At 70.8% G+C, this 55,054-nt stretch carries 60 protein-coding genes (1 of these 60 cut by a window edge); 45 read left to right on the top strand and 15 right to left on the bottom strand.

The features are described 5' to 3' along the window. Nucleotides 1–132 precede the first annotated feature (132 nt). Nucleotides 133–1,581 (top strand): cation:dicarboxylate symporter family transporter, encoded by a 1,449-nt coding sequence (locus tag FHX68_RS00005; protein WP_141379866.1) that lies wholly within the window; start codon nt 133–135, stop codon nt 1,579–1,581. A gap of 67 nt (nt 1,582–1,648) precedes the next feature. Here the strand turns inward: FHX68_RS00005 and FHX68_RS00010 are convergent, their stop codons facing one another. Beyond that, nucleotides 1,649–1,831 carry a DUF5302 domain-containing protein gene (locus tag FHX68_RS00010; RefSeq protein WP_141379867.1) on the bottom strand — a complete coding sequence of 61 codons (183 nt, stop codon included), beginning with the start codon at nt 1,829–1,831 and terminating at the stop codon, nt 1,649–1,651. A gap of 279 nt (nt 1,832–2,110) precedes the next feature. Between FHX68_RS00010 and FHX68_RS00015 the strand changes: the two genes are divergently transcribed. The 3 genes from FHX68_RS00015 (at nt 2,111) to FHX68_RS00025 (ending at nt 6,452) form a co-directional block, all read left to right on the top strand. Further along, nucleotides 2,111–4,393 carry a polyribonucleotide nucleotidyltransferase gene (locus FHX68_RS00015; RefSeq protein ID WP_141379868.1) on the top strand — a complete coding sequence of 761 codons (2,283 nt, stop codon included), beginning with the start codon at nt 2,111–2,113 and terminating at the stop codon, nt 4,391–4,393. Nucleotides 4,394–4,741: 348 nt separating this feature from the next. Then, nucleotides 4,742–5,794 (top strand): aldo/keto reductase, encoded by a 1,053-nt coding sequence (locus tag FHX68_RS00020; RefSeq protein ID WP_141379869.1) that lies wholly within the window; start codon nt 4,742–4,744, stop codon nt 5,792–5,794. 58 nt (nt 5,795–5,852) lie between these two features. Continuing rightward, nucleotides 5,853–6,452, top strand: coding sequence for a histidine phosphatase family protein (locus tag FHX68_RS00025; RefSeq protein WP_141379870.1), 600 nt, complete (start codon nt 5,853–5,855; stop codon nt 6,450–6,452). Between the two features lie 164 nt (nt 6,453–6,616). Here the strand turns inward: FHX68_RS00025 and FHX68_RS00030 are convergent, their stop codons facing one another. Then, a complete protein-coding gene (locus FHX68_RS00030) occupies nt 6,617–7,117 on the bottom strand; it encodes a hypothetical protein (protein ID WP_141379871.1) in 501 nt (166 codons plus the stop codon). A gap of 66 nt (nt 7,118–7,183) precedes the next feature. Beyond that, complete coding sequence (locus FHX68_RS00035) at nt 7,184–7,657, bottom strand: GNAT family N-acetyltransferase (protein ID WP_141379872.1); 474 nt, start codon at nt 7,655–7,657, stop codon at nt 7,184–7,186. Between the two features lie 43 nt (nt 7,658–7,700). On the opposite strand from FHX68_RS00035, the gene dapB reads away from it, so the two are divergent. Both dapB and FHX68_RS00045 read left to right on the top strand, forming a co-directional pair. Continuing rightward, nucleotides 7,701–8,534: a 4-hydroxy-tetrahydrodipicolinate reductase gene (gene dapB, locus FHX68_RS00040; RefSeq protein ID WP_141379873.1), complete on the top strand. Its 834-nt coding sequence runs from the start codon at nt 7,701–7,703 to the stop codon at nt 8,532–8,534. After that, on the top strand, nt 8,531–8,983 hold the full coding sequence (locus FHX68_RS00045; RefSeq protein ID WP_141379874.1) for a hypothetical protein: 453 nt from the start codon (nt 8,531–8,533) through the stop codon (nt 8,981–8,983). The genes dapB and FHX68_RS00045 overlap by 4 nt, the downstream gene beginning before the upstream one ends. 58 nt (nt 8,984–9,041) lie before the next feature. On the opposite strand, the gene FHX68_RS00050 is transcribed toward FHX68_RS00045, so the two are convergent. The 4 genes from FHX68_RS00050 to FHX68_RS00065 all read right to left on the bottom strand — a co-directional run bounded on the left by FHX68_RS00050 (nt 9,042) and on the right by FHX68_RS00065 (nt 11,495). Continuing rightward, complete coding sequence (locus FHX68_RS00050) at nt 9,042–9,959, bottom strand: TIGR01777 family oxidoreductase (RefSeq protein WP_170214199.1); 918 nt, start codon at nt 9,957–9,959, stop codon at nt 9,042–9,044. Then, nucleotides 9,952–10,377 (bottom strand): OsmC family peroxiredoxin, encoded by a 426-nt coding sequence (locus tag FHX68_RS00055; protein ID WP_141379876.1) that lies wholly within the window; start codon nt 10,375–10,377, stop codon nt 9,952–9,954. Before FHX68_RS00055 ends, FHX68_RS00050 begins: the two co-directional genes overlap by 8 nt. 133 nt (nt 10,378–10,510) lie before the next feature. Then, nucleotides 10,511–11,071, bottom strand: a complete 561-nt coding sequence (locus FHX68_RS00060) for a DUF4395 domain-containing protein (protein ID WP_141379877.1) — start codon at nt 11,069–11,071, stop codon at nt 10,511–10,513. Beyond that, entirely contained in the window at nt 11,058–11,495 is a 438-nt protein-coding gene (locus FHX68_RS00065; protein ID WP_141379878.1) for a TlpA family protein disulfide reductase, read from the bottom strand. The genes FHX68_RS00060 and FHX68_RS00065 overlap by 14 nt, the downstream gene beginning before the upstream one ends. A gap of 156 nt (nt 11,496–11,651) precedes the next feature. Between FHX68_RS00065 and FHX68_RS00070 the strand changes: the two genes are divergently transcribed. Together FHX68_RS00070 and FHX68_RS00075 are read left to right on the top strand one after the other, a co-directional pair. Continuing rightward, nucleotides 11,652–12,467 carry a thymidylate synthase gene (locus FHX68_RS00070; RefSeq protein WP_141379879.1) on the top strand — a complete coding sequence of 272 codons (816 nt, stop codon included), beginning with the start codon at nt 11,652–11,654 and terminating at the stop codon, nt 12,465–12,467. 10 nt (nt 12,468–12,477) lie between these two features. Further along, nucleotides 12,478–13,005, top strand: coding sequence for a dihydrofolate reductase (locus FHX68_RS00075; protein ID WP_174799091.1), 528 nt, complete (start codon nt 12,478–12,480; stop codon nt 13,003–13,005). Nucleotides 13,006–13,029: 24 nt separating this feature from the next. On the opposite strand, the gene FHX68_RS00080 is transcribed toward FHX68_RS00075, so the two are convergent. After that, the gene (locus FHX68_RS00080) at nt 13,030–13,398 is read right to left on the bottom strand and encodes a hypothetical protein (RefSeq protein ID WP_141379880.1); all 369 of its coding nucleotides are present in this window, start codon (nt 13,396–13,398) and stop codon (nt 13,030–13,032) included. A 273-nt stretch (nt 13,399–13,671) separates the two neighbouring features. Here FHX68_RS00080 and FHX68_RS00085 point away from each other — a divergent pair, with 273 nt between their 5' ends. The 19 genes from FHX68_RS00085 to dapF all read left to right on the top strand — a co-directional run bounded on the left by FHX68_RS00085 (nt 13,672) and on the right by dapF (nt 32,848). Further along, on the top strand, nt 13,672–14,436 hold the full coding sequence (locus FHX68_RS00085) for an SDR family NAD(P)-dependent oxidoreductase (RefSeq protein WP_141379881.1): 765 nt from the start codon (nt 13,672–13,674) through the stop codon (nt 14,434–14,436). 219 nt (nt 14,437–14,655) lie between these two features. Beyond that, nucleotides 14,656–15,528 carry a DUF559 domain-containing protein gene (locus tag FHX68_RS00090; RefSeq protein ID WP_141379882.1) on the top strand — a complete coding sequence of 291 codons (873 nt, stop codon included), beginning with the start codon at nt 14,656–14,658 and terminating at the stop codon, nt 15,526–15,528. Nucleotides 15,529–15,631: 103 nt separating this feature from the next. After that, nucleotides 15,632–16,609 (top strand): 4-hydroxy-tetrahydrodipicolinate synthase, encoded by a 978-nt coding sequence (gene dapA, locus FHX68_RS00095; RefSeq protein WP_141379883.1) that lies wholly within the window; start codon nt 15,632–15,634, stop codon nt 16,607–16,609. Nucleotides 16,610–16,673: 64 nt separating this feature from the next. Continuing rightward, entirely contained in the window at nt 16,674–18,350 is a 1,677-nt protein-coding gene (locus FHX68_RS00100) for a ribonuclease J (protein ID WP_141379884.1), read from the top strand. A 154-nt stretch (nt 18,351–18,504) separates the two neighbouring features. Continuing rightward, on the top strand, nt 18,505–19,209 hold the full coding sequence (locus FHX68_RS00105; RefSeq protein WP_141919992.1) for a hypothetical protein: 705 nt from the start codon (nt 18,505–18,507) through the stop codon (nt 19,207–19,209). Nucleotides 19,210–19,266: 57 nt separating this feature from the next. Beyond that, nucleotides 19,267–19,761 carry a GNAT family N-acetyltransferase gene (locus FHX68_RS00110; protein ID WP_141379886.1) on the top strand — a complete coding sequence of 165 codons (495 nt, stop codon included), beginning with the start codon at nt 19,267–19,269 and terminating at the stop codon, nt 19,759–19,761. A 398-nt stretch (nt 19,762–20,159) separates the two neighbouring features. Then, the gene (locus FHX68_RS00115) at nt 20,160–22,862 is read left to right on the top strand and encodes an FtsK/SpoIIIE family DNA translocase (protein WP_141379887.1); all 2,703 of its coding nucleotides are present in this window, start codon (nt 20,160–20,162) and stop codon (nt 22,860–22,862) included. Nucleotides 22,863–22,871: 9 nt separating this feature from the next. Next, complete coding sequence (pgsA, locus tag FHX68_RS00120; RefSeq protein WP_141379888.1) at nt 22,872–23,447, top strand: CDP-diacylglycerol--glycerol-3-phosphate 3-phosphatidyltransferase; 576 nt, start codon at nt 22,872–22,874, stop codon at nt 23,445–23,447. Then, a complete protein-coding gene (locus FHX68_RS00125; RefSeq protein ID WP_229661626.1) occupies nt 23,444–23,998 on the top strand; it encodes a CinA family protein in 555 nt (184 codons plus the stop codon). The genes pgsA and FHX68_RS00125 overlap by 4 nt, the downstream gene beginning before the upstream one ends. Before the next feature lie 199 nt (nt 23,999–24,197). Then, nucleotides 24,198–24,515 (top strand): helix-turn-helix domain-containing protein, encoded by a 318-nt coding sequence (locus tag FHX68_RS00130; RefSeq protein WP_141379889.1) that lies wholly within the window; start codon nt 24,198–24,200, stop codon nt 24,513–24,515. A gap of 1 nt (nt 24,516) precedes the next feature. After that, on the top strand, nt 24,517–24,741 hold the full coding sequence (locus tag FHX68_RS00135) for a DUF3046 domain-containing protein (RefSeq protein ID WP_141379890.1): 225 nt from the start codon (nt 24,517–24,519) through the stop codon (nt 24,739–24,741). Between the two features lie 283 nt (nt 24,742–25,024). Further along, a complete protein-coding gene (gene recA, locus FHX68_RS00140) occupies nt 25,025–26,080 on the top strand; it encodes a recombinase RecA (RefSeq protein WP_141379891.1) in 1,056 nt (351 codons plus the stop codon). Then, complete coding sequence (locus FHX68_RS00145; RefSeq protein WP_141379892.1) at nt 26,080–26,835, top strand: regulatory protein RecX; 756 nt, start codon at nt 26,080–26,082, stop codon at nt 26,833–26,835. Before recA ends, FHX68_RS00145 begins: the two co-directional genes overlap by 1 nt. 130 nt (nt 26,836–26,965) lie before the next feature. After that, a complete protein-coding gene (locus FHX68_RS00150; protein WP_244926818.1) occupies nt 26,966–27,940 on the top strand; it encodes an ABC transporter ATP-binding protein in 975 nt (324 codons plus the stop codon). Further along, entirely contained in the window at nt 27,937–28,815 is an 879-nt protein-coding gene (locus tag FHX68_RS00155) for an ABC transporter permease (protein ID WP_141379894.1), read from the top strand. Before FHX68_RS00150 ends, FHX68_RS00155 begins: the two co-directional genes overlap by 4 nt. Nucleotides 28,816–28,889: 74 nt before the next feature. Further along, nucleotides 28,890–30,455 (top strand): tRNA (N6-isopentenyl adenosine(37)-C2)-methylthiotransferase MiaB, encoded by a 1,566-nt coding sequence (gene miaB, locus FHX68_RS00160; protein ID WP_141379895.1) that lies wholly within the window; start codon nt 28,890–28,892, stop codon nt 30,453–30,455. Nucleotides 30,456–30,492: 37 nt separating this feature from the next. Then, a complete protein-coding gene (gene miaA / locus FHX68_RS00165) occupies nt 30,493–31,437 on the top strand; it encodes a tRNA (adenosine(37)-N6)-dimethylallyltransferase MiaA (RefSeq protein WP_141379896.1) in 945 nt (314 codons plus the stop codon). Beyond that, on the top strand, nt 31,434–31,925 hold the full coding sequence (locus FHX68_RS00170) for a GNAT family N-acetyltransferase (RefSeq protein WP_141379897.1): 492 nt from the start codon (nt 31,434–31,436) through the stop codon (nt 31,923–31,925). Before miaA ends, FHX68_RS00170 begins: the two co-directional genes overlap by 4 nt. Nucleotides 31,926–31,960: 35 nt before the next feature. Next, nucleotides 31,961–32,848, top strand: coding sequence for a diaminopimelate epimerase (dapF, locus tag FHX68_RS00175; protein ID WP_141379898.1), 888 nt, complete (start codon nt 31,961–31,963; stop codon nt 32,846–32,848). A gap of 32 nt (nt 32,849–32,880) precedes the next feature. Here dapF and FHX68_RS00180 read toward each other — a convergent pair whose 3' ends face one another. Then, a complete protein-coding gene (locus FHX68_RS00180; protein WP_141379899.1) occupies nt 32,881–33,858 on the bottom strand; it encodes a Dyp-type peroxidase in 978 nt (325 codons plus the stop codon). Between the two features lie 4 nt (nt 33,859–33,862). After that, a complete protein-coding gene (locus FHX68_RS00185) occupies nt 33,863–34,510 on the bottom strand; it encodes a class I SAM-dependent methyltransferase (RefSeq protein WP_141379900.1) in 648 nt (215 codons plus the stop codon). A gap of 83 nt (nt 34,511–34,593) precedes the next feature. Here FHX68_RS00185 and hflX point away from each other — a divergent pair, with 83 nt between their 5' ends. Further along, complete coding sequence (gene hflX / locus FHX68_RS00190; RefSeq protein WP_141379901.1) at nt 34,594–36,159, top strand: GTPase HflX; 1,566 nt, start codon at nt 34,594–34,596, stop codon at nt 36,157–36,159. Here the strand turns inward: hflX and FHX68_RS00195 are convergent. From FHX68_RS00195 to FHX68_RS00205, 3 genes are all read right to left on the bottom strand, one after another. Next, entirely contained in the window at nt 36,156–37,157 is a 1,002-nt protein-coding gene (locus FHX68_RS00195) for an IS481 family transposase (RefSeq protein WP_141919996.1), read from the bottom strand. The genes hflX and FHX68_RS00195 overlap by 4 nt on opposite strands. 331 nt (nt 37,158–37,488) lie before the next feature. Then, entirely contained in the window at nt 37,489–39,501 is a 2,013-nt protein-coding gene (locus FHX68_RS00200) for a prolyl oligopeptidase family serine peptidase (RefSeq protein ID WP_141380271.1), read from the bottom strand. Between the two features lie 98 nt (nt 39,502–39,599). Then, nucleotides 39,600–40,541 carry a LysR family transcriptional regulator gene (locus tag FHX68_RS00205; protein WP_141380270.1) on the bottom strand — a complete coding sequence of 314 codons (942 nt, stop codon included), beginning with the start codon at nt 40,539–40,541 and terminating at the stop codon, nt 39,600–39,602. Between the two features lie 102 nt (nt 40,542–40,643). Here FHX68_RS00205 and FHX68_RS00210 point away from each other — a divergent pair, with 102 nt between their 5' ends. Together FHX68_RS00210 and FHX68_RS00215 are read left to right on the top strand one after the other, a co-directional pair. Further along, entirely contained in the window at nt 40,644–41,669 is a 1,026-nt protein-coding gene (locus FHX68_RS00210; RefSeq protein WP_141380269.1) for a putative oxygenase MesX, read from the top strand. A gap of 56 nt (nt 41,670–41,725) precedes the next feature. After that, nucleotides 41,726–42,751, top strand: coding sequence for a methionine synthase (locus tag FHX68_RS00215; protein ID WP_141380277.1), 1,026 nt, complete (start codon nt 41,726–41,728; stop codon nt 42,749–42,751). Between the two features lie 18 nt (nt 42,752–42,769). On the opposite strand, the gene lexA is transcribed toward FHX68_RS00215, so the two are convergent. Beyond that, the gene (gene lexA, locus FHX68_RS00220; RefSeq protein ID WP_141380268.1) at nt 42,770–43,432 is read right to left on the bottom strand and encodes a transcriptional repressor LexA; all 663 of its coding nucleotides are present in this window, start codon (nt 43,430–43,432) and stop codon (nt 42,770–42,772) included. 294 nt (nt 43,433–43,726) lie between these two features. Here lexA and FHX68_RS00225 point away from each other — a divergent pair, with 294 nt between their 5' ends. The 6 genes from FHX68_RS00225 to FHX68_RS00250 all read left to right on the top strand — a co-directional run bounded on the left by FHX68_RS00225 (nt 43,727) and on the right by FHX68_RS00250 (nt 48,129). After that, the gene (locus tag FHX68_RS00225) at nt 43,727–44,107 is read left to right on the top strand and encodes a LysM peptidoglycan-binding domain-containing protein (RefSeq protein WP_141380267.1); all 381 of its coding nucleotides are present in this window, start codon (nt 43,727–43,729) and stop codon (nt 44,105–44,107) included. A 19-nt stretch (nt 44,108–44,126) separates the two neighbouring features. Further along, nucleotides 44,127–45,230, top strand: coding sequence for a histidinol-phosphate transaminase (locus FHX68_RS00230; RefSeq protein WP_174799109.1), 1,104 nt, complete (start codon nt 44,127–44,129; stop codon nt 45,228–45,230). Between the two features lie 99 nt (nt 45,231–45,329). Beyond that, a complete protein-coding gene (gene hisB, locus FHX68_RS00235; protein ID WP_141380265.1) occupies nt 45,330–45,941 on the top strand; it encodes an imidazoleglycerol-phosphate dehydratase HisB in 612 nt (203 codons plus the stop codon). Then, nucleotides 45,938–46,582 (top strand): imidazole glycerol phosphate synthase subunit HisH, encoded by a 645-nt coding sequence (gene hisH / locus FHX68_RS00240; RefSeq protein ID WP_141380264.1) that lies wholly within the window; start codon nt 45,938–45,940, stop codon nt 46,580–46,582. Before hisB ends, hisH begins: the two co-directional genes overlap by 4 nt. 64 nt (nt 46,583–46,646) lie before the next feature. Next, nucleotides 46,647–47,390 (top strand): bifunctional 1-(5-phosphoribosyl)-5-((5-phosphoribosylamino)methylideneamino)imidazole-4-carboxamide isomerase/phosphoribosylanthranilate isomerase PriA, encoded by a 744-nt coding sequence (gene priA, locus FHX68_RS00245; RefSeq protein WP_141380263.1) that lies wholly within the window; start codon nt 46,647–46,649, stop codon nt 47,388–47,390. Beyond that, on the top strand, nt 47,377–48,129 hold the full coding sequence (locus tag FHX68_RS00250; protein WP_141380262.1) for an SseB family protein: 753 nt from the start codon (nt 47,377–47,379) through the stop codon (nt 48,127–48,129). Before priA ends, FHX68_RS00250 begins: the two co-directional genes overlap by 14 nt. 30 nt (nt 48,130–48,159) lie before the next feature. Here the strand turns inward: FHX68_RS00250 and FHX68_RS00255 are convergent, their stop codons facing one another. Then, nucleotides 48,160–48,567: a DUF1844 domain-containing protein gene (locus FHX68_RS00255; protein ID WP_141380261.1), complete on the bottom strand. Its 408-nt coding sequence runs from the start codon at nt 48,565–48,567 to the stop codon at nt 48,160–48,162. 251 nt (nt 48,568–48,818) lie between these two features. On the opposite strand from FHX68_RS00255, the gene infC reads away from it, so the two are divergent. From infC to pheS, 9 genes are all read left to right on the top strand, one after another. Beyond that, nucleotides 48,819–49,499 (top strand): translation initiation factor IF-3, encoded by a 681-nt coding sequence (infC, locus tag FHX68_RS00260; protein ID WP_141380260.1) that lies wholly within the window; start codon nt 48,819–48,821, stop codon nt 49,497–49,499. Between the two features lie 50 nt (nt 49,500–49,549). Continuing rightward, the gene (gene rpmI / locus FHX68_RS00265; protein WP_141380259.1) at nt 49,550–49,744 is read left to right on the top strand and encodes a 50S ribosomal protein L35; all 195 of its coding nucleotides are present in this window, start codon (nt 49,550–49,552) and stop codon (nt 49,742–49,744) included. Between the two features lie 29 nt (nt 49,745–49,773). Further along, the gene (gene rplT / locus FHX68_RS00270) at nt 49,774–50,154 is read left to right on the top strand and encodes a 50S ribosomal protein L20 (RefSeq protein ID WP_141380258.1); all 381 of its coding nucleotides are present in this window, start codon (nt 49,774–49,776) and stop codon (nt 50,152–50,154) included. A gap of 74 nt (nt 50,155–50,228) precedes the next feature. Next, nucleotides 50,229–51,029, top strand: a complete 801-nt coding sequence (locus FHX68_RS00275) for a TrmH family RNA methyltransferase (protein ID WP_141380257.1) — start codon at nt 50,229–50,231, stop codon at nt 51,027–51,029. 87 nt (nt 51,030–51,116) lie between these two features. Next, entirely contained in the window at nt 51,117–51,905 is a 789-nt protein-coding gene (locus FHX68_RS00280) for an amino acid ABC transporter ATP-binding protein (protein ID WP_141380256.1), read from the top strand. Between the two features lie 59 nt (nt 51,906–51,964). Further along, nucleotides 51,965–52,882 carry a glutamate ABC transporter substrate-binding protein gene (locus FHX68_RS00285; protein ID WP_141380255.1) on the top strand — a complete coding sequence of 306 codons (918 nt, stop codon included), beginning with the start codon at nt 51,965–51,967 and terminating at the stop codon, nt 52,880–52,882. Between the two features lie 96 nt (nt 52,883–52,978). After that, nucleotides 52,979–53,626: an amino acid ABC transporter permease gene (locus tag FHX68_RS00290; protein WP_141380254.1), complete on the top strand. Its 648-nt coding sequence runs from the start codon at nt 52,979–52,981 to the stop codon at nt 53,624–53,626. Further along, entirely contained in the window at nt 53,623–54,561 is a 939-nt protein-coding gene (locus tag FHX68_RS00295) for an amino acid ABC transporter permease (protein ID WP_170214215.1), read from the top strand. The genes FHX68_RS00290 and FHX68_RS00295 overlap by 4 nt, the downstream gene beginning before the upstream one ends. Before the next feature lie 76 nt (nt 54,562–54,637). After that, nucleotides 54,638–55,054 carry the start of a phenylalanine--tRNA ligase subunit alpha gene (pheS, locus tag FHX68_RS00300; RefSeq protein ID WP_141380253.1) on the top strand. The gene runs 624 nt beyond the window's last position, so 417 of the gene's 1,041 nt are visible here — the first part of the coding sequence; the start codon lies at nt 54,638–54,640; its stop codon lies off the right edge, out of view.

The raw sequence follows: 55,054 nt of genomic DNA on the forward strand, positions 1-55,054 counted from the left end.
CGATCCTCCTCATCGGTCTGCGACCAATACGACCACAAATCGCTCCCCACGGGGAGCAGGCGCAACCTAGGACGCGTCGGCGCCGACGGAGGTGCCGAAGGAACAACGACCGTTCACCTCACGGAGGCACTCATGGCCCTCACGAACTCCTTCCGACTCCCCGGCTACAACTGGCGCCGCGGCAAGCAGTCCTGGGACAAGCACACCTGGCTGTACGTTTCGGTGATCCTCGCCGTGGTGCTGGGGGCGACGGTGGGTCTCATCTGGCCCGAGTTCGCCGTCGGGCTCGAGCCACTGGGCAAAGGATTCGTCAGCCTCATCAAGATGATGATCGCCCCCATCATCTTCTGCACCATCGTCGTGGGGGTGGGGTCGATCGCCAAGGCGGCCACCGTCGGCAAGATCGGCGGCCTCGCCCTCGGCTACTTCATGCTGATGTCCACCTTCGCCCTGGCGATCGGGCTGGTGGTCGGCAACATCATCCACCCGGGCGAGGGTCTGAACATGCAGTCGGCCACCTACGACACGCAGTCGCTGGGCGAGGCCAAGACCACCACTGAGTTCGTGCTCGGCATCATCCCGACCACATTCTTCTCCGCTTTCACCGGAGAGAGCGTGTTGCAGGTGCTGTTCATCGCTCTCCTCGTCGGTTTCGCGTTGCAGGGAATGGGCACCAAGGGTGAGCCGATCATGTTCGCCGTCAAGCAACTGCAGACGCTCGTCTTCCGGATTCTCGGGATGATCCTCTGGCTCGCCCCGATCGGCGCGTTCGGTGCGATCGCCGCCGTCGTCGGCAAGACCGGCGTCGCGGCGATCGTGAGCCTCAGCATCCTGATGGTCGCCTTCTACATCACCTGCATCGTCTTCATCGTCGGGGTGCTCGGCACGCTGCTGTGGGTCGTGGCGCGCATCAACATCTTCAGCCTCATGAAGTACCTCGCTCGCGAGTACCTGCTCATCGTCGGCACTTCATCGAGCGAATCGGCGCTGCCACGTCTGATCGCCAAGATGGAGCACATCGGCGTGTCCAAGCCGGTCGTGGGCATCACCGTGCCGACGGGGTACTCGTTCAACCTCGACGGCACGGCGATTTACCTCACCATGGCCTCGCTGTTCATCGCGGCAGGCATGGGTGCCCCCATGTCGATCCCCGAGCAGATCGGTCTGCTGGTCTTCATGATCATCGCCAGCAAGGGTGCGGCCGGTGTCACCGGCGCCGGGCTTGCCACCCTGGCGGCGGGCCTCCAGGCATACCGCCCCGACCTGGTCAACGGTGTCGGAGTGATCGTCGGAATCGACCGGTTCATGTCGGAGGGGCGCGCCCTGACGAACTTCACCGGAAACGCGGTGGCGACGGTGCTCATCGGCACCTGGACGAAGCAGTTCGATCGCGAGCGGGCGCTCGCCGTGCTGTCGGGCAACGCGCCGTTCGACGAGGCGACGCTCTCCGGCGACCATCACGACGGAATGTCGACGGCGACGGATGCGGTGGGAACGCAGGGTCTCGGCCAGGCCGCCCTGGAAGAGGCTTCGCAGAAGCAGGAGCGGGCGCGGCGCCACGCGGTGGGGGAGACGATCTGAGCTCCGACACACACGAGGACGGCCCGGCGATCGAGATGATCGCCGGGCCGTCCTCGTTTCGCCGAGTTCAGCCGCTCTTGCGGCGGAACTCGCGCTTGGTCACCGCGGCGTGGGTGCCGTGGACCGCGGAGTCCCCGTCGAGGTGGGCCTCGCCGCTGCGGTGCTGGGCGTTCTTCTTGTCGAGCGCCTCCTTGAACTTGCGCTTCAGGTCGTCGGACGCCGCGGACGCGGCGGTGTCGTCAGTGCTCATGTGCCCACGATACGTCCGGGCGTCGCAATACGCACGGGAGAAAGGTGCCTGGTAGGCTTGAGCGGGGTTCTCGACGCTCTCGTCGAAGACCCTGGAGCAGGCCGGCAGGAAGCTGGTCCCCTGTGGTGGGTTCCCGTCTCGAACGGTGGCTTTCTACTGGTGGCCAGTGCTGACGGTTCCGCGGCGAAGTCGCGCGTCTGGATCTGCCTGTTCCTGCTCCTTCGCACGATCTCGTGCGCGAAACGCGCGTGCGAGTCTAAACAAAGAAGGAGAGACCTCTTGGAAGGTCCAGAAATCACCGCCGCTGAAGCCGTTCTCGACAACGGCCGCTTCGGCACCCGCACCATCCGCTTCGAGACCGGCCGCCTCGCCCAGCAGGCGCAGGGCGCCGTCGCCGCCTACCTCGACGAGGAGACGATGATCCTGTCGGCGACCTCCGCCGGCAAGCACCCCCGCGAGGGCTTCGACTTCTTCCCGCTGACGGTCGACGTCGAAGAGCGCTCGTACGCCGCGGGCAAGATCCCCGGCTCGTTCTTCCGTCGCGAGGGCCGCCCCTCCACCGAGGCGATCCTCGTGTGCCGCCTCATCGACCGCCCGCTGCGCCCGTCGTTCGTCGACGGCCTCCGCAACGAGGTGCAGATCGTCGTCACGGTGCTCTCGATCGCGCCGGGCGAGTTCTACGACGCGCTCGCGATCAACGCGGCATCCCTGTCGACGCAGATCTCGGGTCTGCCGTTCTCCGGTCCGATCGCGGGCGTCCGCCTCGCGCTCATCCCCGGCCACGGCGAGCACGCCGACCAGTGGGTCGCGTTCCCCAACGCCGCGCAGGTCGAGGAGGCCGTGTTCGACCTCATGGTCGCCGGTCGCGTCCTCGAAGACGGCGACGTCGCGATCATGATGGTCGAGGCCGAGGCCACCGAGAACAGCTGGAACCTCATCAAGGGTGGCGCCACCAAGCCCTCCGAAGAAGTCGTGGCACAGGGCCTGGAGGCATCCAAGCCCTTCATCAAGGAGCTCGTCGCGGCGCAGAACGTCGTGGCGAACACCGCCGCCAAGGAGATCCAGCCCTACCCGGTCTTCCCCGCGTACACGCAGGAGACCTACGACTTCGTCGCGGGGCGCGCCTACGACCGCCTCGTGCCGGTGTACCAGATCGCCGACAAGATCGAGCGCCAGAACGCCGACGACGCCATCAAGGACGACGTCAAGGCGCAGCTGGTCGCCGCCGTCGAGGCGGGCGAGCTGCCCGCGTCGGCGCTCGCCGAGTTCAGCGGGGCGTACAAGTCGGTCACCAAGACGATCGTGCGCGGCCGCATCCTCAGCGAGGGTGTGCGCATCGACGGCCGCGGCCTGGCGGACATCCGCCCGCTGGATGCCGAGGTCCAGGTGATCCCGCGGGTGCACGGCTCGGCGATCTTCCAGCGCGGCGAGACCCAGATCCTGGGTGTCACGACGCTGAACATGCTCAAGATGGAGCAGCAGATCGACTCGCTGTCGCCCGTCACGCACAAGCGCTACATGCACCACTACAACTTCCCGCCGTACTCGACCGGTGAGACCGGTCGCGTCGGATCGCCGAAGCGTCGCGAGATCGGGCACGGCTTCCTCGCCGAGCGCGCCCTCGTGCCGGTGCTGCCCAGCCGCGAGGAGTTCCCGTACGCGATCCGTCAGGTCTCCGAGGCCCTCGGCTCCAACGGCTCGACCTCGATGGGCTCGGTCTGCGCGTCGACCCTGTCGCTGCTGAACGCGGGTGTGCCGCTGCGCGCCCCCGTCGCCGGCATCGCGATGGGCCTCGTCTCCGACCAGGTCGACGGCCAGACCCGCTACGCGGCGCTGACCGACATCCTCGGCGCCGAAGACGCCCTCGGCGACATGGACTTCAAGGTCGCGGGCACGAGCGAGTTCGTCACGGCGATCCAGCTCGACACGAAGCTCGACGGCATCCCGTCGTCGGTGCTGACCGCCGCGCTCACGCAGGCCAAGGAAGCGCGCATGACGATCCTCGGCGTGCTGAACGCCGCGATCGACGGCGCCGACGAGATGGCCCCGACCGCGCCGCGCGTGATCAGCGTGCAGATCCCGGTCGACAAGATCGGCGAGCTGATCGGCCCGAAGGGCAAGACGATCAACGCGATCCAGGACGAGACCGGCGCTCAGATCTCCATCGAGGAGGACGGCACCGTCTACATCGGCGCGACCGACGGCCCCTCGGCCGAGGCCGCCCGCGCGCAGGTCAACGCGATCGCGAACCCGACGAACCCGGAGGTCGGCGAGCAGTTCCTCGGAACCGTCGTCAAGATCGCCACGTTCGGCGCGTTCGTCTCGCTCCTGCCCGGCAAGGACGGCCTGCTGCACGTCAGCGAGGTGCGCAAGCTCGCCGGCGGCAAGCGTGTCGAGAACGTCGAAGACGTGCTCGGCGTCGGCCAGAAGATCCTCGTGCGCATCACGAAGATCGACGACCGCGGCAAGCTGTCGCTCGAGCCGGTGCTCGAGGAGCCCGCAGACCAGGAGGGTCGCGACGCGGCCAGCGAGGGTCCGGGAGACGCGCCCGCCGAGGGTTGAGCCAGACGGCTCCGGAGCCCCGCGGCTCCGGAGCTCGTCGCAGGACACGGATGCCCGCTTCCTCCCGTCTCGGAGGAGCGGGCATCCGTTTTTGGCCTGATCTGTCCCCCATTCGGGGGACATCCGCGGCGATCTCGCCCCGTCGAGATCAAAGCGTTATTGAAAGTTCACCGCATGGTCGCCGCAATGGACGGCCGTGTCTCCGGCCTGCCTTACCCTCGGTACTACGCATCGGGGGATGCGTCGGACGTTGAGCGACATCGGTCCGTGAGGGGGTGTGACGTGGGTTTCTTCGGAGTAGGCACGACGCCATCAGTGGAGCCCGCGCGCGGCAGCGCCACCGGACCCATGCGCACCGCCACCGGCCCCGTCCCGACTGACAGTGCGGCGGGCGCCGCGCCGGCCGCCTCGGGCACGCCGGCCGCGCCGCTGACGCACCCGTCGGCGCCGATCCCCGTGCAGGGCGCGCCGATCGGCGCCGCCGTGCGGGTGCCGCTCGGCGAGACCGGCGCGCGGGTGTTCCCGCTCGTCCTCGGCGGCGCCGAGTTCGGCTGGCACGTCGACCTCGCCGCGGGCCACAGCATCCTCGACGCGTACTTCGACCGCGGCGGAAACGCGCTGAACACCTCCGACGGCTACGCGGCCGGTCGCAGCGAGCACATCATCGGCGCCTGGATGTCGCGGCGGGCGGTGCGCGACGACATCGTGCTCGGCGTGCGCGTCGGCACGAACATCGATCACCCCGGGCTCGGTCCGGTGAACCTGATCCGCGCCGTCGAGGCATCCCTCACCCGTCTTGGCACCGACCGCATCGACGTGCTCTACCTCGACGCGACCGGCGACACGCACGGCTCCCTCGAAGACACCCTCGCGACCGCGGAGTGGCTGATCGAGTCGGGCAAGGTGCGCGCGCTCGGCTCGCTCGGGCTGTCGGCGTCGCAGCTGGTCGAGGCGCGCATCCTCGCCTCGGCGGGCTACCCGCGGCTGACCGTGCTCGACGTGCCGTACAACGTGCTGCGGCAGGGCGATTTCGACGGCGACCTGCGCCTCGTCGCGGGCGCGCAGGGCATCGCCGTCACGCCGTCGCAGGCGCTCGATCACGGCTACCTCGCCGGCGCGCACCGCTCCCGCTCACAGGTGGCCGGATCGGTGCGCGGCAGTCAGCTCGCGGCGGCGATGAACCGCCGCGGCACTCGCACGCTGCGGGCGATGGACCGGATCGGCGCCGAGCTGTCGATCCCGACGTCGGCGGTCGCGGTCGCGTGGCTGCTGGCCCAGCGCACCGTCGTCGCGCCGATCGTGAACGTCTACGCCGTCGCGCACGTCGACGAGCTGATGCAGGGTGTGGGGGCGAAGCTCAGCCGCGTGCACCTCGCCGAGATCGCCCGCGCCGCCCAGTAGCGCGGATCGCGGGCTGACGTAGGGTGGGGGGAGCACCCCCTGACGAGACGAGCCTGCCGTGACGCACTATCTGTACCTCGTGCGCCATGGCGAGCATCTCGACGCAGAGCACGGGCTCGAAGACGGTCCGCTCTCGCCGCGGGGGCGCCGTCAGGCCGAGCTGCTGGCCGACCGGCTGTCGGGCGTGCCCCTCGACGCGCTCTGGCACTCTCCGCTCGAGCGCGCCGCCGAGACCGCGCGCGCCGTCGCGGTGCGGCTGCAGGCCATCACGCCCGAGCCCTCGTCGCTGCTCTTCGACTGCATCCCGACCGGGATGACCCCCGACACGCCGAGCGTGTACGAGGCATTCTTCGGCTCGTACACCGACGCGGAGATCGACGCCGGCCGTGCGCAGATGGAGGATGCGGTGGGGGAGTTCCTCGTGCGCAAGCCCGCCACGCACGAATTGCTCATCACGCACAACTTCGTGATCGCGTGGTTCGTGCGCGCCGTGCTCGACGCGCCGCAGTGGCGGTGGCTGACGATCAACCAGGCGCACTGCGGGTTGACCGTGCTGGCGCAGCGCCCCGGTCGCCCCTGGACGCTCGTCTCGCACAACGACCTGTCGCACCTGCCGCACGAGCTGCACACCGGCCTCCCCGAGGTCCCGCCGGTCTGAGCCCGGGCCCGGGCTTCGGGCCTGCGCGGTCCGCCCCAACTGCAAGGGATCGTGCGCGACACGCCGGGGCGGCGGTCGCGGGCGCGGCGTGTCGCCCGAGCGGCCTTGCAGTTGGGGTGGGATGCCAGGGCCACGACCCGCGGCGGCCGGGCCGCCTCAGGGTGTCACGGGGTGACGAGCTCGGCGCGGGCGGTGGGCTTCGGGAACGCGCGGCGAATGGCATCCGTGTGCAGGTAGTCGGAGACGCCGATCAGCACGACGGCGAAGAGGATCTGCTCGCCGATCACCCAGAGCGGGTAGAGGCCGGGGATCGCGGCCAGGGCGAGCGCGACGACGGGGAAGATGCGGCTGAACAGCTGCAGGCGCCGGAGCGCCCAGTACCAGCCGCGGCGGGCGCGCGCGAGGAAGTAGAAGAGTGTCGCCGTGATGCCGAGGACGACGAGGCATCGCATCCAGACCGCGAACGTGACCTCCGCCCCGGATGCTGCGAGAACGGATGCCGTGACCACGGTCGCGACGCCGAGAGCGAGGCATGCCGCGAGCAGCCAGGTGACGGCGCGGAACGCGTGCCGGAGCTTCGCGTCGAGGGGGAGCGGCACGCGTCGCCCCGCCAGCCGTCCGCCCGCGATCCGATCCAGCCGCTGCAGCCCACGTTCGATGTCCATGCGAAAAGCTTAAGTCATACTGAAGGTTTAGGGCTGGGAGTTCACCGAGCAACCCGCCGCAGCGGGTCAGTTCAGCTGCTTGCCGTACCAGCGCGTCGCGTTCGGGTTGTCGTTGTAGGGCTCGATCGCGGTGAAGCCGCTCCGCGCGTAGAGACCCCCGGCGGCCTCGAGGGTGTGGTGCGTGTCGAGCACGAGGTCGGCGGCGCCCCACTCGCGGGCCTGCGCTTCGAGGCCCTCGAGCAGCACACGGCCCCAGCCGCGCCCCCGCGTGGACGGGTCGAGGTAGAGGTGCTTGACCTCGTAGCGCGGGCCGTCCGGGCCGTCCGCGATGCGGCGGATGCCTCCGCAGCCGACATCCCGCCCGTCGTCGTCGACCGCGACGAAGAAGACCCCCGCCGGAGGGGTGAACACGGATGCCTCGGGGAACACCGGCCGGTACGTCTGGCCCTGCGGGAACGCCTCGGCGCGCATCGCGAAGTAGTCGGTGAGCAGGCGCTGGGCGCGGGGGTCGTCGGCGGAGAGCGGCACGAGGGTGACCATGTCTCGAGCGTAGTCCGCGCCGGCGAACGCCTAGTCTGGAGGCATGACTCCCGCAGGCAGCACGACGCGAGTGGCCCTCGTCGGCGGAACCGGCAAGCTCGGCGGCATCATCCGCTCCGTCATCGACGACGAGCCCGGCTTCGAGGTGGTGGCGGTGCTCGGTTCGCGCAGCGACCTGGCCGAGCTCGACGGCGCCGACCTCGTCGTCGACGCGTCGACGCCGAGCGTCTCGATCGATGTCGTGCGCGCCGCGATCGAGCGCGGGCTCAACGTGCTCGTCGGCACGTCGGGCTGGTCGAACGAGCGCATCGCCCTCGTCCGCCCGCTCGTCGACGCGGCGGGGACGGGTGCCGTCTTCATCCCGAACTTCTCGCTCGGCTCGGTCATCGGCTCGGCGCTCGCCGCCGCGGCCGCGCCGCACTTCCCGGCGATCGAGATCGTCGAGGCGCACCGCGAGACGAAGGTCGACTCGCCGAGCGGCACCGCCGTCCGCACCGCGGAGCTGATCGCCGCCGCCCGCTCCCAGGTCGGCCCCGTCGAGTCGCCGCACGTCGACCAGCGCGCCCGCGGTCAGCAGGTCGCGAGCGTGCCCATCCACTCCCTCCGGCGTCCCGGCGTCATCGCGCGGCAGGAGACGATCCTCTCCGGCCCCGGCGAGAGCCTCACGATCGTCCACGACACCGTCGACCCGGCGCTCGCCTACGCCCCCGGCATCCGCGTCGCCCTCGCCGCCGCCCGCGATGCCCGCGGCGTCACGGTCGGTCTCGACGCGCTCATCGACCTGGGCCTGCGCCCGCGCCGGGCGCAGGCCGACGTCGAGAAGCCGATCGACGAGGGCGGGGTGCCCGGCCAGGTCGCGCGGGCCACCGGCGCATGAGCGCACGCATCGGCGTCGCCGTGATGGCGGTGCTGCTGGCGCTGTACATCGTGCTCGTCGCTCAGCGCGCCTGGCTGCTGCTGATCTCGGGCCAGCCGATCGGTGTCGTCATGGGGGTGGCGCTCATCGTGCTCCCGCTCATCGCGGCGTGGGCGCTGTGGCGCGAGCTCGCGTTCGGACTCGGCACGCAGCGCCTCGGGCGTCTGCTCGAAACCGAGCAGGCGCTGCCGACCGAGCAGATCGACGTGCGCCCGAGCGGTCGCCCCGATCGCGCGCAGGCCGATGAGCTCTTCCCGCGCTACCGCGCCGACGTCGAGGAGCACCCCGACGACTGGCGCGCCTGGTTCCGCCTCGGCCTCGCCTACGACGGGGCCGGCGACCGCACGCGCGCCCGCCAGGCCGTGCGCACCGCGATCCGTCTGGAGAAGGCGGGCCGCGCGCGGTCGTAGCGGCCGGCGGCTTAGTCTCCGGCGGGCCGCTCGGGACCCGGCAGGCCCGGCGGGCTGCTCAGGCCGCGGGGACGGCGGCGGCCACGGCATCCTCGACCGTCGGGTGCGTGAAGCTGAAACCGGATGCCTCGAGCCGCTCGGGCACGACCGGCATGTCGCTCAGCAGCAGCGCGTCGGCGGCATCGGGTCCGAGCGCCAGCCGCAGCGCCCACCCCGGCGCGCGGAGGAGGAACGGACGGTTCATGCGGCGGGCGAGCGCGAAGCCGAGGTCGTTCGCCGTCGCGCGGGTGGGGCCGGTGAGGTTCACGGGCCCCTCGAGGTCGCCGTCGATGACGTGCCGGATCGCCCGCACCTCGTCGTCGAGCGAGATCCACGGCCACACCTGGGTGCCCAGCCCGAGCGGCCCCGACAGGCCGAGGCGGGTGAGGAGCATGAGCGGCTTCAGCACGCCTTCGGCGTGCACCACCGGCGCGGTGCGCAGGAGCGCGACCCGCGCGCTCGGCCCGGCGCCGCGCGCGGCGACCTCCCATTCGCCGCACAGATCGGCGAGGAATGTGTCGCCCCGGCGGGTCTCCTCGGTGAACCGCTCGCCGGGCGCCCGCGGTGCCGACGGGTAGTAGCCGACCGCCGACGCCGAGACGAACGCGGGGGCCTCGGTGCCGAGCGCGCGCACGGCGGCGGCGAGCGCCTGCGTGGGCGCGAGGCGCGACCAGAGCAGCTCGTGCTTGTAGCGCCGCGTCCACGGGAAGTGCCCGATGCTCGCCCCGCCCAGGCCGACCACCGCGCGCGCTCCGGCGAGCACGGCGGGGTCGAGCCGTGAGCGCTGCGGATCCCACGACACCTCGTCGCGTGCCGTCGCCTCGCGGCGCACGAGCCGGGTCACCGGGACCCCGTCGGCGCGCAGGGCCGCGACGAGCGCGCCGCCGATCAGGCCCGACGAGCCCGCGACGACGACGCGCGCATCGGAATCAGGCAAGCGTCGCCTCGAGGGTGATCTCGATGCCCGCGAGGGCTGCGGAGACGGGGCATCCACTCTTCGCCTCATCGGCGATGCGGGCGAAATCCTCCGCCGACAGGCCGGGGACGACCGCGTTGACGTTGAGGTGCGAACCGGTGATGCCGGTGCCGGGGATGAAGGTGACCGAGGCGGTCGTCTCGACGCTCTCGGGCGGCGTGCCGTTCTGCGCGAGCGCGTTCGACAGTGCCATCGAGAAGCACGACGAGTGCGCCGCCGCGATGAGCTCCTCGGGCGTCGTCACCGAGGTGGATCCCTCGCTGCGCGCCTTCCAGTTGACCGCGAACGGGCCCTGGTTCGAGCTCTCCAGCGCGATCTCGCCCGAACCCTCGGTGAGGCTGCCCTTCCAGGTGGTGGATGCTTCGCTCGTGACGCTCATGATGACTCCTCGGGGGTGTGTCTGCGGCGCGGGCGCGCCTGGCTCGAGCCTAGACGGACGAGGGCGGCGAGGGGAGGGGGAGCGTGCCCGGGAGGGCGATGGCGGTCCGGGTCAGGCGGCGCGGCCGACCGGATCAGGCGGTGCGGCCGACGAGACCGCCCCGCTGCAGCAGCAGGTACAGCTGGCAGCCGAGGCACAGACCGAACGCCGCGTTGAGGAAGGCGGCGACGAACGCGAGCGCCGCCGCGATCGGCAGCGCCCACGGCACGCCGGCGAGGTGCAGCACGAGGCCCACGCCGGTCACGAAGAGCCCGACGCCCTGCGCGAAGCGCGGCGGGCGCGGGTCTTCGAGCTCGGTGGGCGGCGCGAGGCGCGGCTGGATGGCGCGGCGGTAGAGCACGCTCCACGGGTGCGTCTGCGGCGAGACGACGCCCCAGAGGAACAGCAGCGCGATCACGAGGACCAGCACGAATCCGGGGTCGGCGGCGCGCTGTGCGACGGTGAGGGCGGGGAGCGCCCAGGCGGTGGGATCGACGACCACGCCGCCCGGCACGAACGAGGCGGCGCCGCGCGCGGTCGACAGACCGGTGAGGGCGAAGAGGGTCGCGATGAGGAGCAGCACGGCGGTGAGGGATGCCGCGAAGCGCGGCCCGCGCGGATCGATCCCCTTCGGGGCGGCCTCAGACACCGGCATCCACGGCGGTCACGCGGGTGAGCTCCAGCTCGACGGCGCTCCGGCTCGGCGTGCCGGCGAAGCGGGTCTGCACGAGGCCGTGCCGGTCGAGGATCAGGGTCGTCGGGGTCTGCATCACATGGAAGTGCTTGGCGATGTCGGGGCGGTGGGTGAGGTCGACGTCGAGGTGCAGCACGCCGTCGCGCTCGCCGGCGATCGCGCCGAGGGTGCGGTGCACGCCCGGGCACCGGCTGCACATCTCGGTGCTGAACTGCAGGAGCGTCGCCTGCTCGCCGAGCGACGCGGCGCCGAATCGCTGCGGGTCGACGATCTCGCCGGGGTCGACGTGGCGGGGGCGATTCTGCTGCCACCGCAGGAACGCGCCGACACCGACCGTCACGGCGAGGAGGGCCGCGAGCAGGGCGATGGCGTCGGACAGGTTCACAGCGGATCAGCCTAACGCGATCCGCCTGACGGGAGGGCGAATTCGGGTTGTGTGACGGAGCGGTCGTCATATTCGGGGTCGCGGCTTGCGGATCGGGTCTCGGGGATCGCGGTCGCTGCCGGCCCTGCTGTCCGGGGCCGCCGGTACGATGACAGCGTGAGTGCACCGGCATCCGTTCCCACCCCGTATGAAGATCTGCTGCGCGAGGTGCTCGACGACGGCGTGCACAAAGACGACCGCACCGGCACGGGCACGACGAGCGTGTTCGGACGGCAGATCCGGTTCGACCTGTCGCAGGGGTTCCCGCTCATCACGACCAAGCGCGTGCACCTGAAGTCGATCGTGTACGAGCTGCTGTGGTTCCTGCGCGGCGAGTCGAACGTGGCGTGGCTGCAGGAGAACGGCGTCACCATCTGGGACGAGTGGGCCGATGCCGACGGCGAGCTCGGGCCGGTGTACGGCGTGCAGTGGCGGTCGTGGCCGACGCCGTCGGGCGAGCAGATCGACCAGATCTCGCAGGTGGTCGAGCAGATCCGTGCGAACCCGGATTCGCGGCGACTGATCGTGTCGGCGTGGAACCCGGCGGACATCCCCGACATGGCCCTTGCGCCCTGCCACGCGCTCTTCCAGTTCTACGTCGCGGGCGGCAAGCTGTCGTGCCAGCTGTACCAGCGCTCGGCCGACATGTTCCTCGGGGTGCCGTTCAACATCGCCTCCTACGCCCTGCTGACCCTCATGGTCGCGCAGCAGACCGGCCTCGAGCCGGGCGACTTCGTGTGGACCGGCGGCGACTGCCACATCTACGACAACCACGTCGAGCAGGTGCGCGAGCAGCTCTCCCGCGACCCCTACCCTTACCCGACGCTGCGCTTCACCCGGAAGCCCGACTCGATCTTCGACTACACCTACGACGACATCGTCGTCGAGGACTACCAGCACCAGCCGGCGATCCGCGCGGCCGTCGCGGTCTGACGGGCCGACTGTGCGTCCGGGATCGACCGTGCGGCTGGGGCTGATCTGGGCCGAGGCCCGCGGCGGCGTGATCGGGCGGGACGGCGGCATGCCGTGGCACGTGCCCGAAGACCTCGCGCACTTCAAGGAGGTCACGTCGGGACATCCGGTGATCATGGGGCGCCGCACCTGGGAGTCGTTCCCGGCACGGTTCCGGCCGCTGCCGGGGCGCCGCAACATCGTCGTGACGAGGTCGGATGCCTGGGCCGCCGGCGCCGACGCGGCCGGTGCCGAGCGTGCGGGCTCGCTGAGCGAGGCGCTGGCGCTCGCCGGTGACGTGCCGGAGGTGTGGGTGATCGGCGGGGCGGGACTGTTCGCCGAGGCGATGCCGGTGGCATCCGTGCTGGAGGTCACCGAACTCGATCTCGAGATCGCGGACGGCGACACGTTCGCCCCGGATCACGCCGGCTGGCGGGTCGCCGCCGCGTCGCCCGACGAGGGATGGGCGATCTCGCGCACGGGGGTGCCCTACCGGTTCCTCACGCTGCTGCGGCGCTGAGCCTGCGCCCCGAGCGGATGCGGTTCACACCGGATCCAGCTCGACGAGGTAGCCCGAGAAGAGCTCCACGGGGCCCGACGGCGGTTCGTCCGCTTCATGGACGAGGCGGGTCTTCTCCTCGGCCGCGGGATCGGGCGCCGTCGTCGGAACGCGGGTGACCGGGACGGTCCGCACCGCGCCGGGCACGGGCGTGAGGGTGACGGTGTAGGGCTTCGGGGGACCGATCGTCCAGGCCAGGCGTACCTCACCCGCGTCGTCACTGTCACCGCGCGCCGCGCGTTGGAGCTCGGCGAGCTCGGCCTCGTGCTCCGCCTGCCGCTCCGCCAGATCGCGGGGGTCGCGCGGCTCGTGCCGCACGGTGTGACCGAGGTAGATAGCCTCGATCCCGCGCACGCGGCCGCGAACTGCCGTCGTGGGCGCATCGTCCGCCCCCCACCTGGTGGTGCGTCTCGTGCGCGTCGACGCTCGCGCCGCGCTCGCCGTATTTCTCGCGGACCCAGGCATCCGGCGCCACGACCTGCAACTCGACCTCGTCGCCCGCGATGAAGGCGTCGCCGCAGCACGCCCATTCCACTCCGAAAGGTGCACAAGCATGCCCCGACCCTACGCACGTTCGGCGCGCGGGGTCCACGTGTGCGGCTCGGCGCGGGTGGGTACCCTGGCCGCATGGCCAAGACGGCACTCATCACCGGAGCGAGCTCGGGCCTCGGAACGGAGTTCGCGCGGCAGCTCGCCGCCCGCGGCGCCGACCTGGTGCTGGTCGCGCGCGACGAAGCGGCTCTCGGTCGGCTCGCCGGCGCCCTGCGCGTCGCGCGCGGCGTCGAGGTCGAGGTGCTCGTGGCCGACCTCACCGACGACGCGGGGCTCGACGCCGTGGCATCCCGTCTCGCCGATCCGGAGCGGCCCGTTGAGGTGCTCGTCAACAACGCCGGGTTCGGCCTCGACCTCGACTTCGCCGCGAACGATCTCGCCGACGAGGAGCGCCACCTCGACCTGCACGTCCGCGCGACGATGCGCCTCTCGCACGCGGCGCTCGGCGCCATGCTCGCGCGGGGACACGGACGCATCATCAACGTGGCATCCGTCGCCGCCTTCCTGCCACGCGGCACCTATGGCGCCGTCAAGGCGTGGATCGTCTCGTTCAGCCGGTGGGCGAACGCGGCCTACGGCCCCCGCGGGATGACGGTGACGGCGGTCTGCCCCGGCTTCACACACACGAACTTCCACGAGCGTCTGGGACTGCCGCCGGGGCAGGAGGGCATCCCGCCGTTCATGTGGCTGGATGCGGCGGAGGTCGTCCGCGGGGGGCTCCGCGACGCGGCGCACGGCAAGGCCGTCTCGATCCCGTCGCTGCGCTACAAACTGCTCATCGGCGCCGCGCGCCTCGTGCCCGCCCCGCTCGCCGCCCGCCTCGCCAAATCCGGCCGCTGACCCCGCCCCGCACCGCCTCTCGCACCCCTCCACCCCCAAGCGTCGGGCCGCTGGTGCTGGAGTCGCCCGGAGTGGCACCCGGCACAACACCAGCCCCACCTCTCCGACGGATGATGACCCGTCGTCGCCGCCTCCTCCCCAACGGACGGATATCGGCAACGGTGCACAGATCGGGGCTCGGGCGTCCCGCCGCATGCCGCAGAGCTCGATTCTCGGAGGATGACTCCTGCCGCCATCGCCAACCACCTGTCCATCCGAGGTGGCATCGGACGGGGTCGCGGGGTGCTGCGGGCCGGGGCGTCGCGGGACGACCTGCGCCGCGCCGTCGCGCGCGGCGCGATCGTCCGGGTGCGAACGGGCGTCTACTGCCTGCCCCACCTCCTCGCCGAGCAGCAGACGGCCGCCGCGCACGGCGGAGAGGTCGCCTGCGCGAGCGCGCTGCGGCGGATCGGCGTCTGGCTGCTCGACGACGACGCGCGGATGCACGTGTGGGTCGGCTCTCACGGACGGGCCTTTCCTCACACGGGATGCCACTGCGTGACGCACCGCGACGACGGCGTCTCCGCGTTCGGGCAGGTCGGCATCGTCCAGGCGCTCGTACAGCTCGCCTCGTGCCTCGGCGACGAGGCGTTCTTCGCCGCCTTCGAATCTGCCTGGCATCTGGGCCTTCTGGGGCGAACGGAGCGGGCCGAGGTTCGCGCGGGGTTGCGGGCAGGTCAGCGGTGGCTCGTCGACATCGCCCGTTCCGACGCGGAGAGCGGGCTCGAGTCGCTCCTCCGGCTCCGGCTGTTGCGCCTCGGGATCACGGTGCGATGCCAGGTCTGGATCCGGGATGTCGGCCGCGTCGACTTCCTCATCGACGGCGTGCTCATCGTGGAGTCCGACGGCCGCGAGGGCCATGCCCGCGAGGCGGAGCGCCACAAGGATCTCCTCCGCGACGCGCGCGCCGCCGCGGCCGGATATGAGCGACTTCGCTTCGACTACGCGCTGATCGTCCACGACTGGCCGGTCGTCGAGGCGGCCATCGTCGCGACGCTGCAGCGGCTCCGCCTCGCCAGACGTCGGACCGGTGGGGCGGGTGTGCACCGGTGAGTCCCGGCTGTCGACTCCTGCACCACCGCTCCGACGGCTGATGACGCATCCACGAGTGAATGCCCGGAGGAGAACCTGCCGCGCCAACCGATAGCCTGGAACCATGACGCACTCGGGCAATCCGTTCGGACAGGTTCTCGTCGCACTCGTCACTCCGATGACGGCCGACGGCGAGGTCGACTGGCGCGCCGTCGAGAAGCACATCGACGACGTCATCAGCGCGGGCGCCGACGGCGTCGTCGTCACCGGCACCACGGGGGAGACCTCCACCCTGACCGACCCCGAGAAGCTGAAGCTCGTCGAGGTCGGCAAGTCGGTCTCCGCCGGCCGCGCCAAGATCATCACCGGCGGCGGCTCGAACGAGACGGCGCACGCCATCGAGCTCTACAAGGCGAGCGAGAAGGCCGGCGCCGACGGCATCATGATCGTCACGCCGTATTACAACAAGCCCACCCAGGCCGGCATCCTCACCCACTTCCGCCTCGTCGCCGACGCCACCGACCTCCCGGTCATCCTCTACGACATCCCCGGGCGCACCGGCGTGCCGATCCGCTACGAGACGATCCTGCGCCTCGCCAAGCACCCGAACATCCTCGCGATCAAAGACGCCAAGGGCGACTTCAGCGAGGTCAGCCGCGTGCTGAACCAGACCGACCTGATGTACTTCTCCGGCGACGACGCCAACGCCCTCCCGCACATGGCGATCGGGGCGACGGGCCTCATCGGCGTGACGGCGAACATCACCGCCGCGCCGTACCGCGTGATGGTGGATGCCGTGAACCGCGGCGATCTCGCCACCGCGACCGCCGCTCATCAGAGCCTCGAACCGCTCGTCCGCGCCGTCATGACGCACGTGCCCGGCACGGTCAGCGCGAAGTACATCCTGCACGGCCTCGGCCGCATCTCGAGCCCCCGCGTCCGCCTGCCCCTCGTCGGGCCGGAGGAGTGGGAGGCCGCACTCATCGAAGACGAGCTGGCGCTCGTCAGCGGCGTCGACGGCGCCGACTTCTCCAACTTCCGTCCCGACCGCAATGCGGCCGCGGGCGGAGCGCTGCCCAAGGTGCACGGCACGACACGCTGACACCGCACGACCCCGAAGAAACGCGGATGCCGGATTGACCCCGGCGCCCCGAAGGAGGCATCCGATGCCCACGAACGTCTACGACCCGCCCGCCCTCGAACGCGGCACTCTCCGCGTCACGCCGCTCGGCGGTCTCGGTGAGATCGGCCGCAACATGACCGTCTTCGAGTACGACGGGAAGCTCCTGATCGTCGACTGCGGCGTGCTCTTCCCCGAGGAGCACCAGCCCGGCGTCGACCTGATCCTGCCCGATTTCGAGCCGATCAAGAACCGGCTCGACGACGTGGTGGGCGTCGTGCTCACGCACGGCCACGAAGACCACATCGGCGCGGTTCCGTACCTGCTGAAGCTCAAGAGCGACATCCCTCTCATCGGCTCGAAGCTCACCCTCGCGCTCGTCGAGGCGAAGCTCAAGGAGCACCGCCTCAAGGCCTACACCCTGACTGTCGAAGAGGGTCAGGAGGAGCAGGTCGGTCCGTTCGACCTCGAGTTCGTCGCGGTGAACCACTCGATCCCCGACGCGCTCGCCGTCGCGATCCACACGGATGCCGGGACGGTGCTCGCCACCGGCGACTTCAAGATGGACCAGCTGCCCCTCGACGGGCGGCTCACCGATCTCCGTGCCTTCGCGAGCCTCGGCGAGGACGGCGTCGACCTCTTCCTCGTCGACTCGACCAACGCCGACGTGCCCGGCTTCACCCCGCTCGAGCGGGCCATCGGCCCCGTGCTCGACCAGGTCATCGCGAAGGCGCCGCGCCGCGTGATCGTCGCGAGCTTCTCGAGCCACGTGCACCGCGTCCAGCAGGTGATCGACGCGGCCGCGGCGAACGGCCGTCGCGTCGCGTTCCTCGGCCGTTCGATGGTCCGCAACATGACGATCGCCGAGGATCTCGGCTACCTGCACGTGCCCGACGGCGTGCTCATCGACTACGAGAAGGCCAAGGACCTGCCCGACGACAAGATCGTCTACATGTCGACCGGGTCGCAGGGCGAGCCGATGGCCGTGCTCTCGCGCATGGCGAACATAGACCACGCGATCGAGGTCGGCGAGGGCGACACGGTGATCCTGGCATCCAGCCTGATCCCCGGAAACGAGAACGCCGTCTACCGCGTGATCGACGGGCTCACCAAGCTCGGGGCGAACGTCGTGCACAAGGGCAACGCCAAGGTGCACGTCTCGGGGCACGCCGCCGCGGGCGAGCTCCTCTACTGCTACAACATCCTGCAGCCGCGTAACGTCATGCCGGTGCACGGCGAGTACCGGCACCTGATGGCCAACGCGAAGCTCGCGCAGGACACGGGCATCCCGGCGGAGAACACGATCATCGCCGAGAACGGCACGGTCGTCGACCTCCGCGGCGGCGTCGCGAAGGTCGTCGGTCAGCTCGCCCTCGGCTTCGTCTACGTCGACGGCTCGTCCGTCGGCGAGATCACCGACGCCGACCTCAAGGACCGCCGCATCCTCGGCGAGGAGGGCTTCATCTCCGTCATCGTCGTCGTCGACGCGGCGACCGGTCGCATCATCACGGGGCCCGAGGTGCACGCCCGCGGCTTCGCCGAGGACGACAGCGTCTTCGACGACGTCAAGCCGAAGATCGCCGCGGCGCTCACCGAGGCCGCGCAGTCGGGCGTCCGCGACACGCACGCGCTGTCGCAGGTCGTCCGCCGCACGATCGGACGATGGGTCAACCAGCGGCTGCGCCGCCGCCCGATGATCGTGCCGCTCGTCATCGAGGCCTGAGCGCGTGTCCTCGCGGAAGGCGCCGCGGTGCCGGCGCTCTCTCGGGGACGTCCTCCCGGTCACGCGCAGACGGTTCGATGAGGCCCTCGACGAGGTGCGGAACTCCCCTGCGCGGCTGACACCGCCGTCCCGCCGCGGAGGACGCGACTTCTGGGTGAGCATAGCCGCTGTTGCGGTCAGCATCGTCGCGCTGATCGCGGTGATCGTCCAAACCGGAGCGACGCAGGATCAGGCGCGAGCGGCCGCCGACGCTCTCGACGCGCAGACGCGGATGACCGATATCCAGTCGATCGGGTCGGTGGTCCTCACCTTCGACGCGGATGGACTGGTTGTCGCCAATCGAGGCGGGATCAGTGCGCCGCCGGTGGGCGTCTGGCTTCTCACGCGCAGCGGCGAGAACCACGTCAGCGAAGTCACCGGAACGTTGGGCGGCTTGCCGGCATGCTCGACGACGCAGCTGCCCGCGGAGCTCCTGCGCTCCGCGCGCGAACAAGGCGACACGAGCGGCCGTGAGTTCGATCCGAGCGCCGCGAGCGATCGAGAAGCGTACCTCGCGCTCCAGGCGCCGTCGGGTGCCCGGTTTCTGCTCGCAGACACCGGCTACTTCGCGTCGATCGACACAGACGCCATCCTCGAGACTCCTCAGTCGCAGACGGAGCCGTATCACCTCACCGTCGATCCCTTGAGCGTGCTGCGGTCCTCACGGCTCTGGGAAGTGTCGGCGGACACGTATTGGGAGGGCGCCGACAGCGTCTCGACCTATCAGTTGGACCCTTCGCTCGCGATCCAGGGGGCCGTCACCGGGTACGGGCCCACCATCCGTATCGACCGCGACAGCGGCTGCGCCGCCGCCCCATGATCGTCCCGCTCGTCATCGAGGCCTGAGCCGCGGCGGCGGAGCGCTAGCATCGGCTCCATGCCCGTCAGCTTCCGTGTGCGCCCCGCGACGCAGGCCGACGGCACGTTCCTCGGCGACATGGTCGTCGAGGCCGCGAACTGGCGGCAGGGCGGCGCCCGCCCGCGGCACGAGGTGCTGACGCACCCCGACCACAACCGCTACATCTCGGGGTGGATGCGCCCGGGTGATGCCGGCTTCGTCGCGGTCGATGCGCAGGACAGTCCCGTCGGCGCGGCGTGGTATCGGATGCTGCCGCGCACCGACCCGGGCTTTGCCTACGTCGGAACCGGTGTTCCCGAACTCATCATCGGCGTGCGGCCGATCTGGCGCGCGCACGGCGTGGGGCGTGCTCTGCTGCAGCGGCTGTGCGAGCACGCCCGGGCCCAGGGGCACGGGCGCATCAGCCTGTCGGTGGAGCGCGGTAACTTCGCGCAGACCCTCTATCGCAGCGAGGGCTTCGCGGTGACGCAGGCCGGTCACGGCCGCGACACCATGGTCAAGCGCCTGCGCTGATTCGCCCGCGGCCATCGCGTGCGGTGATTGTCGTCGGATCGCGCCCGAGGCGAGGCGGTCTGCCGAGCGGAGGCGGTTGCTGCGGCATCCTGCCTGCTCTGGGCGGGTTGCCTGTTCCGGGCTGGGTGCCTGCGGCCATCGCGTGCGGTGATCCGCGCCCGAGGGGAGGCGGTCTGCCGAGCGGAGGCGGTTGCTGCGGCATCCTGCCTGTTCTGGGCGGGTTGCCCGCGCTGGGCGAGTTGCCTGTTCTGGGCGGGTTGCCTGCGCCGCGCGGTTGCCTGCGCCGGGCGGTTGCCTGCGCCGGGCGGGGCGGGCACTCCTGATCGGATGCCGGGGCAGGCCCGGCTCGGGCCACGTCAATCCGCGGATCCGGGCGTCCCTGCGCCTACCGTGGAGTAATGGCACGATCCACGAGCACGCCCACGAACGCCCGCGCGTCCGCGAAGGGCTCATCGACCCGTGCCCGCAAGCCCGCACCGGCTCCCACGAAGTACGTCGACGACACCGACCGCCCGCCGGTCGCCGTCCGCGCATGGCTCGGCGTCGCGCACGGCGTCGGCGGCATGTTCCGCGCCTTCGGCCTCGAGACGCTCGAGAAGGACCAGCGCCGGGACGGCTTCCCGTTCCTGCTCGTCGTGCTGGCCGCGCTCGGCGCCGTCAACGAGTGGTTCTTCATCGGCAACGACGTCGCGACGCAGATCAGCGCCTACACCGTGGGGCTGTTCGTCGGCCGGGTCGCGTTCATCATGCCCGTGCTCCTGCTGGTGCTGGCGGGTTGGCTGTTCCGGCATCCACCGTCCATCCACGACAACGGCCGCATCGGCATCGGTTTCGGACTGTTCGTCCTGTCCATCGCGGGCTTCTGCCACGTCGCGGGCGGTCGGCCGCAGCCCTCGCAGGGGATGCCGGCGCTGAGCGCCGCGGGAGGCCTGTTCGGGTGGACGATCGGCGAGCCGCTGTCGCTGCTGACCACGATCGGCGCCTACGTGCTGCTGGGCGCCCTGACGCTCTTGAGCGTTCTCATCCTCACCAAGACCCCGCCGAATCGCATCGGTCGCCGTCTCGGCGATCTGTACTCCTGGATGTTCGGCGCCGAGCGTCCCGAGGCGGCCACGACCGATGTGCCCACGGTCGCCTTCGGCGAGGCGGAGGACGCCCCGGACAAGGAGCTGCCGTGGTGGCGCCGCAACAAGTCGGGCCGAGAGGAGGACGTCGACGGTCACCTCGGCTCCGATGATCTGACCGCGCTGCTGGACACCACCGGCGACGGCGGCTTCGAGCAGGCCGTCGCGATGCCGGGGCCCGTGCCGCCGGTGCCGCTGCCGGACGCGCCGACGGAGATCATCGATCCGGCCGTGATCGCCCACGCGAAGAAGGCCGCCCGCCGTGCCGACACCGGCATCCGCGAAGACAGCGGCGAGATCATCCTCGACGACGGCATCCTCCCGGGCATCTCCGCCCTGGGCGACGACCACGACGGCCAGCCGCCGCAGGCGCCGTACCGGCTTCCCTCGGTCGCCGCGCTCGCGCAGGGCGACCCGCCGAAGGCGCGGTCCGAGGCGAATGATCGGGTGGTGGCGGCCATCCGAGGCGTGTTCGAGCAGTTCGGCGTCGATGCCCGCGTGACGGGCTTCTCCCGCGGACCGACAGTGACGCAGTACGAGATCTCGCTCGGCCCCGGCGTCAAGGTCGAGCGCATCACGGCGCTGACCAACAACATCGCCTACGCCGTGGCATCCAACGAGGTGCGGATCCTCGCGCCCATCCCCGGCAAGAGCGCGATCGGCGTCGAGATCCCGAACACCGACCGCGAGATCGTCACGCTCGGCGACGTGCTGCGCTCGCCGGCCTCGACGAGCCAGACCCACCCGATGACGATCGGGGTGGGTAAGGACGTCGGCGGCGGCTACGTCGTGGCGAACCTCGCCAAGATGCCCCACCTGCTCGTGGCCGGCTCGACCGGATCGGGCAAGTCGAGCTTCGTGAACTCGATGATCACGAGCCTCCTGATGCGCGCGAAGCCGTCCGAGGTGCGGATGGTGCTCATCGACCCGAAGCGCGTCGAGCTGACATCGTACGCCGGGGTGCCGCACCTGATCACCCCCATCATCACGAACCCGAAGAAGGCGGCCGAGGCGCTGCAGTGGGTCGTGAAAGAGATGGACATGCGCTACGACGACCTCGCGTCGTTCGGGTTCCGGCACATCGATGACTTCAACCGCGCCGTCGTCGCGGGGGAGATCAACCTGCCCGTCGGCAGCGAGCGGGTGCTCAAGCCCTATCCGTATCTGCTCGTCGTCGTCGACGAGCTCGCCGACCTGATGATGGTCGCCCCGCGCGACGTCGAGGACTCGATCGTGCGCATCACGCAGCTCGCGCGCGCCAGTGGCATCCATCTCGTGCTCGCCACGCAGCGCCCGTCGGTCGACGTCGTCACCGGTCTCATCAAGGCGAACGTCCCCTCCCGGCTCGCGTTCGCGGTGACGAGCGTCACCGACTCGCGCGTCATCCTCGACCAGCCCGGCGCCGACCGCCTGATCGGTCAGGGAGACGGACTCTTCCTGCCGATGGGGGCCTCGAAGGCGCTCCGCGTGCAGGGCGCGTGGGTGGCCGAGAGCGAGATCGAGAAGGTCGTCCACCACGTCAAGAACCAGGCGCGCCCGGAGTACCGCAAGGACGTCGAGGCGGTCGCCGAGAAGAAGGAGATCGACGCCGACATCGGTGACGACCTCGAGCTGCTGCTGGCGGCGGCCGAGCAGATCATCTCGACGCAGTTCGGCTCGACGTCGATGCTGCAGCGGAAGCTCCGGGTCGGGTTCGCGAAGGCCGGGCGCCTGATGGATCTGCTCGAGTCGCGCGAGATCGTCGGTCCCTCCGAGGGCTCGAAGGCCCGCGACGTGCTCGTCACGCCCGACCAGCTGCCCAAGGTGCTCGCCCGCCTCCGCGGCGACGACCCGCCCGCGCCGGCGGCGTCCGCCGCGTCCGGCGGTGGAGACCCGTACGGCGCGGACGCGGTGGACGCGCAGTTCGACGGATACGAGGTCGTCGAGTCCGACGAGTCATCCGAGGATGCCTGGGGGCTCACCGGGCGCGACCAGTAGGCTCGGCTCGTGGCGATCCCCCGGCAGCTCCCGAACGCGATCACGATCGTGCGCATCCTGTGCGCGCCGGTCTTCCTGTGGATGCTGCTCGCCGACGGCGGTCAGGACGGACCGCTGCGCTGGTGGGCGGCGATCCTGTTCATCGTCGCGATCGCGACCGACGGCATCGACGGCTACCTCGCCCGCAAGTACGAGATCGTCACCGATCTCGGAAAGCTCCTCGACCCGATCGCCGACAAGGCGCTGACCGGCTGTGCGTTCGTCGGGCTCTCGATCCTCGGCGAGCTGCCCTGGTGGGTGACGATCGTCGTGCTCGTGCGCGAGGTCGGCATCACCGTACACCGGCTGGTGGTGGCGAGCGATCACGTCGTCGCCGCCGCGTGGATGGGCAAGCTCAAGACCGTCGCGCAGGCCGTCGCCCTGTCGCTCGCCCTGTTGCCGCTGTGGACGATCGTGGGCGACTGGATCCACGTCGTCAACACGATCGCCATGTGGATCGCCGTGATCCTCACCGTCGCGAGCGGCATCGACTACGTCGTCACGGAGGTCCGCGGCGCGCGCCGCGGCCGGCAGGCGGCGCGGTGAGCCCGGTGAGCTCGCTGCCGGGGCTTCCCGAGCTGCCCGACGACCTCGAGAACACGCAGGTGTCCGTGGGGCGGCAGAGTGAGCCCGAACGGCTCGTCGCGCGGCTGGGGGAGCTCGGCTGGACCGTCGCGGTCGCCGAATCGCTCACCGGCGGCCTCGTCGTCTCGTCGATCGTCTCGGTTCCGGGGTCGTCCGCCGTGCTCCGCGGGGGAGTGGTCGCCTACGCGACCGACGTGAAGGCCGCGCTCCTCGGCGTCGACGAGACCCTGCTGAGCGCGCACGGCCCCGTGCACCCGCGCGTCGCGCGTCAGATGGCCGACGGCGTGCGCCGCGCCCTCGGACACGACGGGCTGCCCGCGGATGTCGGCATCGCGACGACCGGGATCGCCGGGCCCGTCTCGCCCGACGGTCAGCCAGTCGGCACCGTGCACGTCGCCGTCTCCACGCCGCTCGGCTCGCGGGTCGAGTCGGTGCAGCTCTCCGGCGACCGCGCCGCCATCCGCGCCGAGGCCGCGGCGCTCGCGGTGCGGATCGCGCTCGAGGCGCTCTGACGACTCCGTCTCGTGGAGGGGCGCGACGCACTTCCGGCCACGACGGCGGGGATGGCCGCGGGGAATACGCGGTGTGACATCCCTGTTACGAATGGTGATTCCCACCCATTCCCCAGCACTCGGGGTTTAGGGTGACGTGCAAGAGCTGTACTGCATCCCGACCGGGACGCGGAGTCACTGTCAGAGGAGGGGGCCCGACATGATCCTGGTTCGTCAGGAAATCGGCGAAGTCCTGCGCGACTTCCGCCTGCAGAAGGGGCGCACCCTCCGCCAGGTGGCGGGGCGCGCCAGCGTCGCCCTCGGCTACCTGAGCGAGGTTGAACGCGGTCAGAAAGAGGCATCCAGCGAGATCCTCGCCTCGGTCGCCGACGCGCTCGATGTGCCCATCTCGACGATCATGCGCGAAGTGGGCGACCGCATCTCGGTGCTCGAGGGCCTGCAGGTCTTCCCCGACGTCGTGCCCGACGACCTCGCCGCGCTCGACCGCGACATCCAGTCGCAGCTGTCGCTGCGCTGACGTGCGGCGCAGCGAGTTCCAGCGCGCCGTCGACGACGAGTTCGGACCGCGCGCCGCGTTCGTGGTGACCGACCTGTCGCTCTCCGGCGTCGGCTATCGCACGGCCGCGCAGGCGATCGATGACGGCGTGCCGATGCGCGACGTCTGGCTCGCGCTCTGCGTCGAGACCGACGTGCCCGAGTCGCGCCGCCACGGCGTGGGACTGCTCGACCCGCGCCGGCCGTAGCGGGCCTCGACGCGACGGCGTGTCGTTCCAGCGTGTCGTCGTACTTTTGTTCGAGGCAGGCATAGGCTCCTCCACAAGAGGCATCGTGGAGAAGTTGTCCACCGTTTCGCCGCATCCCTCGCTCGATCATCCGTCGATGTCGGAGGGTGTTCGTAACGTGGACAGCGTCATCACGACACCTCCGCCTTGTCGCACCGAACTCCCGTCGGGAGCAAGGGCGGCAGCCTACAGGCGACGGACACCCCGACGCGGCGTAGCCGCGCAGAGCACGAAGGAGCACGTCATGCCCTCACCCGCAGACCGCGAGAAGGCCCTCGAATCGGCCCTCGCCCAGATCGACCGGCAGTTCGGAAAGGGCTCGGTGATGCGCCTCGGCAGCGACGAGCGCGCACCCGTCGCCGTGATCCCCACCGGGTCCATCGCCCTCGACGTCGCCCTCGGGGTGGGTGGCCTGCCGCGCGGCCGCATCGTCGAGATCTATGGACCGGAGTCGTCGGGTAAGACGACCCTCACCCTGCACGCGATCGCCAACGTGCAGCGCGCCGGCGGCATCGCGGCGTTCGTCGACGCCGAGCACGCGCTCGACCCCGACTACGCCCAGAAGCTCGGCGTCGACATCGACCAGCTGCTGGTGTCGCAGCCCGACACCGGTGAGCAGGCGCTCGAGATCGCCGACATGCTGGTGCGCTCGGGCGCGATCGACCTCGTCGTGATCGACTCGGTCGCCGCCCTCGTGCCGAAGGCCGAGATCGAGGGCGAGATGGGCGACTCGCACGTGGGTCTCCAGGCGCGCCTCATGTCGCAGGCGCTGCGCAAGCTCACCGGTGGCCTCAACCAGACCGGCACCACGATGATCTTCATCAACCAGCTGCGCGAGAAGATCGGCGTGTTCTTCGGCTCGCCCGAGACCACCGCCGGTGGCAAGGCGCTGAAGTTCTACGCGTCGGTGCGCCTCGACATCCGTCGCATCGAGACGCTGAAGGACGGCACCGAGGCAGTCGGCAACCGCACGCGCGTCAAGGTCGTGAAGAACAAGATGGCCCCGCCGTTCAAGCAGGCCGAGTTCGACATCCTCTACGGCGTGGGCATCTCGCGCGAAGGATCGCTGATCGACTTTGGCGTGGAGCACGGCCTCGTGAAGAAGTCGGGCGCCTGGTACACGTACGACGGCGAACAGCTCGGCCAGGGCAAGGAGAACGCCCGCAACTTCCTCATCAAGAACGCCGACATCGCCGCCGACATCGAGACGAAGATCAAGCAGAAGCTCGGCATCGGCCAGCCGAAGGTCGTCGAAGAGGCCGCGCCCGTCGCCGACCTCGCCGAGCGACGCCCGGCGTGATGAGCGACGGCGACGACCGTCTCGCCCCCGTGATCCCCCTGTTCGGCGGGGCGGCTCCGGCCGCACCCGCCGAGCGGGGAGTCGCCGGGCGCGGGGCGGGGCCGGCGCACCGTGGGGACGCGGATGTCGTGAACGCGGGCGGTGTGGATGCGGCGCTGGCGCCCGACGGCGATGAGCGGGCCGCCGCCTGGCATCCGACGTGGACCGCGCAGGTCGCCGACCTCGGCGGTCAGGATGACGAGCCGGAGGGCGACAGCGCCGACGAGAGTGCCGCGGCGGGCGAGGCGGCGCTCCTGCGCAAACTGCGCACCCGCTCGCTGTCGGTGCGCGAAGCGCGCGGTGTGCTCCGCGAACGGGAGGTCGACGAGGCGTCCTCCGACGAGATCGTCGAGCGGTTCGTCGGGCTCGGCTACCTCGACGACGCGAAGCTCGCCGAGCAGCTCGTGCACACGGCCGTCGACCGCAAGGGTCAGGGGCGCCGCGCCGTCTCGCAGACGCTCTCGCAGCGCGGCATCCCGCGCGAGGTCGTCGACGCGGTGCTCGCGGAGCTGCCCGACGACGAGTTCGAGCGAGCGCTCGACTTCGCGCGGCAGAAGGCCAGGTCGATGCGCGACCTCGACCGCGAGGTGGCGCTCCGACGGCTCAGCGGTCAGCTCGCCCGGCGCGGGTACGGCGGCGGAGCGCTGGCGGCGGCCCGTCAGGCGCTCGACGAGGCATCCCGTCCTCAGCCGCGCGGAGTGCGCTTCGACGGCTGAGCGAACGACGCCAGGCGCGGATCCACCCCGCGTCTGTCAGACTCACCACACGTGCAGGTCAGCGTGCACGTGACGCCCTGACGGGGTGCCCTGATGGGACGCTCTTGCGGGGCGCTGTGGCGGAGAGGGGGTGGCGGTGTCGATCGAGGTCGACGGACTGGTCAAGTCATACCGCTCCGTGCGCGCGGTCGACGACGTGAGCTTCTCGGTCCTCGACGGACAGCTGTTCGCCTTCCTCGGCGCCAACGGCGCGGGCAAGTCCACGACGATCGGCTGCCTGACGACGCTCCTCCGCGCCGACGCCGGCTCGATGCGGGTCGCGGGCCACGACGTCCGCACCCAGGCCGAGGCCGTCCGCGCGGCGATCGGCGTGGTCTTCCAGCGCTCGCTCCTCGACGACGGGCTCACCGTCCGCGAGAACCTGCGGCTGCGGGCCACGCTCTCCCGCGTCCCGCGCGGCCGGTTCGCGAGCCGCCTCGCCGAACTGTCCGCCCTGATCGAGCTCGACGAGGTGCTCGACCGCCCGTACGGGCGGCTCTCCGGCGGTCAGCGCCGGAGGGCGGACATCGCCCGCGCTCTGCTGCACGAGCCGGCGACTCTTTTCCTCGACGAGCCCACCGCCGGTCTCGACCCGGCCAGCCGTGTTGCGGTGTGGTCCGCGATCGCGCGTCTCAGACGCGACCACGGCCTGACCGTGTTCCTCACGACGCACTACATGGAGGAGACCGAAGAAGCCGACCAGGTCTGCATCATCGACGCGGGCCGGCTGGCGGCGTCCGGCACGCCGACGCAGCTGCGCGCCCGCTACAGCCGCAGCATCCTCAGCATCACGACCTCCGATCCTGCGGGGCTCCTGGCCGACGCGGGCCCGGCCGCGGCGAGCGTCGAGATCGACGGCGACATCGTCGCGGTCGCGGTCGCGGGCGCCGACGACGCGCGCCGTATCCTCGCCGCGCACGGCGACCGCGTGCGCGATTTCGAGTTCCGCCACGGACGCATGGACGACGTGTTCCTCGCGCTCACCCGAGTCCGCACCGCCACGGGCGATGCGACCGAGACCGACGCCGAGGCCGACGCCGACGTGAAGGCCGAGGGCGACGGATGAGCATCGTCCTCGCGATCCTGTCGCGCAACCTGCGCCTCTTCTTCCGCGACCGGATGAACGTCTTCTTCTCGCTGCTGAGCGGGCTCATCCTGTTCTTCCTGTACACGCTGTTCCTCGCCCGGCTGCAGGTCGACGGGCTGGCGACGACGCTGCCGGATGCCACGGAGGCGCAGATCACGGCGTTCGTCGACAGCTGGATGCTCTCCGGCATCGTCCTGCTGACGACCGTCACCTCGGGGATCGGCGCCCTGTCGACGCTCGTCGACGACCGGGCCTCCGGCCGCTTCGCCGACTTCCTCGTCGCGCCCATCCGGCGCACTCACCTCGTGCTCGGCTACCTCGTCTCGGCGATCGTCGTGTCGATCATCATGTCGTCGGTCATCCTGGTGCTCACCGTCGTCTACCTCGGCACGGTGCGGGAGGTCTGGCTCGGTCCCGAGGCGATCGCCGCGAGCGTCGGGGTGATGATCCTCTGCTGCGCGGCCTTCACCGCGCTCGCGGCCTTCGGCGCCTCGTTCCTGCGCACGGCGGGCGCCTACTCCGCGTTCGCGACGGTGCTCGGCACCATCCTCGGCTTCATCGCCGGCGCCTACATCCCGGTGGGGTCGCTGCCCGGGCCCGTGGCATCCACCATCAACGCGCTCCCGTTCGCGCAGGGCGCGATGCTCCTCCGCCGCCCGTTCACGCACGACACCCTCGACGCCGTCACCGGCGGCAACGCCACCGCCGCCGAGAGCCTCCGCACCTTCTACGGGATCGATCTGTACGTCGGCTCGGCGATGGTGCCGGTCTGGCTCGCCGTCGCGGTGCTCGCCGCGGTCGCCGTCGGCTTCACCGCGCTGTCGGCCGGACGCATCCGCGCGCTCCTGCGCTGAGCGCCCGGCACACGGTCGGAGCACCGGCACGCGGCCAGCTTCGGCGCGCGACCGGCTCGTACAATGGTGCGATCATGACTTCTCCGTCCGCCGCCCCCACACTGATCGCGCCGTCGCCGGCCTCCGTCGCCGCCGACGGCCGCGCGCGCACCTACGAAGTGCGCACCTTCGGCTGCCAGATGAACGTGCACGACTCCGAGCGCCTCTCCGGATCGCTCGAGAGCGCCGGTTACGTGCGTGCCGAGGCGGGCTCCGAAGCCGACGTCATCGTGATCAACACGTGCGCCGTGCGCGACAACGCGGCGGGCAAGCTCTACGGCACGCTCGGGCACCTCAAGAGCCGCAAGGACAAGCACGAGGGCATGCAGATCGCCGTCGGCGGCTGCATGGCGCAGATGGACAAGGATGCCGTGCAGACGAAGGCCCCCTGGGTCGACGTCGTGTTCGGCACCCACAACATGGGGTCGTTGCCGAGCCTGCTCGAGCGCGCGCGTCACAACGGCGATGCCGAGCTCGAGATCCTCGAGGCGCTCGAGGTGTTCCCGTCGACCCTCCCGACCAAGCGCGACTCCGTCTACAGCGGCTGGGTGTCGATCTCGGTCGGCTGCAACAACACCTGCACGTTCTGCATCGTGCCGCACCTGCGCGGCAAGGAGAAGGACCGCCGCCCGGGCGACATCCTGAACGAGATCCGCCTGCTCGCCGACGACGGCGCGATCGAAGTCACCCTGCTCGGCCAGAACGTCAACAGCTACGGCGTCGAGTTCGGCGACCGGCAGGCCTTCGGCAAGCTGCTGCGCGCCGCGGGCGAGATCCCCGGGCTCGAGCGCATCCGCTTCACGAGCCCGCACCCCGCCGCCTTCACCGACGACGTCATCGACGCGATGGCGGAGACCCCCGCCGTCATGCCGCAGCTGCACATGCCTCTGCAGTCGGGCTCCGACCGCGTCCTCAAGGCGATGCGCCGCTCGTACCGCAGCGAACGGTTCCTCGGCATCCTCGATCGTGTGCGCGCCCGCATGCCGCACGCGGCGATCACGACCGACATCATCGTCGGATTCCCCGGCGAGACCGACGAAGACTTCGAAGACACGCTGCGCGTCGTCGAGCAGGCCCGCTTCGCGAGCGCTTTCACCTTCCAGTACTCGATCCGCGAGGGCACCCCCGCGGCGACCATGGAGAACCAGGTTCCCAAGGCCGTCGTGCAGGAGCGGTACGAGCGGCTCGTCGCCCTGCAGGACCGCATCAGCCTGGAGGAGAACCAGAAGCAGGTCGGCCGCGAGGTGCAGGTGCTGATCTCGGCGGGGGAGGGCAAGAAGGATGCCACGACGCACCGTCTCACCGGCCGCGCCGAGGACGGCCGCCTCGTGCACGTCGAACTGCCCGTGGGCAGCGAGAAGCCGCGCCCCGGCGACGTCGTGACGGTGACGATCACGCAGGCCGCCCCGTTCTACCTGCTCGCCGACAGCCCCGACGGCGCCCCGCTGCAGATCCGGCGCACCGGCGCCGGTGACGCGTGGGACCGCACGCAGGCGGAGTCGTGCGGCGTGCCCGCTCCGGCCTCGACCGGCGCGTCGGTGACCGCGGACGGGCGCCGCGCCGTCGGCCTCGGCATCCCCACGCTGCGCGTCGGGCCGTGACGACGCCCGTCGCGCGCCGCCGGCGAAGCCCGGCGCGGTGAGCGATCAGGGCACGCCCGAGCGCGCCGACGGCGCGCGTCTGTGGGCGGTGGTCGGCGCGACCGGCACCGGCAAGACCGACCTGTCGCTGCGGCTCGCGCAGACCCTCGCGGCGCGCGGACGCCCGGCCGAGATCGTCAACGCCGATGCGATGCAGCTGTACCGCGGCATGGATGTCGGGACGGCCAAGCTTCCCGAGGCGGAGCGCCGAGGCATCCCGCACCATCTCTTCGACGCGCTCGACGTGACCGACGAGGCCGCGGTCGCCTGGTATCAGCCGGCCGCCCGGCAGGCGATCGAGGGCGTCTTCGCCCGCGGTGCCGACGCGATCCTCGTGGGCGGGTCGGGACTGTACGTCTCGAGCGTGATCTTCGACTTCCGCTTCCCGCCGCACGACGATGCGGTGCGCGCGCAGCTCGAGGCCGACCTCGAGCAGCACGGCGCAGCGGCGCTGTACGCGCGCCTGCAGAACGCAGACGCCGCCACCGCCGCCCGCGTCGATCCACGCAACGGCCGCCGCATCGTGCGCGCCCTGGAGGTGCTCGCTCAGGGCGCCGCGACGCACGGCGCGGCCCTGCCCGAGAGCCCCCCGCTCTGGCATGTGCCCACGACGATCATCGGCGTCGCGCTCGAGCGGGCCGCGCTCGTCGAGCGGCTCGACCGGCGCGTCGAGGGCATGTGGCGCGGCGGCATGCTCGAGGAGGTCGCCCGGCTGCAACAGGTCGGGCTCGAAGGCTCGCCGACCGCAGGCCGGGCCATCGGCTACGCCCAGGCTCTGGCGCAGCTGCGTGGTGAGCTGACCGAGGCCGAGGCCATCGCGCAGACGCAGGCGCTCACCCGGCGCTACGCCCGCCGTCAGGTGTCGTGGTTCCGCCGCTACGACGGCATCCGGTGGACGGATCCCGCCGCGGATGCCGCTGACCTGGCAGACTCGCCCGAATGAGCATCGAGATCCGCCCCTTCCAGATGGCCGACACCGAGGCGACGGTCTCGCTCTGGCAGGAGACCGGTCTGTCGCGGCCGTGGAACAACCCCTATCAGGACATTCGCCGCAAGCTCACCATGCAGCCCGAGCTCTTCCTCGTCGCGGTGGACCGCGGCGAGGAACTCGACACGGGCGATGGCGAGGCCGCCGGCGTCGGCGATGGCATCGGTGCTCAGGCTCCCGGCGAGCTCGTCGGCACGGTGATGGCCGGGTACGACGGGCACCGCGGCTGGCTGTACTACCTCGCGAGCGCCCCGGCGCGCCGCGGCGAGGGGATCGGTCGCCGCCTCGTCGAGGCGGCCGAAGAGCGACTGCTCGAGCTCGGCTGCCCGAAGGTGCAGCTCATGGTGCGCCCCGAGAACGGCGGCGTGCACGCGTTCTACGGCGAGCTCGGCTATGAGCCGTTCGACACCTGGACGACCGGAAAGCGCCTGATCGCCGACTGAGCTCCGTCTCTGCTGCGCGCCCTAGACTGAACCGCATGCCGCAGACCGTCGCGTTCACCAAGGGCCAGGGCACCGGCAACGACTTCGTCATCATCCCCGACCCCGACGGTGCGCTCGCCCTGAGCGACGCGCAGGTCGCCGCGCTCTGCGACCGTCGGTTCGGCATCGGCGCCGATGGCACGCTCCGCGTCGTCCGCTCGGCGGCGCTCGTCGAGGGCGCCGCGACGCCCGACGCGGAATGGTTCATGGACTACCGCAACGCCGACGGCTCGGCGGCGGAGATGTGCGGCAACGGCATCCGCGTGTTCGCGAAGTATCTGCTCGAGGCGAGACTCGCGACCCTCGACGATGCGCCGCTGCTCATCGGCACCCGCGCCGGCACCAAGCGCGTCACGCGCAACGACCTGGGCTTCGAAGTCGATCTCGGCTTGTTCGCGGTCGACGACTCGGAGATCGTCGTGCACGCCCGCGGGCTCGATGTGCCGCGCCCCGGCGTCGGGATCGACGTCGGCAACCCGCATATCGTGATCGCCCTCGGCGACCCCGCCGAGCTCGACGCCCTCGACCTCACCGTGCAGCCGGTCGTCACCCCCGCCCCACCGCACGGGACGAACATCGAGTTCGTCGTGCCCGCCGCCGCGCGGCACGCGCAGGGTCCCGGACTCGTCCGCGCCGGTGTCGGTGCGATCCGCATGCGGGTGTTCGAGCGCGGTGTCGGCGAGACGCTCTCGTGCGGCACGGGGGTCGCCGCTTCGGCGCTCGCCGTGCGCCATTGGGCGGGAGCCGGCGCCCCGGACGAGTGGTCGGTCGAGGTGCCCGGCGGCACCCTCGGTGTCCGCGTCGTCGCCGAGCGCGACGGCGACCACGTGCTGCTGTCGGGACCGGCCGCGCTCGTCTACTCCGGCGAGGTCGCGCTGGCCTGAGCGGTCAGCGTCCGGGCCCGCCCCGGCAGCCGTCAGTCGCCGAGCCCGGCGAGCAGACTCGCCGGCGGCACGAAGAAGACACCGCCGGTGAGGGCGGTCGACGCGTCGAGCAGCCGGTCGTGCTTGCCGGGCGGGTCGCCGATGAACATACGCTCCAGCATCCGTTCGATCACCCACAGCCGCGCCGTGTAGCCGATGAAGTACGTGCCGAACTCGCCGTGCCCGGGAGAGCCGAAGGGCATGTTGTCGCGCAGGATGTCGTGCTCGACGCCCGCGTCGTCGGTGATCGTCGAGAGGGTCTTGTGCGACTTCTGCTCGGATGCCCCGGCGTCGGCCAGCTCGATGTTGTCGAGCTTCGTGCGGCCGATCACCGCCTCCTGCTGCTCGGTGGAGAGCCGGTTCCACGCGGCCAGGCTGTGCACGTACTTCTGCACGACGAGGTAGCTGCCGCCGTGCGCGTTCGGGTCGGCCTCATCCGAGGCATCCACGAGCGTCGCGGCCGGAAGCGCATCGCCGACCGGGTTGGCGGTGCCGTCGACGAAGCCCAGCAGGTCGCGCGCATCGAAGTAGCGGAACCCGATCGTCTCGTCGACGACGGTGACCGCGCCGTGCAGCCGGTCGAGCAGCTGGCGTTCCAGTTCGAAGCACAGGTCGCGCCGGTTCGCGCGGATGTGCACGAGCAGGTCGCCGGGCGTCGAGGGCGCCGTGTGCACCGCGCCGACGACCTCGCGGAACGGGTGCAGCTCCGCCGGGCGGGGTGCGCCGGTGACGACATCCCACACGGCGCTGCCGATGCCGATGGTGCAGGCGAGCGCGGCATCCAGGTCGCGGAAGGCGACGTTCTTGGTGATGTCTTCGAGGTCGGCCAGCACCCCGCGCACCGTCGCAACCGAGTCCGAGCCGGCCGAGACGTCGGTCAGGGCGAGGGTGAGGAGCACCGCCGACGAGGTGAGCGGGGCGTCGACCCGCTGCGGCTCGATCGGCACCCGACGCTGAGCGCTCTGGTCCATGTCGTCACACCTCCACGATGTCGACAGGCGCGGTGCGCACCGCCCCGTGGCGGCGCACCTTGAGCACGCGGAAGCCGCGTGCGGTCGCGGAGCGGGCGACCGAGTAGCCATCGTCGAACGTCGCCGCGATCCACCGCTGCAGCGAGTCGGATCCGAGGTTGCGCTGCACGACGAGCCAGGCGTCGCTGCGCTCCTCAAGCCGCGGCAGCCAGCGCCGCAGCAGGCCGTGCAGCTCGTTCTTGCCGACCCGGATCGGCGGATTCGAGCGGATCGTGCGGAAGCTGACGTCGTCGGGAACATCGTCGGGCAGCACGGCGTTGACGTTGTCGAGGCCCCACGCTTCCGCGTTCCGACGCACGAGGTCGAGGGCGCGCTCATTGACGTCGACGGCCCACACCGTCGCGTGCGGCGACTGCGTCGCCAGGCTGAGCGCGATCGGGCCCCACCCGGAGCCGAGGTCGAGCAGGTGACCGCCCGGGGGCGGGGGAGGCGTGTTCGACAGCAGCACCGCCGTGCCGCCGTCGACGTGGTCGGGGCTGAACACCCCGCCCGCGGTCGTGACCTCGCCGCTGTGGCCCGCGAGGGTCACCGAGATGCGGCGGAGGTGCTCGGCGCTGGACGGGGATGCACTGAAGTAGTGATCACTCGCCATGAGATGCGAGCGTACCGGAGCCGTGGCACGCCGTGGGAGGGTGCGAACGGCTAGACTGCAAGGCTCATCACGAAAAGGATCGAATGACACACACCACCGGCACGAGCGACACGAGCGACATCAGCGGCACCGACGAGGGTGCGCTGCTCGACTCCGACACCGAGCGCCTGCCGATCGACCCCGTCGACCGGGTGCTCGCGCGCGCGGAGACGCGCTCCGGCATCCACGTGTTCGGCGCCGCGCAGGCTCTGCAGGATGCCTCGACGGTCGCCTACGGCGACACCGACGGCGACCAGTGGGATCGCGAGGAGCGCGCGGCGCTCCGCCGCGTGCCGGGGCTGTCCACCGAACTCGAAGACGTCACCGAGGTCGAGTACCGCCAGCTGCGGCTCGAGAACGTCGTGCTCGTCGGCGTCTACCCGCAGGGGTCGCAGGACGACGGCGAGAACTCGCTGCGTGAGCTCGCCGCGCTCGCCGAGACCGCCGGCGCCGTCGTGCGCGACGGCGTGCTGCAGCGCCGCCCGCACCCCGACCCGGCCACCTATGTCGGCCGTGGCAAGGCCGCCGAACTGCGCGATCTCGTCGCGGCGGTCGGCGCCGACACCGTGATCGCCGACACGGAGCTCGCGCCCAGCCAGCGGCGCGCGCTCGAAGACGTCGTGAAGGTGAAGGTGATCGACCGGACCACGGTCATCCTCGACATCTTCAGCCAGCACGCCAAGAGCCGCGAGGGCAAGGCCCAGGTCGAGCTCGCTCAGCTCGAATACCTCCTCCCGCGCCTGCGCGGCTGGGGCGAGTCGATGAGCCGGCAGGCCGGTGGCCAGGTCGGCGCGGGCGGTGCGGGAATGGGTTCGCGCGGTCCCGGTGAGACGAAGATCGAGCTCGACCGGCGGCGCATCCGCACGAAGATGGCGCAGCTGCGTCGTCAGCTGCGCGACTTCGCGCCTGCCCGTGAGGCCAAGCGCGCCGAGCGCAAGCGCAACACGATCCCGGCAGTCGCGATCGCCGGGTACACGAACGCCGGCAAGTCGAGTCTGCTGAACCGGCTGACGCGGGCGGGGGTGCTCGTCGAGAACGCGCTGTTCGCGACGCTCGACACGTCGGTACGCCGCGCCGAGACTGCCGACGGCCGGGTGTACACGCTCACCGACACCGTCGGGTTCGTGCGGAACCTGCCGCACCAGCTCGTCGAGGCGTTCCGATCGACGCTCGAAGAGGTCGGCGACGCCGACGTGATCGTGCACGTCGTGGATGCCTCGCACCCCGATCCGGCCGCCCAGCTGCAGACGGTGCGCGATGTGATCGGCGACGTGGGTGCGCGCGACCTGCCCGAGATCGTCGTGTTCAACAAGGCCGACCTCGTCGACGACGACACGCGTCTGGTGCTCCGCGGCCTCGCGCCGCAGGCGCTGTTCGTGTCGTCGCGCACCGGCGAGGGGATCGACGAACTGCGCGAGACGATCGAGCGCACGCTGCCGCTGCCGGCGGTCGAGGTGCGCGCGGTGGTGCCGTACGACCGGGGCGACCTGGTCTCGGCGGTGCACGAGCACGGCATCATCCTGAGCCAGGAGCACGGCCCCGACGGCACGTTCCTGCACGCGCACGTGCCCGCGATTCTCGGCGGCCGCCTCGCGGCCTACGCCGTCTAGCTGTACTTCCCCGTGAGGTTGTGAACGCGGGCTGAGGGGGTCTGGCCGCCGATCCCGGTGTGGGGTCTGTGGTGATTGTAGTGATGCAGCCAGGTCTCGTAGGCCGCGGCTCGCTCTGCTTCGCTGGCGTAGGGCTTGGCGTAGGCCCATTCGGCGGCGAGGGTGCGGTTGAAGCGTTCGACCTTTCCGTTGGTCTGTGGCCGATACGGCTTTGTCCACTTGTGCTTCACGCCGTCGCCGAGCGCGTCCGCGAACGCGTGTGACCGGTAGCACGCGCCGTTGTCTGTCATCACGGCGGTGACCGTGACTCCGAGGCTCGCGAAGAACGCGTTCGCGCGGGTCCAGAACCCTGCCGCGGTCTCCTTGCGTTCGTCGTCGAGGATCTCCGAGTACGCGACTCTCGAGTTGTCGTCGACGGCGTGGTGCAGATACCGGTAGCCGCGGGAGCCGGCCGCTCCTGCCCGTGCGGCCTTGTCACGGACGGATGCCGCGGCACGGTCCTGCGCCGATCCGCGGCCGAAGGCGCGCCAGCCGCCGCCATCAGGGATCCGGCCCTGCTTCTTGATGTCGACGTGGATCAGCTGGCCCGGTCTTGCGACCTCGTACCGCTTCGGCGTCGGCTTTCGGACTGGCAGCCCGGTGGCCTGATCGATGTTCACGAGCTTCGGCATCCCATACCTGGCCAGCACCCGGCCGACCGTCGAGCGGGCAAGGCCCAGGTGATACGCGATCCGGTGCGGACCCCACCGGCGGGTGAACCGCAACGACACGATCCTCCGCTCCGTCTTCCGCGGGAGCCGGTTCGGCGAGGTCTGCGGCCTCGAGCTGCGGTCCGTCAACGGCAGCCCGGCCCGATACCGGTCGACCCACCGTTTCGCCGTCGCGGGCGAGCACTGGAACCGTTCCGCTGCCCGCCGCAACGACCAGCCCCGATCCACGACGAGGACAGCAAGACGACGACGCCCTTCCGGCGTCAAAGGCGCGTTAGCGTGAGACACGATGACCTCCGTGGTCAGGATGCGAGTGTGGTAACCCACATCCTGCCCGGAGGTCTTCGCCTACCTCACCCGTTCACAACCTCCCGAGGAAGTACATCTAGCGCGCCGCGCCGGGCGCCGGGCCGCGGGGGCCGCGAGAACGCTCGATAGCACCGTTGCGGGACGTTTCGAGGTGCTATCGCGCGTTCTCGCGAGTCGAACGCCGCGCCCGGCGCGTGGGTGCGGCGGGCGCTCGCGGCGGCGACCCGCGTCGAGAACGCACGATTGCACGTCTCGGGGACGTTTGGCGGTGCTATTGCGCGTTCTCGCGGGGCGGATGCCGGGCGCGGGTTCAGTCCAGCGTGAGGGGCGGGACGTCGGGCGGGGTGAAGCCGAACACCGCGCCGAGGAAGGCGAGCTCGGCCTCGGTCGCGTCGACGATCGTGTCGCCCCGGCGGAAGCCGTGGCCCTCGCCCTCGTAGAGCCGGTACGCGTGCGGGATGCCCCGTTCGGCCAGCGCGTCGCGGATCGCCTCCGACTGCGCCGGCGGCACCACCCGGTCCTCGCTGCCCTGCAGCAGCAGCACCGGCGCCGTGAACCCGTCCACGTGCGTGAGCGGCGACCGCTCGCGGTAGAGCTCGTCGGCCTCGGGCAGCGGGCCGATCATCCCGTCGAGGTAGCGCGACTCGAAGTCGTGCGTGTCGGTCGCCAGCGCCCGCGCATCGGCGACGCCGTAGCGGCTGATGCCCGCGGCGAACGCGTCGGTGCGGGCGAGCGCGGCGAGCACCGTCCAGCCGCCCGCCGATCCGCCCTTGATCGCGATGCGGTCGGGGTCGGCGAGGCCGAGGCCCCCGGCACCGCCGTCCGCGCCCCCAGCATCCCCAACGCCGCCATCCCCGGCGCCACCCTCGCCCGCAGTGCCCGCGAGCCCCGCCGCGGCGGCCACCACGTCGTCGACGTCGACCACGCCCCACTGGCCGCGCAGGCGCTCGCGGTAGGCGCGTCCGTACCCGGTCGACCCGCCGTAGTTCACCTGCACGACGCCGATCCCGCGGCTCGTGAGGTACACCGTCTTCGCGTCGGCGACGCCGCCCTCGTGGCCGGTGGGCCCGCCGTGCACCATCACGACGTACGGCGCGCGCTCGCCGGCGGGAGCGACCGCGCCCGGATTCGTCGGAGGATGCACGAACGCGTGCACCTCGCCGTGCGGCCCGGCCGTCGTCATCGCGCGCGTTGTCGGCATCCATTGTTCGTCGATCTCACCGGGCGTCCCCACGACCTGCCGCGCCGTGCGAGCCTCGGCATCGACGAGCCACAGACCGCTCGTTCCCGGCGCCTTGCCCGAGACGAGCGCGCGCCCGCCCGAGACGGCCTCGACGTTCAGCTCGCTCGTGGCGGGGAGGTCGATCCGCGACGACTCGCCGTCCGCGCCGATGGCGACGAGCTCGTCCGCCCCGTTCGTCCGCACCGCGACGATGCGTCCGTCGTCGAGCACGCCGTACCACCGGGCGCCGAGCGACCAGAGCGCGCCGCCCGTGTCTGCGTCGGTGGGCGCGATCGGCTCCGCGGGCCCGAAACCGTCGCCGGTGTGCACGCGATGCCACAGGTTCCACCGTCCGGTCGGCTCGTCGAGGTAGACGAGGTCGGTGTCGCTCCGCCACGTCGGCTCGAGCGCTGCGGTCTCGCCCGCGGTCACCGCCGCCCACGACCGGACCCGGCCGTCGTCGATGCGTCCGACGCGCACCTCGGTGCGGTCCCACGGCATGTTCGGGTGGTCCCACGCGACCCAGGCCAGGTGCGTGCCGTCGGGGGAGAGGTCGGGCTGGGCGACGAAGTCGCTGTCGCCGACGAGCTGTCGAACGGATGCCTCGCGCTCCAGCGCGATCTCGACGATCCCTCTACGGACGACGCCCTCGCCCCGCCACTCGCGCACCGCGAGCAGGCGGCCGCGGGTGAACCGCAGCCCGCCGTAGGAAGTCGCGCCGTCAGCGGGCGTGAGCGGAACCGGGTCGGCGCCGGGGCGGAGTGCCCACACGCGCTGGTCGGTCTTCTCGACGAAGTACAGGCTGCCGTCGTCGCCCGCGGCCCACGACCCGCCGCCGTACTCATGCACCCGCGAGCGGGCGTTCCACGGCGCAGGCAGCACATCGGCGACATCGCCGCCGCTGGCATCGTCGCCGACACGCACGTCACGGGCATCCGGCCGGCGTCGCACCGTCGTACGGCCCGCCTCTTCGGGAACCGACTGACCCCACCAGATCTCATCGCCCACGAATGCCGCGCCGTCGATGCGCGGCGACGCGCCGGATGCCCAGACGGCGGTGAACGGGGAGGGCCAGGAGCCGTAGGGGAGTGTCTCGACCATGCCCTCACGCTACGCGGTCGACTCGCGCGGCACGGCCGCGCACAACCGCCGCGCACCACGGCCACCCGCCTCATCCGCGCGGCACAGCCGGGGCGCGCTCATCCGAGCAGCGTGACTCCGAACCCCGCGACGACGGTGCGCACCTCGGCCAGGTAGCGCTGCGCCTGCTCGGTGAGCGGGATCGCGGAGTGGCCGATCCAGCCGATCTCGATGCGCTCGTCGACCTCGAGCGGGATCGCGACGATCTCGGGGTCGAGCTCGTCGCTGACGATGCCCGTCGAGATCGTGTACCCGTCGAGGCCGATCATGAGGTTGAAGATCGTCGCACGGTCGGAGACCCGGATCTCCTGCGCGCTCGAGGAGGTCGACAGGATCTCCTCGGCGAAGTAGAACGCGTTGTTCGCGCCCTGATCGAACGTGAGACGGGGGAGTCCTTCGAGGTCGGCGAGGGTGACGCTCCGCCGCCGTGCGAGGGGGTTCCGACGGGAGACGAAGATGTGCGGCGCGGCGACGAACAGCGGATGGAACGCCAGGCCGTTGTCGCGCAGCAGCCGATCGATGACTTTGCGGTTGAAGTCGTTGCGATAGAGGATGCCGAGTTCGCTGCGGAGGGTGCGGACGTCGTCGATGATGTCCCACGTGCGCGTCTCACGCAGGGCGAACTCGTATTGCGCGGCGTCGCTCGCGCGCACCATCCGCACGAACGCGTCGACGGCGAACGAATAGTGCTGCGCCGAGACGCCGAGCAGGCGCCGCGCGGGAGGCCGCCCCAGGTAGCGCTGCTCGAGCAGCTCCACCTGCTCGACCACCTGACGCGCGTACCCGAGGAACTCGGCGCCCTCGGCGGTAAGGCTCACCCCGCGCGCGGAGCGGGTCAGGAGGGCGCGGCCGACCCGGGTCTCGAGTTCCTTCATCGCGGCCGACATGGTCGGCTGGGCGACGTACCGCACATCGGCGGCGGCCGAGATCGATCCCTCCGCGGCGACCTCGATGAAGTAGCGCAGGTGCTGAAGGTTCAGGCCGCTCGTTCGCTGGGGCATAGGGGAAGACTATATGGATGCATAGTCAGCGTGAGTTACCCGATATCCCCGCCCACGCCTCACCATGAAGGGAACCTCACCCTCTCACCGGATTGGCCAGCCGTGGCGGACGACTTCTCCTATCGCATCTCGACGACCCGCTTGGACGAGCACTACACGCCCGCGGAGAGCTCCCGTCTCACGACCAACTTCGCCAACCTCGCCCGGGGTGAGCACCGCGAGCAGAACCTCCGCAACACGCTGACGATGATCGAGCGGCGGTTCAACGATCTCGTACGCGCGGACAACCCGACCGGCGATCGCTACGGCGTCGAACTCGACATCGTCTCGGTGCAGCTCCAGTTCGACGCGCTCGACGCCGGGGCGGCCGCCGATCAGAGCTTCCCGTTGCTCGAAGTCCTCGACATCCACCTCCTCGACCGGCTCACTGGGCTTCGCACCCAGGGCATCGTCGGCAACAACTTCTCGTCGTACGTGCGCGACTACGACTTCAGCGTGCTGCTTCCCGCCGCGGCGGCACGCGCGGGGGAGCAGGCTGCGGGCGGCGCGTCCGCCGTGCCGGAGGACTTCGGCGACCTGCACGGCAAGCTGTTCGACGACTTCCTCGCCTCGCCCGTCTACCGCGAGCGCTTCGCCCAGCCGCCGGTGATCTGCATCAGCGTCTCGACGAGCAAGACCTACCGGCGCACCGAGACCCAGCATCCGGTGCTCGGCGTCGAATACCGGCAGGATGCCTCGTCGCTGACCGACGTGTACTTCGGCAAGATGGGGCTCGAAGCCCGCTACTTCATGCCCCGGGGCGCGGTCGCCCCGCTCGCGTTCTACTTCCGCGGCGACCTCCTCGCCGACTACAGCGACCTGCAGCTGGCGGGCACGATCAGCACGATGGAGGCGTTCCAGAAGATCTATCGTCCCGAGATCTACAACGCCAACTCGGCCGCGCCGGAGGTGTACCGGCCGAGCCTCGACGCACAGGACTTCTCGCGCACGCAGATCGACTACGACCGTGACGAGCGCAGCCGGCTCGCGCTGACCCAGGGCCGGTACACCCAGGAGCACTTCATCGAGCCGCACCGCGAGGTGCTGGAACAGTGGGCGGCGACGGCGGGCGCGGGGGCGCTCGCGTGAGCGCCGTCACGAGCCCGGCCACGACCGCCCCGAGCGGCGGCGCCGTGCCGGGCGCCGTGCACACACTCCTGCCCACCACGATCGTCGGGAGCCTCCCGAAGCCCTCGTGGCTCGCGCAGCCCGAGGTGCTGTGGTCGCCGTGGGCGCTCGAGGGGGATGCCTTGATCGAGGGCAAGCGCGATGCCCTCCGTATCGCCGTGCAGGAGCAGACCCGCCGCGGCATCGACATCGTCAGCGACGGGGAGCAGACCCGGCAGCACTTCGTCACGACGTTCATCGAGCACCTGAGCGGAGTCGACTTCGATCGGCGGGAGACCGTGCGCATCCGCGACCGCTACGACGCGAGCGTGCCCACCGTCGTCGGCGAGGTGCGCCGCGAGCGGCCGGTGTTCGTCGATGACGCGAGGTTCCTCCGCGAGATCACCGACCGCCCGATCAAGTGGGCGCTCCCCGGCCCGATGACGATGGTCGACACGCTCTACGACGCGCACTACAAGAGCCGCGAGAAGCTCGCCTGGGAGTTCGCGACGATCCTGAACGAAGAGGCGAGAGCGCTCGAGGATGCCGGTGTCGATGTCATCCAGTTCGACGAGCCGTCGTTCAACGTGTTCTTCGACGAGGTGAAGGACTGGGGGGTCGCGGCCCTCGAGCGCGCCGCGGAGGGTCTGCGCGCGCAGACCGCGGTGCACATCTGCTACGGCTACGGCGTCACGGCGAACAACGAATGGAAGGCGAGCCTCGGGTCGCAGTGGCGACAGTACGAGGAGTCGTTCCCGCTGCTGCAGCGCTCGTCGATCGATATCGTGTCGCTCGAATGCCAGCACTCGCACGTGCCGATGGAGCTCATCGAGCTCGTTCGCGGCAAGAAAGTCATGCTGGGGGCGATCGACGTGGCCAGCGAGGTCGTCGAGACGCCCGAGGAGGTCGCCGACACGCTCCGCCGTGCGCTGGCCTTCGTCGATGCCGACAAACTCATCCCGAGCACCAACTGCGGCATGGCGCCGTTCCCACGGGCGGTCGCGGCGGAGAAGCTGAGCGCGCTGAGCGCCGGCGCGGGCATCGTGCGCGACGAGCTCGCCTGACGCCCGCCGCGCGGGAGTTCAGACCGCGCGCAGGATCGCGACGACCTTGCCGAGCACCGTGGCGTCATCGCCCAGGATCGGTTCGAACGCGCTGTTGCGCGGCAGCAGCCAGGTGTGCCCGTCGCGCTGGCGGAACGTCTTGACGGTCGCCTCGCCGTCGAGCATCGCCGCGACGATGTCGCCGTTGTCGGCGGTCGCCTGCGAGCGGACGACCACCCAGTCGCCGTCGCAGATCGCGGCGTCGATCATCGACTCGCCGCTCACCTTGAGCATGAACAGGTCGCCCTTGCCGACGAGTTGACGGGGGAGGGGGAAGACCTCCTCGACGTGCTGATCGGCGGTGATCGGCACGCCGGCGGCGATGCGCCCGACGAGCGGCACGAGGGCGGCGTCGCCCACGGCGGGTGCGGTGTCGGCGGGGTTCTCCGTCGAGACGCCCGGCAGATCGATCAGCACCTCCATCGCGCGCGTCTTGCCGGCGTCGCGGCGCAGATAGCCGCTGAGCTCGAGCTGACCCAGCTGGTGCGTCACGCTTGAGAGCGACTTGAGGCCCACCGCGTCGCCGATCTCGCGCATGCTCGGCGGGTAGCCGTACTGCGCGATCGAGCGCTGGATGACCTCGAGGATCGCCAGCTGCTTCTCGCTGAGATTCTTACGCCGACGCGTCTGCGGCTTCTCCATGAACGCACTCCTTGTGATGGGTGGAACGTGATCGCCCCGACGGGCTCTCTTCTTCGAATGTCGGAGGTGGGTGATGGTCTGTCGTTATCGAAACCGTATCCGGTGAGGGCGGGCTCGGCCGGCAGGCATCCGCGTGTCGCGTTCGATCCGATTCCGATCCGGATGCCCCTTGACAATCGAAATAGATCGAAGATAGCTTCGGAAGAGAACTTCGCATCCGGCGCTCCCGGCCGAGCGCCGGATGCGAACATCCCCCACCCGGGAGCGTCCGAGGCATCGCCTTGAGGAGGAACCATGACCGCCATCGACTTCAGCACCGGCACTTCACTTCCCGCCGTCGGTGGCGCACCCGCCACGCGGCTGCGCCTCACGGTCCGCGGCCGCCGCGTGCTCGCGTTCCTCGCCTCGATCCCGGCCGTCATCGCGCTGAGCGTCGCGATCGTCTCCGGCGGTGGGGCCCTCGCCTCGGGTGAGGGCAGCGCGCCGGCGGGCACCTTCGCCGAGGTCACCGTCATGCCCGGCGACACCCTGTGGTCGATCGCCGAGGAGGCGGCCCCGGGCGCCGACCCGCGCGACGTCGTCGACGCGATCGTGCGACTGAACGCGCTGCCGTCGGGTGCGTTGGCTGTGGGCCAGACGCTCGCCCTGCCGGCGGAGTACTCCGCGGGGCAGTGAGTCGGCCGGTCGCCGTACGATGGGGGCTGTGAGTGCGAGTCTGGACGATCTTCCCCTCCGAGCCGATCTGCGCGGGCTGACGCCCTACGGCGCGCCGCAGGCGGCGCTGCCGGTCGCTTTGAACGTCAACGAGAACACGCACCCGGTGCCCGAAGACGTCGCCGACGACGTCCTCGACAGCGTCGCGCGGGCGCTGCGTGACGTGAACCGGTACCCCGACCGCGAGTTCACCGCGCTGCGGGAGGGCTTCGCCAAGTACCTCGGTCACGGGCTGTCGGCCGACCAGATCTGGGCGGCCAACGGCTCGAACGAAGTGCTGCAGCACCTGCTGCAGGCCTTCGCCGGGCCGGGGCGCACGGCGTTCGGCTTCGCGCCGACCTACTCGATGTACCCGCTGCTCACCCGGGCGACGGGGGCGACCTATCAGGCCGGCACGCGCGGCGTCGACTACACGCTCGGCGCCGCAGACGCCGCCGCCCAGATCGAGGCGGCCGATCCCGACGTGGTGTTCCTGTGCGCACCGAACAACCCGACGGGCACGCCGCTCGGCCTCGACGTCATCGAGGCGGTCTACGACGCGGCGAACGGCATCGTGATCGTCGACGAGGCCTACCAGGAGTTCGCGCCGCGCGAGTCGCGCTCCGCCCTCACCCTCCTCCCGGGTCGCGAGCGACTGGTCGTCTCGCGGACGATGAGCAAGGCGTTCGCGTTCGCCGGCGCCCGCGTCGGCTATCTCGCCGCCGATGCCGCGATCATCGACGCCCTCCGCCTCGTGCGACTGCCCTACCACCTGAGTGCGCTGACCCAGGCGGCGGCCGGCGCCGCGCTGCGGCACGCCCCCGCGATGCTCGCCATGGTCGACGAGATCGTCGCGCAGCGCGATCGCATCTCAGCGACCCTGGACGCGCTCGGCTACCAGCCGTTCGAGAGCTGGACCAACTTCGTGCTCTTCGGCGGCGTCGACGACCCCGCGGCCACCTGGCAGGGCCTCTACGACCGCGGTGTGCTCATCCGCGACGTCGGATTGCCGCGGAGCCTCCGGGTGACGGCCGGCACCGAGACGGAGTCGACGGCGTTCCTCGATGCCCTCGCTTCGCTCGGCCCCGGCGGCGCCCGCGTCTGACCGCGCCCGCCCCGCCCGGCTCGCTCGCGCCCATCCCACCCAAGGTCGGCCGACGGCACCCGCGACGGGCGACCGAGCCGCCTCGCTAGACTCGGTGCCATGACCGCCCCCACGCACCGCACGGCCTCACTCCGCCGCGCGACGAGTGAGTCGACGGTCGAGCTCGAGCTCGACCTCGACGGCACCGGCCAGAGCCACATCGACACGACGGTGCCGTTCTTCGACCATCTGCTGACGGCGTTCGCGAAGCACTCGCTGACCGACCTCACGGTGCGCGCCTCCGGCGACACCGACATCGACGCGCACCACACCGTCGAGGACGTCTCGATCGTGCTCGGGCAGGCCATCCGCGAGGCGCTCGGCGACAAGGCCGGCATCTCGCGCTACGGCGACGCCCTGGTGCCGCTCGACGAGGCGCTCGCCCAGGCCGTCGTCGATATCAGCGGCCGGCCGTACCTCGTGCACTCCGGCGAGCCGGCGGGCTTCGAGTACCACCTGATCGGCGGTCACTTCACCGGCTCGCTCGTGCGGCACACGTTCGAGGCGCTCGCCTTCAACGCCGGGCTGACCGTGCACGTGACGGTCCTCGGCGGCCGCGACCCGCACCACATCGCCGAGGCCGAGTACAAGGCGTTCGCGCGCGCGTTCCGCCAGGCCAAGGCGCTCGATCCGCTCGTCGTCGGCGTGCCGAGCACCAAGGGGGCTCTGTGACGGCGCCCGTCGTCGCGGTTCTCGACTACGGCTCCGGCAACGTCCACTCCGCTGTCAAGGCCCTCGCCGCCGCCGGCGCCGACGCGCGCCTCACGGCCGATCGCGGTTTGATCCGCGATGCGGCGGGGCTCGTCGTGCCGGGCGTGGGAGCCTTCAGCGCCGTCATCGAGGCCCTCCGCGCGATCCGCGGCGACGAGCTGATCGGCCGCCGCCTGGCGGGCGGCCTCCCGGTGCTCGGCATCTGCGTGGGCATGCAGGTGCTGTTCGAGCACGGCGTCGAGCGCGGCGTCGACGCCGAGGGCCTCGGCGAGTGGCCGGGCGCGGTGACCGAGCTGGATGCCCCGGTGCTGCCCCACATGGGATGGAACACCGTCCGGGCGGGCGCGGATTCGGTGCTTTTCGAGGGCATCGAGGAGGAGCGGTTCTATTTCGTGCACTCCTACGGCGCCCAGCACTGGTCGATGGAGCCGACGCGGCCCTTCCGTGAGCCGGTGCTCACCTGGTGCGACTACGGCACCCCGTTCCTCGCCGCCGTGGAGAACGGACCGCTCTCGGCGACCCAGTTCCACCCGGAGAAGAGCGGCGCCGCCGGGATCCGCCTGCTCCGCAACTGGATCTCATCGCTCCCGCAAGCCGGGTAGTCTCTCTGTGCGCCCCGCCTCGCCCCGCGAGCAGTCCCGGCGCCTGTCCCACGCATCTGGAGCCATGAACGATTTCGCGTCGACCCCCGAACTGATCCTGCTGCCGGCCGTGGATGTCGCCGGCGGCAAGGCCGTCCGCCTCACGCAGGGCGAGGCCGGCTCCGAGACGAGCTACGGCGACCCCGTCGACGCGGCCGCCGCCTGGGCACGCGACGGCGCGCAGTGGATCCACCTCGTCGACCTCGACGCCGCGTTCGGCCGAGGCAACAACACCGCCGTCATCCGCCGTGTCATCAAGCAGCTGCGCGGCGTGCAGGTGGAGCTGTCCGGAGGCATCCGCGACGACGCCACCCTCGAGGCCGCGCTCGAATCCGGCGCGACGCGCATCAACCTCGGCACCGCCGCGCTCGAGAACCCCGAGTGGGCCGCCGACGTGATCGGGCGGTACGGCGAGGCGATCGCGGTCGGACTCGACGTCCGCGGCACGACGCTCGCCGCGCGCGGCTGGACGCGCGAGGGCGGCGACCTGTGGCACGTGCTCGAGCGCCTCGAAGACGCCGGCTGCCGCCGCTACGTCGTCACCGACGTCACGAAGGACGGCACCCTGCAGGGCCCGAACCTCGATCTCCTGCGCGCCGTCACGGCGCGCACCACGCGGCCCGTCGTCGCCTCCGGTGGCATCTCGACCCTCGACGACATCGCGGCGCTGCGCGAACTCGTGCCGCTCGGGGTCGAGGGCGCCATCGTGGGCAAGGCCCTCTACGCGGGGGCGTTCACGCTGGCCGAGGCGCTGGATGTCGCAGGCTGACAGCGCCGGCGTCCCGTGGGAGGGGCGCAGCTTCGAGTCCAATCCGCACGCGGGTGACGACGGGTCGGCGGATGCCGCGCTGCTCGCCGCCCTCGAAGCGTTCCACGCGGGATCGGGCGACGCCGTTGCGATCGTCGACGCCTACCGCGACGCGCGCCTGCTGATCCCGCTCGTCGCCGAGGCCGGCGACGTCGGCATCGCGCCGTCGGGTCACACCGTCGACAAGACGCAGGAGCTGTCGATCGTCACGGTTGCCGCCCCCGACGGCCGCCGCGTGCTGCCGGTGTTCACCTCGGTCGCCTCTCTTGCGCGGTGGGATGCGAAGGCGCGCCCCGTGCCTGTGGAGGGTGTGCGCACCGCGCTGTCGGCAGCGGCCGACGACAGCGACCTCATCGTGATCGACCCGGGCTCGGACACCGAGTTCGTCCTCCGCCGCCCCGCCGTGTGGGCGATCGGCCAGGGTCAGCCCTGGGAGCCGGCGTTCCGCTCGCCCGAGGTCTACGCGGGCTTGCAGCAGAGCGTCGCGAGCGAGATGGGCGTCATCGATCTTACGGTCGCCGACGGCGATCCCACCGGGCGCCTGCGCGGCCCCGAGCTGATCGTCGGGCTGCACCTGGTCGACGGTCTCGAGAAGCCCGCGCTCGATGCGATCCTGCAGCGGCTCGCCGCGCGCTGGGCGACCGACGACCGCGTCGCCGTGCTCGTCGACTCGCTGACGGTCAAGCTCCTCCGCGGCTGAGCCTTCCCGGCTGAGTCTCCGCGGCTGGGGTCAGGTGACCGGGCCGGTCCACTTCTCGCCCGGGCCCTTGCCGATCGGGTCGGGGATGACGGATGCCTCGCGGAACGCGAGCTGCACCGAGCGCAGGCCGTCACGCAGCGACCGTGCGTGCATGTCGCTGATCTCGGGGGCGCCGGCGGTGATGAGCCCGGCGAGGGCGTTGATGAGCTTGCGCGCCTCGTCGAGGTCGGTCTGCGTCTCGGGGTCATCGGCGAGGCCGGTCTTGACCGCGGCGGCGCTCATCAGGTGCACGGCGGCGGTCGTGATGACCTCGACGGCGGGGACGTCGGCGATGTCGCGCGAGGCCGCCGCGGCGGCCCGCTCCTGCTCCTCCCAGCGGGCGAGCCGCTCGCTGTCCGCGTCGTGGGAATGGTCGGGGGAGGGGGCGTTGGTCGTCACGGTTCGCTTTCTGCTAAACTGAGCGCGCACCGGAGTGTTCTGCTCCGGATCGAAAGTGGATCACATCCCACCCGCGCTTGCCGCTCCAGGCTACCGGGTCCCGCACTCCGCCCGGCCCGCCAGCGACATCGGCACCGGGTAGCCACGCGAGTGGAGCCCCTCACCGGGCCAGGGTGCAGAACTTCCCGCCGTCGTTCGCGTCGCGCCGGGTGGGCGTGAGACTCTTCCGCCCGCGAGACTTCCGTCACGCGGTGGCATCCACCCGTACGACAGAGGAGTTCCGCATCAGCGATCCCCGCACGAATGACCGCATCCGCGTCCCCGAGGTCCGCCTCGTCGGCCCCGCGGGTGAGCAGGTCGGCGTCGTCCGCATCGAGGTGGCCCTCCGCCTCGCGCAGGAAGCAGATCTCGACCTGGTCGAGGTCGCCCCGAACTCGAAGCCCCCCGTGGTGAAGATCATGGACTTCGGCAAGTTCAAGTACGAGACGGCGCAGAAGGCCAAAGAGGCCCGTCGCAACCAGGCGAACACCGTGCTCAAAGAGGTCCGCTTCCGCCTGAAGATCGAAGCGCACGACTACACGACCAAGCTCAAGCGCGCCGAAGGCTTCCTGCAGGCCGGCGACAAGGTCAAGGCGATGATCCTCTTCCGCGGTCGCGAGCAGTCGCGTCCCGAGCAGGGCGTGCGTCTGCTGCGCAAGTTCGCCGAAGACGTCGCCGAGTACGGCACCGTGGAGTCCAACCCCACGATCGACGGCCGCAACATGGTCATGGTGGTCGCACCCCACAAGAACAAGTCCGAGGTCAAGACCGAGCAGAACGCGCAGCGCGATGCCAAGAAGGAGGCGGCACGCCAGGCGCGCTCCGGCTCCCCGGTCTCCGACGACGCAGCGGCGCCCGCCGCCGACCCCGCACCGTCCGCCGCCGCGGAGTAACGCGGCCCACAGACTCCCGCTCGCCGGGAACCACAACGAAGGATAGAGATATGCCGAAGCAGAAGACCCACTCGGGTGCCAAGAAGCGCTTCAAGGTCACCGGGAGCGGAAAGATCATGAAGCAGCAGGCGAACCTCCGCCACAACCTGGAGGGCAAGTCGACCCGTCGCACCCGTCGCCTCGACCAGGAGCAGGTCCTGGCCCCCGGTGACGCCAAGGTCGCCAAGAAGCTCCTCGGCCTCTGAGCCGCGTCGCACGTTAGGAAGAACAAGAAATGGCTAGAGTCAAGCGGGCCGTCAACGCCCACAAGAAGCGTCGCGTCATCCTCGAGCGCGCCTCCGGTTACCGCGGACAGCGTTCGCGCCTGTACCGCAAGGCGAAGGAGCAGGTCACCCACTCGCTCGTCTACGCGTACCGCGACCGTCGCAAGCGCAAGGGCGACTTCCGTCGACTGTGGATCCAGCGCATCAACGCCGCTGCCCGCCAGAACGGCATCACGTACAACCGCTTCATCCAGGGTCTCGGCCTCGCCGGTGTGCAGGTCGACCGTCGCATGCTCGCCGAGCTCGCGGTGAACGAGCCGAAGACGTTCGCGTCGCTCGTCGCGACCGCCAAGAGCGCGCTGCCCGCCGACGTGAACGCCCCCAAGGCCTGAGCGTCCCGCGCAACCCGCAGAAAAGGGTGTCCTCCTTCGGGAGGGCACCCTTTCGCGTTCTCTAGGATGAGACCGTGCTCGATAACCCCCGTTCTCCCCGCGTGCGCGCGGTCGCGAAACTGACGAAGCGCAGCGCCCGCCAGGAGACCGGGCTGTTCCTGCTCGAGGGCCCGCAGGCGGCGCGCGAGGCGCTCGCCTACCGGCCCGACACGGTCATCGAGGTGTACGCGACGCCGACCGCGATGGAGCGGCACCCCGACGTGCGCGACGCGGTGCGCGAGGCGGGGCTCGAGGTCGAGTACACGACCGAGGCGGCGCTGGATGCCATGGCCGACACCGTCACGCCGCAGGGCATCGTCGCCGTCGCGCGCCAGTCGCCGTCGTCGCTGAAGGACGTCTTCGCCGCGGAGCCGCGCCTGATCGCGATCTGCGAGGAGGTGCGCGACCCCGGCAACCTCGGCACGATCATCCGCGCCGCCGATGCCGCCGGCGCCGACGCGGTCGTGCTCACCGGTCGCACGGTCGACCCGTACAACCCGAAGGTCGTGCGCGCCACGACCGGATCGCTGTTCCACGTGCCGGTCGTCGTCGGCGTCGAACTCGCCCCGGTGGTCGAGCGCGCGCACAGCGCGGGTATGCGCGTGATCGCCGCCGATGTGGGCGGCGACGACTTCCTCGCGCGGCGGTCGATGTTGGCCGAGCCCATTGCATGGCTGTTCGGGAATGAAGCGCGCGGACTCGAGGACGAGGCCCTCGCCCAGGCCGACTTCGCCCTGCGGCTGCCCATCTACGGGCGCGCCGAATCGCTCAATCTGGCGACGGCGGCGAGCGTGTGCCTGTACGAGACGGCCTTCGCGCAGCGCGCCTCCGACTGACGCGGTGTGTTTCGGCCGGGTCACGACTCGGTCAAGATCCTGTGCATAACGTGAGCTCTGCGGGGGACCTCTGCCTAGGCTGACCCCATGGCGACCCCGGATCCCGCTCCCGCGACCTCGAACATCACCGTGCGACGCGGCGACCCGCTCGTCGTCGTGACCGACGTCGAGAAGCATTACGGCGACTTCCATGCGCTGAAAGACATCAACCTCACGGTCAACCGCGGCGAGGTCGTCGTGGTGATCGGTCCGTCGGGGTCCGGCAAGTCGACGCTGTGTCGCACGATCAACCGGCTCGAGACGATCACGAGCGGGTCGATCACGATCGACGGCAAGAAGCTGCCGGAGGAGGGCAAGGCCCTCGCGGCTCTGCGTGCCGACGTCGGCATGGTCTTCCAGTCGTTCAACCTCTTCTCGCACCTCACGATCCTCGAGAACGTGACCCTCGGACCGATGAAGGTCAAAAAGCTCAAGAAAGCGGATGCCGAGGCGGAGGCCAAGGTGCTCCTCGAGCGTGTCGGGGTGGCGCAGCAGGCATCCAAACTGCCCGCGCAGCTCTCCGGCGGGCAGCAGCAGCGCGTCGCGATCGCCCGCGCCCTCGCCATGAAGCCCAAGGTCATGCTGTTCGACGAGCCGACGAGCGCCCTCGACCCCGAGATGATCAACGAGGTGCTCGACGTCATGGTCGGTCTCGCGCAGGACGGGATGACGATGATCGTCGTCACTCACGAGATGGGCTTCGCCCGCAAGGCCGCCGATCGCGTCGTGTTCATGGCCGACGGACAGATCGTCGAAGAGGCCGCCCCCGACGACTTCTTCACGAACCCGAAGAGCGACCGGGCGAAGGACTTCCTCTCGAAGCTCATCACCCACTGACCCCGCGCCCTGCACCGGCGCGGCCCCCCAAAATGACGACACGCAACCAGGAGGATCACATGCGCACCACCAGAATCGTCGGCGCCTTCGCCGGCATCGCCATCGCCGCCCTCGCCCTGACGGCCTGCAACAGCGGCACGCCGGGCGCCGAGGAGACCTCGACCGGCGACGCCGGCGAGAGCTCGGCGGCCGGCAACCCGTGGACGGTCGCGACCGACGTCACGATCGACGGCAGCCCGACGTTCGACCGCATCAAGAGCGCCGGCGTCGTGAAGGTCGGGGTCAAGGAGGACCAGCCCGGCCTCGGCTACCTCGACCCGACCACGGGAGAGCGCACCGGCTTCGACGTGGACGTCGCCCGCTGGATCGCCGCGTCGCTCGGCTACGACGAGGACAAGATCGAGTTCACCGCGATCCCGTCGGCCAACCGCGAGCAGGCCATCGTGAACGGCGACATCGACTACTACGTCGGCACCTACTCGATCACCGACAAGCGCAAGGAGCAGATCTCCTTCGCCGGCCCGTACTTCGTCACCGGTCAGGGCCTGATGGTCGCCGCCGGCAACGACAAGATCACCGGCAAGGACTCGCTCACCGCTGAGGACATCGTCTGCTCGGCGACCGGCTCGACCTCGATCCAGCGGATCAAGGACGAGACCCCCGCGCAGACCAAGGAGTACGACACCTACTCCACCTGTGTCGAAGACCTGAAGAACGGCCAGGTCGACGCGGTCACGACTGACGAGGCGATCCTCATCGGCTACGCCGCGCAGGCCCCCGACGAGCTGAAGGTCGTCGGCGACGTGTTCAGCGAGGAGCGCTACGGCGTCGGCATCGCCAAGGGCGATACCGCCTTCCAGGAGTTCATCAACAAGATGTTCACCGACGGCGGCGAGATCTGGACGGCGATCTTCGATAAGAACCTCGGCGCCTCGGGCGTCAAGGGCACGCAGCCCGAGGTCGACCCGGTCGACTGATCTCGTGCCGGGGGCGCGCTCGAGGAGCCGCGCCCCCGGCATCCGGTCTCACATCCAACGCGACACGCGCGCACGACGACGCAGGAAGAACCGGGCATGGGAGTCATCACCGATCACCTGGATCTCTGGGGCCAGGCACTCCAGGGGACGCTCATCCTGTTCTTCGGCGGGGGGCTCATCGCCCTCGTGCTCGGCCTCATCGTCGGGGCGATGCGCGTGTCGCCGGTGCCCGTGGCGCGCGCCGTGGGCACCGTCTACGTCAGCTGGATCCGCAACACCCCGCTGACGCTGGTGATGTTCTTCTTCGCGTTCTGCGTGCCGATCCTGCTGCGCGAACGCATCGACCCCATCGTGCTGCCGACGATCGCGCTCGGCGTCTACACCGCGACCTACGTCGCCGAGACGCTCCGTTCGGGCATCAACACCGTTCCCGTCGGGCAGGCCGAGGCGGCGCGGGCGCTCGGTCTCACGTTCACCCAGGTCATGACGCTCGTCGTGCTGCCCCAGGCCACGCGTTCGGTGATCCCGCCGATGATGAGCGTGTTCATCGCGCTGCTGAAGAACACGACCGTCGCCGCCGGGTTCTCCGTGCTGAACCTCGGGTCGATCCGATCGTGGCTCAGTGAGCAGGGCGAGAACCAGCTCGTCGTGCTCCTGTGGGTGATGCTCATCTTCATCGTGCTGGTGCTGCTGCTGGCGTGGCTGCAACGGGTCTTCGAGAACAGATGGAGGGTCGCGCGATGAGTTCCGTGCTGTACGACGTGCCCGGGCCGAAGGCGATCGCGCGCAACCGCATCCTCGCCGTGATCACGGCGCTCCTGGTGCTCGCCGGCATCGCCTGGGTGATCTGGCGATTCGCGGTGACGGGGCAGTTCACCGCCAAGAAGTGGGAGCTGTTCACCTACTCCTCGATCTGGGCCCTCTTCGGCGAGGCCACCCTGAACACGCTCGCCGCGTTCGCCGCGGCCGCGGTGGGCGCCCTCGTGCTCGGCTTCCTGCTCGCGCTCGGACGACTCTCCGACCACGCCTGGGTCCGGGTGCCGGTCGGCTGGATCATCGAGATCCTCCGCGCCATCCCGGTGCTGATCTTCATGATGCTGCTCTACTACGGGCTGCCCGTCGTCGGCATCAAGATGCAGCCGTACTGGGCGGTCGTCATCGCCCTCGTCGCCTACAACGGCTCGGTGCTCGCCGAGGTGATCCGCGCCGGCGTCGAGTCGCTGCCGCGCGGTCAGAGCGAGGCGGGATACGCGATCGGGCTCCGCAAGTCGGGCGTCATGGCGTTCGTCCTGCTGCCGCAGGCGATCCGGGCGATGATGCCGGTCATCGTCGCGCAGCTCGTCGTGACGCTGAAGGACACCGCGCTCGGCTTCATCATCACTTACCACGAGCTGCTCTACCTCGTGAAGCTGCTCGGCTCGAACGCCGTGTACGGCTCGCCCCTCATCCCCGCGGCGATCGTCGGCGGCTCGATCTACGTCGCCCTGTGCCTCGCGCTGTCGTACATCGCCCGCCTGCTCGAGAAGCGCCTGAAGCGGCAGGACAGCGCGCTGACACCCGTCGACCCGATGCACCACCCGGTCGGCGACGTCACCGACACGCAGCTCATCGGACTGCAGAACGTGCCCGACGGGGGATCCGGCGCCGAGGGCGGCGGATTCGGGCGCCGGCCGCGCTGAGCAGCGCCGAGCGGGAGCCGAGCCGCCGCCGGTCGGGGAGCGTGCGGCACCGGGCCCGCCGGTAGACTCGGCTCTTGTGTCTGACGAGCCCACGATCACCCAGGAATCGGTGGATGCTGCCGCCGACGACGCCCTCGCGGCGATCGCCGCAGCGACGAGCACCGCAGAGCTGAAAGCCGCCCGCGCGGCGCACACCGGCGAGGCATCCGCCCTCGCCCGGCTGAACGCGCAGCTGCGCAACGTGCCGAACGATCAGAAGGCCGCCCTCGGCAAGCTCGTGGGGCAGGCGCGCGGACGCGTCGGACAGGCGCTGGCCGCGCGCGAGGAGGCGCTCGCCGAGGCCGAGGCCGCCGCCCAGCTCGAGGCAGAGCGGATCGACATCACGGCCGTCGCGCCGCGGGCGCGGGTGGGTGCGCGGCATCCCGTCTCGCTGCTGCAGGAGGAGATCGCCGACCTGTTCGTCGGCATGGGCTGGGAGATCGCCGAAGGTCCC

The sequence above is a fragment of the Microbacterium lacticum genome, from assembly GCF_006716815.1.
Taxonomy (GTDB): Bacteria; Actinomycetota; Actinomycetes; order Actinomycetales; family Microbacteriaceae; genus Microbacterium; species Microbacterium lacticum.

What these genes read in the sequence shown, in the direction of transcription:
- FHX68_RS00145 (WP_141379892.1), top strand. Translation starts at nt 26,080, where the DNA reads ATGAGCGACGGCGACGACCGTCTCGCCCCCGTGATCCCCCTGTTCGGC.
- FHX68_RS00155 (WP_141379894.1), top strand. Translation starts at nt 27,937, where the DNA reads ATGAGCATCGTCCTCGCGATCCTGTCGCGCAACCTGCGCCTCTTCTTC.
- hflX (WP_141379901.1), top strand. Translation starts at nt 34,594, where the DNA reads ATGACACACACCACCGGCACGAGCGACACGAGCGACATCAGCGGCACC.
- FHX68_RS00010 (WP_141379867.1), bottom strand. Translation starts at nt 1,831, where the DNA reads ATGAGCACTGACGACACCGCCGCGTCCGCGGCGTCCGACGACCTGAAG.
- FHX68_RS00185 (WP_141379900.1), bottom strand. Translation starts at nt 34,510, where the DNA reads ATGGCGAGTGATCACTACTTCAGTGCATCCCCGTCCAGCGCCGAGCAC.
- FHX68_RS00045 (WP_141379874.1), top strand. Translation starts at nt 8,531, where the DNA reads ATGAGCGCACGCATCGGCGTCGCCGTGATGGCGGTGCTGCTGGCGCTG.
- hisB (WP_141380265.1), top strand. Translation starts at nt 45,330, where the DNA reads ATGACCGCCCCCACGCACCGCACGGCCTCACTCCGCCGCGCGACGAGT.
- FHX68_RS00005 (WP_141379866.1), top strand. Translation starts at nt 133, where the DNA reads ATGGCCCTCACGAACTCCTTCCGACTCCCCGGCTACAACTGGCGCCGC.
- FHX68_RS00200 (WP_141380271.1), bottom strand. Translation starts at nt 39,501, where the DNA reads ATGGTCGAGACACTCCCCTACGGCTCCTGGCCCTCCCCGTTCACCGCC.
- FHX68_RS00130 (WP_141379889.1), top strand. Translation starts at nt 24,198, where the DNA reads ATGATCCTGGTTCGTCAGGAAATCGGCGAAGTCCTGCGCGACTTCCGC.
- recA (WP_141379891.1), top strand. Translation starts at nt 25,025, where the DNA reads ATGCCCTCACCCGCAGACCGCGAGAAGGCCCTCGAATCGGCCCTCGCC.
- dapA (WP_141379883.1), top strand. Translation starts at nt 15,632, where the DNA reads ATGACGCACTCGGGCAATCCGTTCGGACAGGTTCTCGTCGCACTCGTC.
- FHX68_RS00055 (WP_141379876.1), bottom strand. Translation starts at nt 10,377, where the DNA reads ATGAGCGTCACGAGCGAAGCATCCACCACCTGGAAGGGCAGCCTCACC.
- FHX68_RS00225 (WP_141380267.1), top strand. Translation starts at nt 43,727, where the DNA reads ATGACCGCCATCGACTTCAGCACCGGCACTTCACTTCCCGCCGTCGGT.
- FHX68_RS00020 (WP_141379869.1), top strand. Translation starts at nt 4,742, where the DNA reads ATGCGCACCGCCACCGGCCCCGTCCCGACTGACAGTGCGGCGGGCGCC.
- miaB (WP_141379895.1), top strand. Translation starts at nt 28,890, where the DNA reads ATGACTTCTCCGTCCGCCGCCCCCACACTGATCGCGCCGTCGCCGGCC.
- FHX68_RS00180 (WP_141379899.1), bottom strand. Translation starts at nt 33,858, where the DNA reads ATGGACCAGAGCGCTCAGCGTCGGGTGCCGATCGAGCCGCAGCGGGTC.
- FHX68_RS00230 (WP_174799109.1), top strand. Translation starts at nt 44,127, where the DNA reads ATGGGGGCTGTGAGTGCGAGTCTGGACGATCTTCCCCTCCGAGCCGAT.
- priA (WP_141380263.1), top strand. Translation starts at nt 46,647, where the DNA reads ATGAACGATTTCGCGTCGACCCCCGAACTGATCCTGCTGCCGGCCGTG.
- rpmI (WP_141380259.1), top strand. Translation starts at nt 49,550, where the DNA reads ATGCCGAAGCAGAAGACCCACTCGGGTGCCAAGAAGCGCTTCAAGGTC.
- FHX68_RS00295 (WP_170214215.1), top strand. Translation starts at nt 53,623, where the DNA reads ATGAGTTCCGTGCTGTACGACGTGCCCGGGCCGAAGGCGATCGCGCGC.
- FHX68_RS00060 (WP_141379877.1), bottom strand. Translation starts at nt 11,071, where the DNA reads ATGCCGGTGTCTGAGGCCGCCCCGAAGGGGATCGATCCGCGCGGGCCG.
- FHX68_RS00035 (WP_141379872.1), bottom strand. Translation starts at nt 7,657, where the DNA reads ATGGTCACCCTCGTGCCGCTCTCCGCCGACGACCCCCGCGCCCAGCGC.
- rplT (WP_141380258.1), top strand. Translation starts at nt 49,774, where the DNA reads ATGGCTAGAGTCAAGCGGGCCGTCAACGCCCACAAGAAGCGTCGCGTC.
- dapB (WP_141379873.1), top strand. Translation starts at nt 7,701, where the DNA reads ATGACTCCCGCAGGCAGCACGACGCGAGTGGCCCTCGTCGGCGGAACC.
- FHX68_RS00170 (WP_141379897.1), top strand. Translation starts at nt 31,434, where the DNA reads ATGAGCATCGAGATCCGCCCCTTCCAGATGGCCGACACCGAGGCGACG.
- FHX68_RS00285 (WP_141380255.1), top strand. Translation starts at nt 51,965, where the DNA reads ATGCGCACCACCAGAATCGTCGGCGCCTTCGCCGGCATCGCCATCGCC.
- FHX68_RS00280 (WP_141380256.1), top strand. Translation starts at nt 51,117, where the DNA reads ATGGCGACCCCGGATCCCGCTCCCGCGACCTCGAACATCACCGTGCGA.
- FHX68_RS00115 (WP_141379887.1), top strand. Translation starts at nt 20,160, where the DNA reads ATGGCACGATCCACGAGCACGCCCACGAACGCCCGCGCGTCCGCGAAG.
- FHX68_RS00030 (WP_141379871.1), bottom strand. Translation starts at nt 7,117, where the DNA reads ATGGACATCGAACGTGGGCTGCAGCGGCTGGATCGGATCGCGGGCGGA.
- FHX68_RS00250 (WP_141380262.1), top strand. Translation starts at nt 47,377, where the DNA reads ATGTCGCAGGCTGACAGCGCCGGCGTCCCGTGGGAGGGGCGCAGCTTC.
- lexA (WP_141380268.1), bottom strand. Translation starts at nt 43,432, where the DNA reads ATGGAGAAGCCGCAGACGCGTCGGCGTAAGAATCTCAGCGAGAAGCAG.
- FHX68_RS00205 (WP_141380270.1), bottom strand. Translation starts at nt 40,541, where the DNA reads ATGCCCCAGCGAACGAGCGGCCTGAACCTTCAGCACCTGCGCTACTTC.
- FHX68_RS00090 (WP_141379882.1), top strand. Translation starts at nt 14,656, where the DNA reads ATGACTCCTGCCGCCATCGCCAACCACCTGTCCATCCGAGGTGGCATC.
- dapF (WP_141379898.1), top strand. Translation starts at nt 31,961, where the DNA reads ATGCCGCAGACCGTCGCGTTCACCAAGGGCCAGGGCACCGGCAACGAC.
- FHX68_RS00085 (WP_141379881.1), top strand. Translation starts at nt 13,672, where the DNA reads ATGGCCAAGACGGCACTCATCACCGGAGCGAGCTCGGGCCTCGGAACG.
- FHX68_RS00110 (WP_141379886.1), top strand. Translation starts at nt 19,267, where the DNA reads ATGCCCGTCAGCTTCCGTGTGCGCCCCGCGACGCAGGCCGACGGCACG.
- FHX68_RS00290 (WP_141380254.1), top strand. Translation starts at nt 52,979, where the DNA reads ATGGGAGTCATCACCGATCACCTGGATCTCTGGGGCCAGGCACTCCAG.
- FHX68_RS00100 (WP_141379884.1), top strand. Translation starts at nt 16,674, where the DNA reads ATGCCCACGAACGTCTACGACCCGCCCGCCCTCGAACGCGGCACTCTC.